The 57671-nt window shown below is 72.1% G+C and carries 50 protein-coding genes (1 of these 50 running past the window's edge); 21 read left to right on the top strand and 29 right to left on the bottom strand.

Annotation, left to right across the window (positions count from 1 at the left end; all coding sequences use genetic code 11):
- Positions 1–228 precede the first annotated feature (228 nt).
- The 3 genes from ACWDVB_RS31130 to ACWDVB_RS31140 all read left to right on the top strand — a co-directional run bounded on the left by ACWDVB_RS31130 (position 229) and on the right by ACWDVB_RS31140 (position 2827).
- Positions 229–525: a peptidase inhibitor family I36 protein gene (locus ACWDVB_RS31130; protein ID WP_451519644.1), complete on the top strand. Its 297-nt coding sequence runs from the start codon at positions 229–231 to the stop codon at positions 523–525.
- Positions 526–635: 110 nt separating this feature from the next.
- Entirely contained in the window at positions 636–1715 is a 1080-nt protein-coding gene (locus ACWDVB_RS31135) for a hypothetical protein (RefSeq protein ID WP_451519643.1), read from the top strand.
- Between the two features lie 2 nt (positions 1716–1717).
- On the top strand, positions 1718–2827 hold the full coding sequence (locus ACWDVB_RS31140; protein WP_451519642.1) for a hypothetical protein: 1110 nt from the start codon (positions 1718–1720) through the stop codon (positions 2825–2827).
- A gap of 60 nt (positions 2828–2887) precedes the next feature.
- On the opposite strand, the gene ACWDVB_RS31145 is transcribed toward ACWDVB_RS31140, so the two are convergent.
- Positions 2888–3283 (bottom strand): NUDIX hydrolase, encoded by a 396-nt coding sequence (locus ACWDVB_RS31145; protein WP_451519641.1) that lies wholly within the window; start codon positions 3281–3283, stop codon positions 2888–2890.
- Positions 3284–3355: 72 nt separating this feature from the next.
- Positions 3356–4729: an MFS transporter gene (locus ACWDVB_RS31150; RefSeq protein WP_451519640.1), complete on the bottom strand. Its 1374-nt coding sequence runs from the start codon at positions 4727–4729 to the stop codon at positions 3356–3358.
- A gap of 678 nt (positions 4730–5407) precedes the next feature.
- On the opposite strand from ACWDVB_RS31150, the gene ACWDVB_RS31155 reads away from it, so the two are divergent.
- The 5 genes from ACWDVB_RS31155 to ACWDVB_RS31175 are packed head-to-tail and all read left to right on the top strand — an operon-like array spanning position 5408 to position 17095.
- Positions 5408–11476 carry an acyltransferase domain-containing protein gene (locus tag ACWDVB_RS31155; protein WP_451519639.1) on the top strand — a complete coding sequence of 2023 codons (6069 nt, stop codon included), beginning with the start codon at positions 5408–5410 and terminating at the stop codon, positions 11474–11476.
- Positions 11473–13317, top strand: a complete 1845-nt coding sequence (locus ACWDVB_RS31160; RefSeq protein ID WP_451519638.1) for a non-ribosomal peptide synthetase — start codon at positions 11473–11475, stop codon at positions 13315–13317. The genes ACWDVB_RS31155 and ACWDVB_RS31160 overlap by 4 nt, the downstream gene beginning before the upstream one ends.
- A 35-nt stretch (positions 13318–13352) precedes the next feature.
- Positions 13353–15137, top strand: a complete 1785-nt coding sequence (locus ACWDVB_RS31165) for a beta-ketoacyl synthase N-terminal-like domain-containing protein (RefSeq protein WP_451519637.1) — start codon at positions 13353–13355, stop codon at positions 15135–15137.
- Positions 15134–16396, top strand: a complete 1263-nt coding sequence (locus ACWDVB_RS31170; RefSeq protein WP_451519636.1) for a cytochrome P450 — start codon at positions 15134–15136, stop codon at positions 16394–16396. Before ACWDVB_RS31165 ends, ACWDVB_RS31170 begins: the two co-directional genes overlap by 4 nt.
- A 3-nt stretch (positions 16397–16399) precedes the next feature.
- Positions 16400–17095 (top strand): formyltransferase family protein, encoded by a 696-nt coding sequence (locus tag ACWDVB_RS31175; RefSeq protein WP_451519635.1) that lies wholly within the window; start codon positions 16400–16402, stop codon positions 17093–17095.
- An 84-nt stretch (positions 17096–17179) separates the two neighbouring features.
- Here the strand turns inward: ACWDVB_RS31175 and ACWDVB_RS31180 are convergent, their stop codons facing one another.
- Complete coding sequence (locus tag ACWDVB_RS31180) at positions 17180–17440, bottom strand: GlsB/YeaQ/YmgE family stress response membrane protein (RefSeq protein WP_451519634.1); 261 nt, start codon at positions 17438–17440, stop codon at positions 17180–17182.
- Between the two features lie 110 nt (positions 17441–17550).
- Here ACWDVB_RS31180 and ACWDVB_RS31185 point away from each other — a divergent pair, with 110 nt between their 5' ends.
- Positions 17551–18531 carry a YihY/virulence factor BrkB family protein gene (locus tag ACWDVB_RS31185; protein ID WP_451519633.1) on the top strand — a complete coding sequence of 327 codons (981 nt, stop codon included), beginning with the start codon at positions 17551–17553 and terminating at the stop codon, positions 18529–18531.
- Between the two features lie 96 nt (positions 18532–18627).
- Entirely contained in the window at positions 18628–19176 is a 549-nt protein-coding gene (locus tag ACWDVB_RS31190) for a phosphatase PAP2 family protein (RefSeq protein WP_451519632.1), read from the top strand.
- A gap of 16 nt (positions 19177–19192) precedes the next feature.
- Here the strand turns inward: ACWDVB_RS31190 and ACWDVB_RS31195 are convergent, their stop codons facing one another.
- Positions 19193–19585: a VOC family protein gene (locus ACWDVB_RS31195; protein WP_451519645.1), complete on the bottom strand. Its 393-nt coding sequence runs from the start codon at positions 19583–19585 to the stop codon at positions 19193–19195.
- Positions 19586–20021: 436 nt separating this feature from the next.
- Between ACWDVB_RS31195 and ACWDVB_RS31200 the strand changes: the two genes are divergently transcribed.
- On the top strand, positions 20022–21230 hold the full coding sequence (locus ACWDVB_RS31200; RefSeq protein ID WP_451519631.1) for a serine hydrolase domain-containing protein: 1209 nt from the start codon (positions 20022–20024) through the stop codon (positions 21228–21230).
- Between the two features lie 11 nt (positions 21231–21241).
- Here ACWDVB_RS31200 and ACWDVB_RS31205 read toward each other — a convergent pair whose 3' ends face one another.
- Positions 21242–22414 (bottom strand): zinc-dependent alcohol dehydrogenase, encoded by a 1173-nt coding sequence (locus ACWDVB_RS31205; RefSeq protein WP_451612008.1) that lies wholly within the window; start codon positions 22412–22414, stop codon positions 21242–21244.
- Complete coding sequence (locus ACWDVB_RS31210; RefSeq protein WP_451519236.1) at positions 22411–22884, bottom strand: hypothetical protein; 474 nt, start codon at positions 22882–22884, stop codon at positions 22411–22413. The genes ACWDVB_RS31205 and ACWDVB_RS31210 overlap by 4 nt, the downstream gene beginning before the upstream one ends.
- Positions 22885–23080: 196 nt before the next feature.
- On the opposite strand from ACWDVB_RS31210, the gene ACWDVB_RS31215 reads away from it, so the two are divergent.
- The gene (locus ACWDVB_RS31215) at positions 23081–24010 is read left to right on the top strand and encodes a TerC family protein (RefSeq protein WP_451519235.1); all 930 of its coding nucleotides are present in this window, start codon (positions 23081–23083) and stop codon (positions 24008–24010) included.
- A 282-nt stretch (positions 24011–24292) separates the two neighbouring features.
- Here ACWDVB_RS31215 and ACWDVB_RS31220 read toward each other — a convergent pair whose 3' ends face one another.
- From ACWDVB_RS31220 to ACWDVB_RS31230, 3 genes are read right to left on the bottom strand one after another with little or no spacing between them, the layout of a single operon-like run.
- Complete coding sequence (locus tag ACWDVB_RS31220; RefSeq protein ID WP_451519234.1) at positions 24293–25516, bottom strand: cytochrome P450; 1224 nt, start codon at positions 25514–25516, stop codon at positions 24293–24295.
- 11 nt (positions 25517–25527) lie between these two features.
- Positions 25528–26139, bottom strand: coding sequence for an LOG family protein (locus ACWDVB_RS31225; protein ID WP_451519233.1), 612 nt, complete (start codon positions 26137–26139; stop codon positions 25528–25530).
- Positions 26136–27650, bottom strand: a complete 1515-nt coding sequence (locus ACWDVB_RS31230) for an adenylosuccinate synthetase (protein WP_451519232.1) — start codon at positions 27648–27650, stop codon at positions 26136–26138. Before ACWDVB_RS31230 ends, ACWDVB_RS31225 begins: the two co-directional genes overlap by 4 nt.
- 302 nt (positions 27651–27952) lie before the next feature.
- Between ACWDVB_RS31230 and ACWDVB_RS31235 the strand changes: the two genes are divergently transcribed.
- The 3 genes from ACWDVB_RS31235 (at position 27953) to ACWDVB_RS31245 (ending at position 32545) form a co-directional block, all read left to right on the top strand.
- Positions 27953–28405: a pyridoxamine 5'-phosphate oxidase family protein gene (locus tag ACWDVB_RS31235; RefSeq protein WP_451519231.1), complete on the top strand. Its 453-nt coding sequence runs from the start codon at positions 27953–27955 to the stop codon at positions 28403–28405.
- A 17-nt stretch (positions 28406–28422) separates the two neighbouring features.
- Positions 28423–31593: an amino acid adenylation domain-containing protein gene (locus ACWDVB_RS31240; RefSeq protein WP_451519230.1), complete on the top strand. Its 3171-nt coding sequence runs from the start codon at positions 28423–28425 to the stop codon at positions 31591–31593.
- Positions 31594–31663: 70 nt separating this feature from the next.
- Positions 31664–32545 (top strand): adenylosuccinate lyase, encoded by an 882-nt coding sequence (locus tag ACWDVB_RS31245; RefSeq protein WP_451519229.1) that lies wholly within the window; start codon positions 31664–31666, stop codon positions 32543–32545.
- A 73-nt stretch (positions 32546–32618) separates the two neighbouring features.
- Here the strand turns inward: ACWDVB_RS31245 and ACWDVB_RS31250 are convergent, their stop codons facing one another.
- Entirely contained in the window at positions 32619–33362 is a 744-nt protein-coding gene (locus ACWDVB_RS31250; protein WP_451519228.1) for a S1 family peptidase, read from the bottom strand.
- 217 nt (positions 33363–33579) lie between these two features.
- Between ACWDVB_RS31250 and ACWDVB_RS31255 the strand changes: the two genes are divergently transcribed.
- The 4 genes from ACWDVB_RS31255 to ACWDVB_RS31270 all read left to right on the top strand — a co-directional run bounded on the left by ACWDVB_RS31255 (position 33580) and on the right by ACWDVB_RS31270 (position 36095).
- Positions 33580–34161: a TetR-like C-terminal domain-containing protein gene (locus ACWDVB_RS31255; protein ID WP_451519227.1), complete on the top strand. Its 582-nt coding sequence runs from the start codon at positions 33580–33582 to the stop codon at positions 34159–34161.
- A complete protein-coding gene (locus ACWDVB_RS31260) occupies positions 34148–34501 on the top strand; it encodes a hypothetical protein (protein ID WP_451519226.1) in 354 nt (117 codons plus the stop codon). The genes ACWDVB_RS31255 and ACWDVB_RS31260 overlap by 14 nt, the downstream gene beginning before the upstream one ends.
- A 39-nt stretch (positions 34502–34540) precedes the next feature.
- The gene (locus tag ACWDVB_RS31265; RefSeq protein ID WP_451519225.1) at positions 34541–35701 is read left to right on the top strand and encodes a hypothetical protein; all 1161 of its coding nucleotides are present in this window, start codon (positions 34541–34543) and stop codon (positions 35699–35701) included.
- Between the two features lie 82 nt (positions 35702–35783).
- Entirely contained in the window at positions 35784–36095 is a 312-nt protein-coding gene (locus tag ACWDVB_RS31270; RefSeq protein WP_451519224.1) for a DUF3040 domain-containing protein, read from the top strand.
- A gap of 21 nt (positions 36096–36116) precedes the next feature.
- On the opposite strand, the gene ACWDVB_RS31275 is transcribed toward ACWDVB_RS31270, so the two are convergent.
- The 12 genes from ACWDVB_RS31275 to ACWDVB_RS31330 all read right to left on the bottom strand — a co-directional run bounded on the left by ACWDVB_RS31275 (position 36117) and on the right by ACWDVB_RS31330 (position 48632).
- Entirely contained in the window at positions 36117–37013 is an 897-nt protein-coding gene (locus ACWDVB_RS31275; RefSeq protein WP_451519223.1) for a glycosyltransferase family 2 protein, read from the bottom strand.
- Complete coding sequence (locus ACWDVB_RS31280; RefSeq protein WP_451519222.1) at positions 37010–37879, bottom strand: glycosyltransferase family 2 protein; 870 nt, start codon at positions 37877–37879, stop codon at positions 37010–37012. Before ACWDVB_RS31280 ends, ACWDVB_RS31275 begins: the two co-directional genes overlap by 4 nt.
- A complete protein-coding gene (locus ACWDVB_RS31285; RefSeq protein WP_451519221.1) occupies positions 37876–38826 on the bottom strand; it encodes a glycosyltransferase family 9 protein in 951 nt (316 codons plus the stop codon). The genes ACWDVB_RS31280 and ACWDVB_RS31285 overlap by 4 nt, the downstream gene beginning before the upstream one ends.
- Positions 38823–40514, bottom strand: a complete 1692-nt coding sequence (gene rfaE2 / locus ACWDVB_RS31290; RefSeq protein WP_451519220.1) for a D-glycero-beta-D-manno-heptose 1-phosphate adenylyltransferase — start codon at positions 40512–40514, stop codon at positions 38823–38825. The genes ACWDVB_RS31285 and rfaE2 overlap by 4 nt, the downstream gene beginning before the upstream one ends.
- On the bottom strand, positions 40511–41098 hold the full coding sequence (locus ACWDVB_RS31295; RefSeq protein WP_451519219.1) for a D-sedoheptulose-7-phosphate isomerase: 588 nt from the start codon (positions 41096–41098) through the stop codon (positions 40511–40513). Before ACWDVB_RS31295 ends, rfaE2 begins: the two co-directional genes overlap by 4 nt.
- Positions 41098–42318: a glycosyltransferase gene (locus ACWDVB_RS31300; protein WP_451519238.1), complete on the bottom strand. Its 1221-nt coding sequence runs from the start codon at positions 42316–42318 to the stop codon at positions 41098–41100. Before ACWDVB_RS31300 ends, ACWDVB_RS31295 begins: the two co-directional genes overlap by 1 nt.
- Before the next feature lie 17 nt (positions 42319–42335).
- Positions 42336–43286 carry a glycosyltransferase gene (locus tag ACWDVB_RS31305; RefSeq protein ID WP_451519218.1) on the bottom strand — a complete coding sequence of 317 codons (951 nt, stop codon included), beginning with the start codon at positions 43284–43286 and terminating at the stop codon, positions 42336–42338.
- Positions 43283–44272 (bottom strand): glycosyltransferase family 9 protein, encoded by a 990-nt coding sequence (locus ACWDVB_RS31310; RefSeq protein WP_451519217.1) that lies wholly within the window; start codon positions 44270–44272, stop codon positions 43283–43285. The genes ACWDVB_RS31305 and ACWDVB_RS31310 overlap by 4 nt, the downstream gene beginning before the upstream one ends.
- A complete protein-coding gene (locus tag ACWDVB_RS31315) occupies positions 44269–44868 on the bottom strand; it encodes a D-glycero-alpha-D-manno-heptose-1,7-bisphosphate 7-phosphatase (RefSeq protein WP_451519216.1) in 600 nt (199 codons plus the stop codon). Before ACWDVB_RS31315 ends, ACWDVB_RS31310 begins: the two co-directional genes overlap by 4 nt.
- Positions 44865–45869: a glycosyltransferase family 2 protein gene (locus ACWDVB_RS31320; protein WP_451519215.1), complete on the bottom strand. Its 1005-nt coding sequence runs from the start codon at positions 45867–45869 to the stop codon at positions 44865–44867. Before ACWDVB_RS31320 ends, ACWDVB_RS31315 begins: the two co-directional genes overlap by 4 nt.
- A 3-nt stretch (positions 45870–45872) precedes the next feature.
- The gene (locus tag ACWDVB_RS31325; RefSeq protein ID WP_451519214.1) at positions 45873–47504 is read right to left on the bottom strand and encodes a carbamoyltransferase family protein; all 1632 of its coding nucleotides are present in this window, start codon (positions 47502–47504) and stop codon (positions 45873–45875) included.
- 135 nt (positions 47505–47639) lie between these two features.
- Positions 47640–48632, bottom strand: a complete 993-nt coding sequence (locus ACWDVB_RS31330; protein ID WP_451519213.1) for an NAD-dependent epimerase/dehydratase family protein — start codon at positions 48630–48632, stop codon at positions 47640–47642.
- Positions 48633–48787: 155 nt separating this feature from the next.
- Between ACWDVB_RS31330 and ACWDVB_RS31335 the strand changes: the two genes are divergently transcribed.
- On the top strand, positions 48788–48982 hold the full coding sequence (locus tag ACWDVB_RS31335; RefSeq protein ID WP_451519212.1) for a DUF2795 domain-containing protein: 195 nt from the start codon (positions 48788–48790) through the stop codon (positions 48980–48982).
- 36 nt (positions 48983–49018) lie between these two features.
- Complete coding sequence (locus ACWDVB_RS31340; RefSeq protein ID WP_451519211.1) at positions 49019–49219, top strand: hypothetical protein; 201 nt, start codon at positions 49019–49021, stop codon at positions 49217–49219.
- A gap of 66 nt (positions 49220–49285) precedes the next feature.
- Here the strand turns inward: ACWDVB_RS31340 and ACWDVB_RS31345 are convergent, their stop codons facing one another.
- The 7 genes from ACWDVB_RS31345 to ACWDVB_RS31375 all read right to left on the bottom strand — a co-directional run.
- The gene (locus ACWDVB_RS31345; RefSeq protein WP_451519210.1) at positions 49286–50380 is read right to left on the bottom strand and encodes a carboxylate-amine ligase; all 1095 of its coding nucleotides are present in this window, start codon (positions 50378–50380) and stop codon (positions 49286–49288) included.
- Between the two features lie 98 nt (positions 50381–50478).
- Positions 50479–52476: a S9 family peptidase gene (locus tag ACWDVB_RS31350; RefSeq protein WP_451519209.1), complete on the bottom strand. Its 1998-nt coding sequence runs from the start codon at positions 52474–52476 to the stop codon at positions 50479–50481.
- Positions 52449–54233, bottom strand: a complete 1785-nt coding sequence (locus ACWDVB_RS31355; RefSeq protein ID WP_451519208.1) for an N-acetylglutaminylglutamine amidotransferase — start codon at positions 54231–54233, stop codon at positions 52449–52451. The genes ACWDVB_RS31350 and ACWDVB_RS31355 overlap by 28 nt, the downstream gene beginning before the upstream one ends.
- A gap of 65 nt (positions 54234–54298) precedes the next feature.
- Positions 54299–55030, bottom strand: coding sequence for a restriction endonuclease (locus tag ACWDVB_RS31360; protein ID WP_451519207.1), 732 nt, complete (start codon positions 55028–55030; stop codon positions 54299–54301).
- Positions 55031–55097: 67 nt separating this feature from the next.
- Entirely contained in the window at positions 55098–55910 is an 813-nt protein-coding gene (locus ACWDVB_RS31365) for a phosphopantetheine-binding protein (protein ID WP_451519206.1), read from the bottom strand.
- Between the two features lie 141 nt (positions 55911–56051).
- Positions 56052–56663 (bottom strand): GNAT family N-acetyltransferase, encoded by a 612-nt coding sequence (locus ACWDVB_RS31370; RefSeq protein WP_451612009.1) that lies wholly within the window; start codon positions 56661–56663, stop codon positions 56052–56054.
- A 37-nt stretch (positions 56664–56700) separates the two neighbouring features.
- Positions 56701–57671 carry the 3' portion of an FAD-dependent monooxygenase gene (locus ACWDVB_RS31375; RefSeq protein WP_451519735.1) on the bottom strand. The gene runs 547 nt beyond the window's last position, so 971 of the gene's 1518 nt are visible here — the last part of the coding sequence; its start codon lies off the right edge, out of view; it ends in the stop codon at positions 56701–56703.

Genomic DNA, 57671 nt, shown 5'->3' on the forward strand with positions numbered 1-57671 from the left:
CGGGGACCGGCGCATCGCTGCGCCGCCGACGCCCCCTCGGTCGCTCCCCGGGCCACGCGCGCCGCGCCTACTTCCGTGCGCTCCCTCCTGTGAGGGATCGCGGCACGCCGAACGGATCGGCGCGCTTTCAAGGGAGTTCGCGGCGCCTGAGCCCAGGACCCCACGAGCCCACGAGCCCGCGAGCCCGCGAGCCCACGAGCGAACGAGCGAACGAGCGAAGGAGCGTCAATGAGGGAGAAGTTCTCTGCACTGCTCGTGGCGGGAGCCGCCGTGGCCGCCGCCGCGATGCCGGTCTCCACGGCACACGCGGCTGACGGGTACGACCGGTGCCCCGACGGCTACTACTGCATGTTCTCGGGCCTCGACGGGACCGGCGACATGATCAAGCTCGCTGTGACCTCCTCCGGCCCGACGGGCAAAGGCAACTTCTTCCCCAGCTACCGGGACTTCTTCAGCTCGGTGCAGTTCGACGGGCCGGGCGGTCCGAGCTGCGGCACACCACCTGGCGAACTGCCCGGTGGTTGATGGGTGAGGTGCTGGCTCCCCTATTGAGGAACATACGGACGGCTGTGTGACGTCTGTTCACGGCTGGTGAACGCCCATAGGCTGAGCGACCTTCACGTTGGGGAGGTCTCGTGAACGGTCTCCGTGCGGTCATCGTCTGCCTTGTGATCACATGCGCCACGTTGGCGTCGCCGGCCGCGGCCGTGACGCCGGGCTGGTCGGCGCTGCCGGTGCCGGCGGCGGCCCCGCCGGTGACCGTGTCTGATCTCGCCGCCCGCGGGCCGGGCGAGGCATGGGCGACCGGGTACGAGCACACCGCCGATGGAGTGCGGCCGATGCTGTACCGGTGGGACGGCAAGGCGTGGAGCCGGGACACCACCTTCCCCGGCGCCGGTGAGCCTGGCTCGCTCGGCAAGGCGCAGGTCGTCGGCGAGGAGGTGTGGATCCTCCGCAGCCGCGAGGGAGTGAGGGAGATCCTGCGCCGGTCGGCGGGGGAGTGGAGTACCGTCCCGCTGCCGCAGACCCTGCGGATCTACCAGGACTTCACCGCGGTACCGGGCGCCGCGTGGCTGGTCGGTGAGGACGACACCGGGGTGAAGGTGTTGCACTACGACGGTTCCGGCTGGACCACGCAGTCCATCCCGGACGGTGTGCTGTACGTGATGGGGATCAACGCGCGCACTGCCAACGACGCCTGGGCCTGGGGGAGTTCCAGCGACGGGACCACCGTCCTGCGCTGGGACGGCACGGCGTGGCGGGACGCGAAGGTGGCGCTGCCGCCGAACAGCAACGTGCACACGATCCTGTCCGAACCGTCCGGCAGGGCCACGATCGGCGGCAGCCAGTACACCGACAGCGGGGGCCGCACCTACCTGATGACCTGGAACGGGCACGCCTGGCGCACCACCTACCCGCCACTGGGCGACACCTACACCGAGGCCATGGTGCGCGGCCCGGACGGCGCGCTGTGGCTGCCGATGCGCAGCGACCGCGCGTTCCAGTCGAAGTACGCACGGGTGGACGGCTCCCGCACCACCTTCTCCTACGGCCCGGAGCGCACGAACGCGATCGACGTCACACCGCGTGCGCTGACGAAGGCCGGCTTCTCACTGCTGTCCTTCGGGACCGTCGAGATCTACGGCTCGAAACCCAACCTGCTGAGCGAACGGCTGGCACTGAGAGCGGGACCGGGACCGGGACTGGGAGGCTGAACATGGCACGTCGACTTCTCATCGCGGCCCTCGCTGTCGCCATGACCCTCGTGACCGTCATGAGCACGGCCGCGGCGGAACCCCCGTCCTGGCAACACGTGCCGGTCCCGGCAGAGGTGCGCCCACAGGCCGGGCTGAACGAGGCCGTGGCGCTCGGGCCGGACCGGGCGTGGGCGGTGGGCGCCGACGCCGTCGGCCGTCAGGCGCCGGGCTTCCCGCTGATGCTGCGCTGGGACGGAACCGCGTGGCAGCGCCAGAGCCTGCCCGGGATCCGCTGGCAGGGAGAGCTGCTGTCCATCGCCGCGACCTCACCGACCGCGGTCTGGGCGGTCGGCCGCGACTCGGCGGGCGGCGCCCACCTGCTCCGCTCCGACGGCACCGCCTGGTCCGAGAGCAGGCCGCCGCCCGGTGTCGTACTGACCAAAGTCGTCGCCGGCGGCGGCGAGACCTGGCTGATCGGTTCGCGGGACGGCGCGCAGGTACTGCTGCGCCGGGACGGGCGCGGCTGGCGGGACGTGCCGGTGCCGCCGGGATTCGTGTACGGCCTGCACATCCTGGCGGCCGACGACGTCTGGGCCGCGGGCGCCGGCGAGTCGGGCGCGGCCGTGTCGCACTGGAACGGCGAGGCGTGGCAACAGACCATCGTGAGCGGGTTCCCACGGGCGGCCGTGGGCAGTGTGCTCGCGGTCTCGCCGACGGAGGTGTGGGCAGGCGGCACGGCCGGGTTCATCGGCGGCCCGGCGGGCAAGCCGATTCCGCCCCTGCTGGCCCGCTGGGACGGGCAGTCGTGGAACCGGGTGACCGTGCCCGCCGACTTCGGCGGGATCACCTCACTGGCGCCCGACGCGTCCGGCGCGCTGGCCTGGGTCTCGGTGACCCGCTCGCAGAAGTGGGGTCCGCCGGGCACCTACCCGCCACTCGTCCCCGGGCCGGACTTCCTCGCCTGGAACGGAAAGTCGTTCACCGAGCACAGCGAACCGACGGTGGCCGGGGAGGGCGACTCCTCGAACCTGCGCCTCGCGCCGGTGCCGGGCACGGCGACGATATGGTCGGTGGGCCGCGCCGCCGGCCCCGAGGCCACCTTCGCCCCACGCGTCCTGCGGTTCGGCTGAGATGACGACCCTTGCGGATACGCGTCTCCGCAGACCGCTCGGAGGCTGCTGTGGCGGCCGTCAGCTCAGCTCTCCGGACGCGCGGAGGTCGTCGAAGAGCAGTTGGTCCACCGGCGGTACCCGGCCGCGATCGTCGTACGAGAACCAGGCCACCTCGTCGATCTCACTGCTGGGGGCCAACTCCCCGTCGTACTCGGCGGTGTAGCAGGCCATGCGCACCGTGACGCGATCCGGGAGGCCCGGTGCCCCCGCCTCGTACGTCCCCACATGCGCCACCGTCTCCGCGTCGAGGGAGACCGTCAGCTCCTCCTTGATCTCGCGCACCAGGGTCTCCAGGTCGCTCTCGGCGCCCTCGCGCTTGCCGCCCGGGATGTAGAAGACGTCCTTGCCGCGCGGGCGCGCACACAGAATCCTGCCGCCCTCGACCCTCACCCAGGCCACGGTGTCGATCAGCACCGGAAGCGCCCTCTTTCCTTCTCGTCCCAAGACCGGCCGAGAAGGAACCCTACCGATACGCCACGGTGCCGTTCACGTCCCCGGGCCTGAGCCGGGGGAGACATGACGACCTGCCAGGGCGATCACCGCCGCCCCGAGAACGCAGACGACGCCGGCCGCCAGATAGGCGAGGTGGTAGCCGGTGAGCCGGTCGTCGCTGGTCGCTGCGATCAGGACCATGACCGCCACTCCGATGCTGGCGCCGATCTGCTGCGCCACGACGTTCACCGCGCCGGCGACCGCGTGCCGCTCCGGCGCGACGCCGGTGAGCGCGGCGGACGTCATCGAGGGGAAGTTCAGTCCCTGGCCGATGCCGCTGATCACCAGGCCGGGCAGCACGTGCAGTACGTAGCTGCCGTGGTGCGGTGTGCTCATCCACAGCGCTGTTCCCGCGCCGATGAGGACGAGGCCCACGGCCATCAGCGTCCGCTGGGAGTACTTGGCCAGCAGGCGTCCGGTGGCGAAGTTGGCGGTGAGGAACACGGCCGCCGACATCGGCACCAGTGCGAGGCCCGACTCGAGCGGGGAGTACTTCAGCATCCCCTGCAGATACAGCGGCGCGAAGAACAGCATCCCGACCGAACCCATGTACTGGAGGAACGCCGCCAGGCTCGCGGCCCGTACCGACGCGACCCGGAAGAGGCCGAGCGGAAGCACCGGGTCGGCGGTGCGGTGCTCACGTACGACGAAGAGCAGCAGGAACACCACCGCGACGCAGAGCGAACCCCATGCCAGCGCGCCGCTACTGCTCGCGCCGACGACCAGCAGGATGAGGCCGAGCGTGCCCGATATCGCACCCGGCAGATCCAGCCGGCCGCCGCGCCCGGCACCACCGGGCAGCCCGGCGCGCGTCGCCGCCAGCACGGCCGCCCCCACCAGCACCGAGAACCACAGCACCGACCGCCAGCCGAAGAACTGGGTCAGCACACCGCCCAGCAGTACCCCGCCGCTGAAGCTCGCGGCGCCGACCGCCGCGTACACACTGAGTGCCCGGTTGCGTGCCGGACCGGCCGGAAACACCTCGGTCAGCAGGGCCAGCGCGGCCGGACCCGACAGGGCCGCGCCGATGCCCTGGACCGCCCGCGCACCGAGCAGCACCCAGGTGTCCGGCGCCAGAGCCCCGGCCAGCGCGGCCACCGTGAACAGGGCGACACCCCATTCGAACACCCGCCGTCGGCCGAACACATCGGCCAGGCGGCCGCCCACGAGCAGGAAGCCGGCGAACGTGACGGCGTAGGCGATCATCACCCACTGGAGCGTGGTGTCGTCCAGGCCGAAACGCTCCCCGACGGACGGCAGGGCGGCATTGAGTACCGCGAGACCGCTCACGTCCAGCGCGAGCGCCCCGGCCAGCACCCCGAGTGCCAGGCCCGGCCTGTGCTGTGGCATCACCTCGGTACTGGTCACGCGGGCTCCCCGAGGAACTCGTCGCCGACTGTGTCCGACATGCCGGGCCGCACGGCCGAAAGAAGGTGTGGGGAATGTCTGGATAAGGTGCCGTCGGTACCCGGGGCGCGAGCCTCAGCCGGCGTCGGCTCGTGTTCCATGATTTTCATGCCGAGCAGCTTGCAATGCCGCTCGCCTGCTGTCCAGGCCGACCCTGACGCGTATGCGATCAAAGCGCATGGCGCACAGGGGTGTTGGGCGAGAAGAGACCGAACCGGTCACTCCGGGGATCAAATCACGCCAGTGCGCCTGCCGACCCGCGGATCACTCTTGTTTCACCATTCACAGGGTGGCAGTCTGCTGATCGCCGGTCGGGCGAGATCCTGAGCAGATCCCGATCTGATTCAGCCAGAACGACTTAACGGGGGTCGGGTCGCGGTGCAGGTACGAGTCTCTCCACAGTCATGCCTTCCTGAGTCGTATCGCGAATCCCTTTACCACTGACGGGACTTCCTCACGTCCGGGCTCCACCGCGACGCTCGACACGTCGAAGCGAATCTTCCGTGTCATGAGCCATCCCCATTTCCCGAGCCGCTGCGATTCCTGCCGCTCTTGCATGGCTGACGAAGTTTCCGAGCCCTCGATCAGCCGGCCGCATGCCTTACCGGTATTTTCCGTACGCCCTGCCGAGGAGCCGAAATGCCCCAAGAGCACGCAGCACGAGATTCGCATGACATAACGGATTTTCTGCTGTCTCGCGTTGCTGAGCTGATGGACACGTCCAAGGACGCGGTGGATCGCTGGGCACCGATGCACCAGTACGGCCTGGACTCGCTGAAGTTGTCGACTCTCGCCGCCTCGCTGTCCGAATTCCTCGGCTGGAGAGTTCCGGTCACCTGGATGTGGCAGTACCCGACACTCGGCGAGCTGTCCCGTGCGCTCGTCGACGGTCCGCGTACCGCGGAGACCGCGACCGCGGCCCCGGGCAACGACCGCCGTGTCGCGTCGCACGAGCCCATCGCGATCGTGGGCATCGGCTGCCGGTTCCCCGGCGGACCCGACCCGTCCACGTTCTGGCAGCTGCTGACCGAGGGCGGCGACGCCGTCGGCCCGGTGCCGGCCGCACGGCGCGAACTCATCGGCGACAAGGCGCGCTGGGGCGGGTTCATCGACGGCATCGACCAGTTCGATCCGCTGTTCTTCGGCATCTCACCCCGCGAAGCCGTCCAGATGGACCCGCAGCAGCGCCTCGTACTGGAGCTGGCCTGGGAGGCGCTGGAGGACGCGGGTGTCGCGCCCCACAGCCTCGTCGGCAGCGACACCGGCGTGTTCATGGCCTCCTGCTGGGGCGACTACGCCGCGCTGGCGCACTATCGCGGCCCCGACAGCCAGATCACCCCGCACACCGCGACCGGCATGCACGACGGCATCATCGCCAACCGCGTCTCCTACATCCTCGGCCTCCAGGGCCCGAGCATGGCCATCGACGCCGCCTGCGCCGGATCGCTGGTCTCCGTGCACGTGGGATGCCAGTCGATCTGGATGGGCGAGAGCGAGCTGGTGCTGGCCGGTGGCGTGAACCTGAGCTTCGTCTCCGACTACTACACCGCCATGGACGCGATGGGCGCGCTCGCCCCGGACGGCCGCTGCAAGTCGTTCGACGCCCGGGCCAACGGATACGTACGTGGTGAGGGCGCCGGAGTCGTCGTGCTCGCCCCGCTGAGCGTGGCCCTCGAACGCGATCTGCCCGTGTACTGCGTGATCAAGGGCAGCTCGTCCAACAACGACGGTCTGAGCAACGGCATGACCGCGCCCAACCCCCAGGCGCAGGAGCTGATGCTCCGCAACGCGTACCGGCGGGCAGGCATCGCGCCGTCCCTCGTGGACTACATCGAGTGTCACGGCTCCGCGACCCCCCTCGGCGACCCGATCGAGGCCAATGCCATCGGCGCCGTCCTGGGCGGCGACCGCACGGAGCCCCTGCGGCTCGGTTCCGTCAAGTCCAACGTCGGACACCTGGAGGCGGCGGCCGGCATCGTCGGCCTCGTCAAACTCGCCCTGTCGATCCGCAACGGCGTGCTGCCGCCGAGCCTGCACTACACCGCCCCGAACCCGCAGATCATGTTCGACGAGTACAACCTCACCGTCCAGGACCGGCTGACGCCGTGGCCGCGACGGTCCGACGCGCGCCGGGGAGGCGTCAGCTCGTTCGGCTTCGGCGGCGCGATCTGCCACGTCGCCGTCGAGGAGCTGCCGCGCCCCGAGAGCTCGCTCCTCCTGCTGGCCGCGGACTCCAAGGAGGAGCTGGCCGAGCGGGCCTCGGCGCTGCGCGACGAGAACGACCTGCGGGCCCTCTGCGGTCGGACGCCCGGCGACGGCAGCTTCCGGCTCGCGGCCGCCGCCCGCGACATGACCCGACTCAGGGCGCAACTCGACGCCTTCAGCGCCGGCGCGACCGCCGACGGACTGAGCGTCGGGGAGATCACCGGACGCAAGCCGCGGGTGGCGTTCCTGTTCTCCGGCAACGGTTCGCAGTGGGTGGGCATGGGCAGGCAGCTGCTCGCCGGCCATCCCGTGTTCCGACGGTCCATGATGAAGTCCGACAAGCGGATGCGGGAACTGCTCGGCTTCTCACTCGTCGATCAGATGCTGTCGGCCGACGGCCGCATCGACGACATGGACGTGTTCCAGCCGCTGCTGTTCTCCCTGCAGGTCGCTCTGGCCGACACCTGGCGCTCGCTGGGGGTGGAGCCGGACGTCGTCACCGGACAGAGCGTCGGTGAGTTCGCCGCCTCCCACATCGCCGGTGCGCTCGACTTCGAGGACGCCTCGCTCCTGGCCGCCCACCACGGTCGGCTCCTCCAGCAGCTGGCCGTCGGACGCGGCGACGGCATCGTGGTCATGACCGGTGCGGACGTCGTCAAGCAGTATCTGACCGGCCGGCTCACGGTCGCCGGTCACAACGGCCTGAACTCCACACTGGTCACCGGCACACCGCAGGAGATCGACGGACTCGTCCAGCGGCTGACCGAAGAGGGCCTCACCAGCCATCGCGTACGGATGGGCCACGCACCGCACTCGCCGCTGGTCGACCACGTACTCGCCCCGCTGAAGGTCGAACTCGCCGGCATCAAGCCGCAGGCCACGCGCATCCCGATGATCTCCACGGTCACCGGTGAACTCGTCGACGGCGCGGAGCTCGGGCCGGACTACTGGGCGAACAACCTGCGCCAGGAGATCCGGGTGGTCGACGCCCTGACGACCCTGCGCGACCACGACATCGACGCCGTGATCGAGCTGAGCCCGCACCCCGTACTGCTCAAGTCCGTGTCGGAGATCCTGTCGGCGACCACCCTGCCCTCGCTCCGCCGCGGCGCCGACGAAGCCTCGACCCTGCTCGGCTCGCTCGGCGCGCTCTACACCGCGGGCCTTACCGTCACTCCCGGCCCGTTCACCGCGGGCGACCGGGGACGCCACGCCGTGCCGACCCGGGGCGACGTCGCGGCCGACGAACAGGTGCACCTCGTACCCGTCACGGCGCGCACGGCGGACGCGCTGGCCGCCACCTGCCGTGAGCTGTCCAACCATGTCGAACGCGACGCGGGCCTGCGGGTCTCCGACCTCGCCTACACGCTCGCGACCAGGCGTACCCACCACAACCAGCGGATAGCGCTGTTCGCCCGCAACCGTCAGGACGTCCTGGACGGACTCGCCCGGGTCGCCGCCGGTCAGCCACACCCCGATGTCGTGATGGGCACGGTCGCCGGCAACAGCGACCGGCGGGTGGCGCTGGTGTTCTCCGGCGGCGGAACCCAGTGGGTCGGCATGGGCCGCGAACTCATGCGCTCGCACGCCGGATTCCGTACGTGGATGAACGCCTGCGACGCCGCCGTGCGCGCGGCCGGCGGCTGCTCGGTGCTCGACGAGCTCGCCGCTCCGGCCGACCGGGCCAGGTTCGAGGAGATGGACTTCCAGCAGCCTGTTCTCTTCGCCTTGCAGGTCTCGCTGGCGAAGGTCTGGCTCGCACTCGGCATCCAGCCGACCGCCGTCGTCGGGCACAGCCTCGGCGAGGTCGCGGCCGCCTGCGTCGCCGGTGCGCTGTCGCTGGAGGACGCCGCCCGCGTCGTGGTCGCCCGGTCACACCTGCTCGAACGCGTGGCGGCCCCGGGCGCCATGATCTCCGTCGACCTGCCGGAGGAGGAGCTGCTGCCGAGGCTCGCCCCGTACGCCGAGCACGCGGCCGTCGCCGTGGTCAACAGCCCCACCAGCGCGGCCGTCTCCGGCTCGCCGGAAGCCGTCGACGCCCTGGAGGCCGACCTGCGGCGGGACGGGATCTCGACCCGGAGGATTCGCGTCGAAAGGCCGGTGCACAGCCCCGGCATGGACCCGCTGACCCAGCCGCTGCGCGAACTCATCGACGGCATCACCCCACGGACGAACATCATCCCCTTCCGTTCCACAGCACTGGCCGACACGGTGAACCCGGTCGCCGACGTCGACTACTGGGTGCACAACCTGCGCAACCAGGTCCGGTTCGCCGAGACGATCGGTGCCTTGGTCGACGACGGCGTCGGCACCTTCATCGAGATCGGCCCGCACGAGACGCTGCGCGGCGCGGTCGAGGAGATCGCGCTGACCCGTGGGGCCCAGGTGCACGCGATCAACTCCCTGCGGCGCGAGGAGAGTGACGTCCGCTGCCTGCTGGGGGCCGCCGCGTCGTTGTACGTCAGGGGCCTCCCGCTGACCTTCGACTCGTTGTTCGCCGACGACGTCGAGGTCGTGGAGACCCCGCTCGTGCAGTGGCAGAAGGACCGCTACTGGCTGGACACCACGCCGCGCCCCCAGGTCGCGCCGTCGTCGGCACCGGTCGCCCAGACCGTCACCGAGTCCGTGGTCGCGACCGTGGCCCAGCCCGCCGTGGAGGCCGTGGCGGACAGGCCGCTGGAGGAAGTCGTCCTCGGCGAGATCGCCGACGCGCTGGGCGTGGCGGCGAGCAAGTTCGACGAAGGCGCCACCCTGCGGGACTTCGGCCTCGACTCGATGCTGGCGATCCGCCTCGTCAACAGGTTGCAGTCGCTGTACGGGCAGCGGGTGTCGCCGGTGGTGTTCCTGGACGGCCGGACCATCTCCGAGGTCGTCGCCCACGTCGTCGAGGCCGTCGGCCGACCGGCAACGACCACGGCGGTCGAGCCGGAGCCGCAGCCGGTGCCGCAGCCGGTGCCGGTGCCGGAACGAGCACCAGGACCAGAACGAGCACCAGCACCAGCACCGGAAGCCGAGTCGACCCGGACCTTCCTCGACGACCTCTCCGAGCTGGACGCCGAGGAGCTGGTGGACGAACTGGCCATGCGCGGGTTGCTGGAAGCCACCGACGCACCGGCGCTGGACCAGCTGCGCGCCGACGGCCTCGGTCTCCGACTGGCACCGGCCTCGCACGGCCAGGCCTCGCTCTGGTTCATGCAGCAGGTCTCGCCGGACGCCGTGCCCTACAACTTCATGGTGGCCGCCCGGATCCGGACCGAGGTCGACGAGCAGGCGCTCGACCGCGCCGTACAGGCTGTCATGGAGCGGCACCCCGCCCTTCGTACGCTCTTCGTCGAGGCCGGCGGCAGCCCGCACCAGGTCATCCTGGACGAACCGGTGTACGAGTTCGTGGTCGTGGACAGCACGGACCTGGACGACGAACAGGCCCGCGAGGACCTGGCCGAGTACGGCCACCTGCCGCTGGACCTGGACAACGGGCCGCTGGTGCGCGTGGTGCTGATGACTCGTGGGCCCGCTGACCACTACCTGCTGGTGCTCGTGCACCACATCGCGTCGGACGCGGCATCGGCCGATGTGATGATCCGCGAGCTCCAGGAGTTCTACGAGGGCGCCGACCCCGCCGACAGAGAACCGGTCGCGCCCTACACGGAGTTCGTCGAGTGGGAGCGGCAGTGGCTGGCGGGACCGGCGGCCGACGCGGCACTGAGCTGGTGGTCGCGGAAGCTGGCCGACCCGCCCGCCCACCTCGACCTGTCCACCAAGGAGCGCCCCCCGGGCGTCACCTACGAAGGCCGCGACCTCACGTTCCGCTGGAGCGCCGAAGAGACCCGCCTGCTCAGGGAGTTCGCGGTACGCGAAGGCGTGTCGATCAGCACGGTCGTGCTGGCCGGCTTCTTCGCCACGCTCAACCGCGCGGCCGGAGTCCAGGACTCCGTGCTGGCCACGGCCATCGCCCAACGCGCCGAACCCGGCTGGGAGTCCGCCATCGGGTACTACCTGAACACGGTGCTGGTGCGGGCGAGACCCGCCGCGGACCGTAGCTTCCGGGACCTGCTGAGCGAGGTCCACTCCTTCTCGCTCGGCCTCCTGGAGCACATGAACTACCCCCTCGACCTGCTGGCGTCCCGGCTGAAGCCGCCGAGGGCCGAGGGCCGCTCCCCGTGGTTCGACGTGGTGGTGAACTGGCTGTCATCGGACGCCTTCCCCCGGTCCGTCAAGCTCTTCCACGGCATCGGCGACACCATCGCGCCCGACAGCGCCCTGCCGCTCGAACCGCTGCACGTGCGCAGACACCTCGCCAAATTCGACCTGGAGATCTCGATGGCCGACATCGACGGCGAGGTCGTCGGCCACATCCAGTACAAACCGAGCTACCTAGAGAGGCAGACCGTGACGGGACTGCTCGCGCTCTACCGCACCGTGCTCTTCGACTCGATCGCCCACCCCGACCTGGCACTCCGGGACATCGCGCGGAGCGGCCGCCCCGAGGAGACGGACCAGTGACCGAGACCCTGCACTCCGAGTTCATCGAACAAGCGGTCAAGAACCCGCACGCGCCCGCCGTCTACTCCGACGCCGGCGTCCTCACCTACGGCGACCTGGACGAGCGGTCCCGCGAACTGGCCGAACGGCTCGTCGCCGAGGGCGCGGGGCCCGGTGTCCCGGTCGGCATCTGTGTCGAGCGCACACCCGACCTGCTCGTCGGCATCCTGGCCACCCTGCGCGCAGGCTCCTGCTACCTACCCCTGGACCCGAGGTATCCGGCCGAGCGGCTGACCTTCATGGTCCGGGACAGCGGGACCCGCCTGCTGCTGACCACGCCCGCGTCCCGGGCCAACTGCCCCGCGGGACCGACCGTGGTCGTGCTGGACGGGACGGTGACGACCGAGCCCGGCGAGCGGCCCGTGCCGATCGTGCCCGGCGACACCGCGTACATCATCTACACGTCGGGATCGACCGGCCGGCCCAAGGGCGTGGCCATTCACCACAGCGGCTGCGTCGCCATGCTGTCCGAAATGGACCGGGTCTTCGAAGGCTGCGACCTGAGCGGCGTCTCGGCGGCGAGTTCGGTCTGCTTCGACATGTCCGTGATGGAGATCTTCGCCGCGCTGTGCCGCGGCGGCGCCGTCGTGCTCGTGGAGACCGCCGTCCACCTGCCGGAGAGCCCTTACGCCGACAGGATCACCCACCTCAACGTCGTCCCGTCGGTGATGAACGGCCTGCTCGACGCCGGGTACCTGCCACCGAACGTACGCACGGTCGTGTTCGGCGGCGAACCCCTGCGGCGCAAGCTGGTCGACCGGGCGTACCAGCAGACCAGTGTCGAGCGGGTCTTCAACGCCTACGGCCCCACCGAGGGAACGGTCTTCTGCTCGTTCAAGCTGGTGCCGGAAGAGGACACCGACGAACCCTCGATCGGCACGCCGTCAGCCGGCGCCCGTGCCTACGTGCTCGACGAGGACCTGAAGCAGCTGCCGGCCGGTGTGCCCGGTGAGCTCTACATCGGCGGCGTCGGCCTCGCCCACGGCTACGTCAACCGGCCGCGCACCACGGCCGAACGGTTCGTGCCGGACCCGTTCCTGGACGGCGAGCGCATGTACCGCACCGGTGACGTCGTCACGTTCACCGACGACGGCGAACTCCAGTTCGGCGGCCGCACCGACCACCAGGTCAAGCTGCGCGGCTACCGCATCGAGCTGGAAGAGGTCGAGGCCCGGCTGACCGGCTGCCCCGAGGTCAGGGAAGCCGCCGCCGTCGTACGGGGCAACAGGCTCATCGGCTATGTCGTGCCCGAGAGCGACCCCGAGAGCGATCCCGAGGGCGGCCCCGGGGACGGCGTCCGGCGGGACGCCGCGCTCCAGACCACCATCACCGGCAAGCTCGCCACCGAGCTGCCCGACCACATGGTGCCGGGGACGATCGTGTTCCTGACCGCGCTGCCGTTGGCGCCGGGCGGAAAGCTGGACCGCGCCGCGCTTCCCGAGCCGCCGGCCGCCGACACCGGCCCGCCCGCGACGGCCGCCGGCACACCGACCGAGGTGGCCCTGTCGGAGATCTGGGGCCAGCTGCTCGGCCTCGAACCGGCGGGCATCGACGTCAAGGCCGCCTTTTACGACCTCGGCGGCGACTCCCTGCTCCTCGTCCGGCTCGCCAGGCTGATGACCCGGCGGTTCGGCCGCCGCGTCCGCGTGCCCGACCTGTTCAGCTTCCGCGACATCTCCTCCCTCGGCCGCTGGCTCGACGACGAGAGCGGCGCCACCCCCGAGGTGGTCCAGTCGGCCCGCCTGCGCGGCAACGCCCGTCGCGCCGCGCTGCGCGGCCGCGCCACCTCCACCGGCGGCTGAGCCACCCCGACCCGACCCGAAGCAGGAGCCTTCCCATGACCGAAAGCCCCGAGCAGGACTACGACCCGGGCGATGTGGCCGTCATCGGCATGTCCCTCCGCGCGCCCGGCGCCAGGACCAAGGAACAGTTCTGGGACAACCTCGTGCACGGCAGGGAGTCCGTGTCGTTCCTCGCCAAGGACGACATCCACGTCGACGAGACCCTGATCCACAGCCCGTCCTACGTGCGGGCCTGCGGCGTCCTCGACACGTACGACAAGTTCGACCCGTCGGTGTTCGGCATCAGCGACCGCATGGCGGCCGCCATGACCCCGGAGAACCGGCTGTTCCTGGAGAGCGCGTGGGAGACACTTGAGGACGGCGGCTACGACCCGGACCGGGTCACGGCCGAGATAGGCATGTACGGCGCCAACAACCCGCAGACCGCCGCGCTCTACAGCTCCCCGCCGGACCGGGTGTCGGTCGGCCCCGAGGCGATCGAGGCGAGCCTGGCGTGGTCGCCGGACACCATGACGTCCAACGCGCTGTACTACATGGGCCTGACCGGCGAGGCCGTCACCGTCGCCGCGGTCTGCGCCGGCTTCCACTACGCGGTGCACCTCGCCTGCCAGTCGCTGCTGCTGGGCCAGACCGACATGGCGGTCGCCGGTGGCGCCATGGTCCGGCTGCCGCACCCCCGCGGTCATCTGTGGGAGGAGAACCGCATCCTGTCCAAGGACGGCCACTGCCGCCCCTTCGACGCCAACGGCACCGGCACCGCGCTGTCCAGCGGTGTCGTCACGGTGCTGCTGAAGCCGGTGGCACAGGCCGTCGCCGACCGCGACCACATCTACGCCGTCGTCAAGGGCACGGCCATCAACAACAACGGTGTCAGCGCGATGGCCTACGGCCTGGCCCAGCCCGAGCGGCTGAGCGCGTGCATCGCCAACGCCATGGAGGTCGCCGGCGTCACCCCGGACACCGTGTCCATGTACGAGGCCAACGGTCTCGGCATGCCGATGACCGACGAGCTGGAGGTGCACGCGGCGAGCATGGCGTTCGGCAAGCAGACCGGCACCACCTCGATCGGCGGGGTCAAGGGCAACGTGGGCCACGGCGGTGTGGTGTCGGGCGGCTTCGGCGCGATGAAGACCGTGCTGGCCCTGCACCACAAGAAGCTCGCGGCGACGATCAACCTGACGGAGGTCAACCAGGACCTCGACCTCCCCAGCACCCCGTTCGTGCCGCAGCTGGAATCGGCGGACTGGGAGCCGGAGTCCGGAATCCGCCGTGCGGGCGTCACCTCGCTCGGCGGCGGTGGCTACAACGCGCACCTCGTTCTCGAGGAGGCGCCGGCCGTCGCCGAGCGTGCCCCCGAGGCCGTCGGCAGGCCACGCCTCGCCACGCTCTCCGCCCTGGACGACGAAGCGCTGGCGCGTCAGCGCGGGAGGCTGAAGGAGTGGCTGGTCGCCAACCCCGGCCTGCGCCTGGACGACATCTGCTTCAGCCTCACCATGGGCCGCAAGGTGATGGACCGCCGGTGGGCGGCCGTGGTCCGCAGCCGCGCGGAGCTGATCGAGGCGCTGTCCGCCGACACCACCCGCGGCCCGGCCGCCACGACCGGCAACGCCCCGCGGGTGGACCTGGGCTCCTTCCACCGCAACGACAACGGGATCGTGCACTCCGGACAGGACCCACAGGCACTGTCCGATCTGGCCGCCGCCTGGGTGAACGGCCAGCAGGTGGACTTCGCCTCCCTGCACCAGGGGGAGACCAGCCACCGCGTGCCACTGCCCACCTATCCGTTCCAGCCGCGCCGGTTCTGGCGTACGGACTGGTGACCGTGAGCACACCGGCACTGGACACCGTGGACCTGGGCGACCCGAACACCTTCGCCGACCACGACCTCGACGACTTCTGGCGCACCCTGCGGGACACCGCCCCGGTGTACTGGAACCCTCCGGCCGACGGCCGCCGCGGGTTCTGGGTGCTCTCCCGCTACGACGACATCATGGCCACCTACCGGGACAACGTGAACTTCACGTCCGAGCGGGGCAACGTGCTCGTCACGCTGCTCGGCGGCGGTGACGCCGGTGCGGGCCGGATGCTGGCCGTCACCGACGGGCACCGGCACCACGAGCTGCGCAAGATCCTTCAGCGGGTGCTCTCGCCGAGGGTGCTCGACGAGGTCGCGCGGACGGTACGGACCAACACCCGGGAGCTGCTCCGCGAGGCGGTCGGGTCCGGCGGCTGCGACTTCGCCGAACAGATCGCCAGCCGGATCCCGATGACCACGATCTCGAACCTGCTCGGCGTGCCCGAACAGGACCGGGACTTCCTTCTCGCCCAGACCAAGACCGCGCTGTCGACCGACGGCGCGGGCGTCGACGAGGACGTCGACGAGGACGTCGACGGGGTCGACTCCGAGATGGCCCGCAACGAGATCCTGATGTACTTCATGGACATCGTCGAGGAGCGGCGGGAGTCGCCGGGCGACGACGTGATCAGCATGCTGATCGGCAGCTCCATCGACGGTGTGCCGCTGTCCGACGAGGACATCGTGCTCAACTGCTACAGCCTGATCATCGGCGGCGACGAGACCAGCCGGCTCACGATGATCGACTGCGTCGGCACGCTCGCGGACCGGCCGGAGCAGTGGCGTCGGCTCAAGCACGGTGAGGTGGGGATCGACACCGCCGTGGACGAGGTGCTGCGCTGGGCGTCACCCACGATGCACTTCGGGCGCAGTGCCATCAAGGAGACCGAACTGCACGGCGTACGGCTGCGGCCGGGCGAGATCGTCACGCTCTGGCACGCCTCCGGCAACCGGGACGAACGTACCTTCGACCGGCCCGGGGAGTTCGACCTCGGCCGTACCCCCAACAAACACATGGCCTTCGGCTATGGCCCGCACTTCTGCGTCGGCTCGTACCTGGCCAAGGTGGAGATCTCCGAACTGCTCATGGCCCTGCGGGACTTCACCACCGGCTTTGAACGGACCGACGAGGCGCTGCGCATCCGGTCCAACTTCCTGACCGGGTTCTCCACGATGCCGGTGCGGTTCCGTCCCGATCACTCCGGACTGAAAGAGATCGGCTGAGTGATGAATATCTATATTTCAGGGCAAGGGGCATTCGCGGTACAGGTTGCGGAGGCGCTGCTCGACGAAGGACACCGGATCGTCGGTGTGGCCGCACCCCGGCTGCGCAAGGGGCAGTCCGACGAGAGCAACGCGCTGTCCTGGGACCGCCTGCGCTCCTGGGCCTACCCCAGGAGCATTCCGTGGACCGACTCGGCCGAGCTGCGCGCGATGCATGTCCCGGACGGCGTGGACATCATCGTCGCCGCGCATTCGCACGCCTTCCTCGGCCGCCGGACGCGTGCCAGGGCCGCCGTCGCCACCATCGGCTATCACCCGAGCCTGCTGCCGCTGCACCGCGGCCGGGACGCGATCCGCTGGACGATCCGCGACGGTGACAAGGTGACGGGCGGCAGCGTCTACCACCTCACCGAGCGCACCGACGGCGGCCCGCTCGCCGCCCAGGAGCACCTGTTCGTGCCCCCGGGCTCGACCGCGCAGAGCCTGTGGCGCGACCACCTGGCCCCGCTCGGTGTGCGGTTGCTGTTGAAGGTGGTCGGCGACCTCGCCGAGGACAGGCGGATCGAGGTCCCGCAGGACGAGAAGCTGGCGACCTGGGAGCCCGCGATGGGCGCGCCGCCGCTGTTCAAGCCCGAACTCATCGCGCTGCCCGGAACGGCGTACGTCGATGGCAGCAAGTGGGCGCTCCACGCACGGTGAAAGTCGGCCCGCAGGAAGCATCCGGGGAGTCCGGATCACCTGCGGGCCGACCTCGCGTCGGGGAGCGGTGCGCCTTGGGCGGAGTCAGGCGTGTCGTCGGGCCCACAAGGGAGTGACCAGAGAGATGAGGACGGCGGCGACGCCGATCTGGAAGATGTGCCTGATCCAGTCGATGCCACCGGTGTCGCGTACGCCGAAGCCGCTGGCGAGCGCGTTGCCGGCGACGGCGCCGACAATACCCAGGAGAACCGTCATCCACAGGGGGATGGGCTGACGGCCGGGCAGCACCAGCTTGGCCAGCAGACCGATGATGAGCCCCGCGATGATGGCCCACAGGAACGACATGACATCTCCTCCTGTCTGAAACTGTGCAGAACGTACAGCCCCGTGTGCCCTGCAGACCGCACCGTATGCGTCGCTGTTTCCATCCCGGCGTGATCGGTTACCCATCCGGCATGGCACGGACACCGGAATCACCTGACCCTCACGGCGCGCCCGAAGAGCCGACTTCCCTGCCGAAGAGGTCGTGGCGCGCGGTGCTGAAGCGCACAGTGAAGGAGTTCAAGGACGACGAGCTCGCCGACCGGGCCGCGGCCCTGACGTATTACGGCATCCTCTCCCTCTTCCCGGCTCTGCTGGTGCTGGTGTCCCTGCTCGGTATCGCGGGCGAGTCCGCCACCCAGCAGGTGATGGACAACCTGCGCGACCTCGCTCCCGGCCCTGGCCGGGACATCATCTCCAACGCTGTGCAGCAGCTGCAGGGCAAGGGCGGCACCGGCTCGATCATGGCCGTCGTGGGTCTGGTGCTGGCCGTGTGGTCGGCCTCCGGCTACATCGCGGCGTTCATCCGCACCTCGAACGCCGTCTACGACATGCCCGAGGGCAGGCCCGCGTGGAAGGTGCTGCCCCTGCGCCTGGGCCTGACGGTGGTCCTGATGGTCCTCACGGTCGTCAGCGCGCTGATCGTGGTGTTCACCGGCCCCCTGGCCCAGCGGGCAGGCTCGGCGCTGGGAGTCGGCGACACGGCCATGACGGTGTGGTCGATCGCCAAATGGCCCGTCCTCGTCCTGCTCGTCGTCATCATGATCGCGATCCTGTACTGGGCCTCGCCCAACGCCCGGGGCCGCGGCTTCAAGTGGGTGACCCCCGGCAGCTTCCTCGCGCTGCTGCTGTGGATGATCGCCTCGGTCGGCTTCGCGTTGTACGTGGCGAACTTCGCCTCCTACAACAAGACCTACGGCACCCTGGCCGGCGTCGTCGTCTTCCTGGTGTGGCTGTGGCTCACCAACCTCGCGATCCTGCTCGGCCTGGAGTTCGACGCGGAGATGGCCCGCCAGCGGGCCATGGAGGGTGGCCACCCCGAGACCGACGAGCCGTACGTCGAACCGCGCGACACCGCCAAATGGACCGAAGAAGACCGCCGCCGTCTCGACTGAACCCATCGGCACGGCAGGCATGACGGGCACCCCAGGCATGACAGGCACGCCAAGCACGCCAGGCATGACAGGGCCGGGAGGGGGAAACTGCCACACATGATCGGCTTGACGGACCTCAAAGAAGGCGACCGGCGGCTCACCCGTCGCATGGCCCACTGGACCTCGCCCCTGACGCGCCACGTACTGCCCGCGGTGGAGTCGGCGGCCGAACGCACCAAACTGTGGTGGGCCGCCGCGGCGATCATGTCCGCCACCGGCGGCTACCGGGAACGGAAGGCCGCGGTCGCGGGACTGGCCGGCATGGGCGTCGCGGGGCTGGTCTCCAACACGGTGTGCAAGCAGCTCTACGAACGACGCAGGCCGCCCGAGGAGCTGATCCCTCATGACGATGTCAAGGATCGCCCGGACAGCTCCTCGTTCCCTTCCGGGCACACCGCGGCAGCCGTCGGCTTCACCGCCGCCGTGGCCGCGACCAGCCCCGGCTGGGGCGCTGTCTGCGCGGTCCCCGCGGCGGCGGTCGCGGTCGAGCGGGTGCACTCCGGCGCGCACTACCCCACCGACGTGGCCGTCGGCGCCGTGATCGGGCTGGCCGGCGCCTGGCTGGTCCACAGCACACCCAAGCTCCTGCTGCGGCACTGGCTGTGAAGTGCCTGCCGGCCGCCTACTGGGGCTCGGTCGCGAGCTGGATCAGGTTGCCGCAGGTGTCGTCGAAGACGGCGGTGGTGACCGGGCCCATCTCCAGGGGCTCCTGGGTGAAGCGGACACCGAGGCCGCGCAGCCGCTCGTACTCCGCGTGCACGTCCTCGACGGCGAACTGTGCGAGCGGGATGCCGTCCTCGACGAGTGTGTCGCGGTACGGCTTGACGGCCGGGTGGGCCGCGGGCTCCAGGAGGAGTTCGACGCCGCCGGGCTCGTCGGGCGAGACGACGGTCAGCCACCGGTCCTTCTCGCCCACCGGGACGTCGTGCTTCTTCACGAAGCCGAGGATCTCGGTGTAGAAGCGCAGGGCCTCGGCCTGGTCGTCGACGAAGACGCTGGTCAGATGGATCTTCATAGGGTGCTCTCCGATGCGTCGGGCGGGTCGGTCACGAGGCCATCGCTCGGTGATCCGCCGGGGCGGGGCCCTGTTCACATCATGGAACTTGTAGCGGCCTTCCCGCCTGGTCTCGACGAGCCCGGCGGCCTCCGGCACGGCGAGGTGCTGGGAGACCGCCTGGCGCGAGATCCCGAGCCGGTGCTTCATGCTCAGCCGCGAGCAGATCTGGAGGTCGGCCAGTGCTTTGACCAAAGTCATAGGCGCACCCCCGCTGTGGTGGGGTTCTCCGTACCTTCCGTCAGGGGGGTGCCTCCATGGCCCGCCGCTGTGCTCCCATGGGTCAATGATCTTGGGGCGGGCGTACTGCCGGCCACCCGTTCGACAACCCGACACCCCGCCACCGCAGGGATGTCGGGTGCTGTCGTACGCCTTCCGGCGATGTGAGGCAACCACCATGACGCAGCCGCGAAACTCCACCACACGTGACGCCAAGGGCGTCCGCAGAGTCGCCCTGGGCGCGGTGACGGCGCTCGCCGTCACGGCGACCCTGGCGATGCCGCTCTCCACCGCATGGGCCGACTCCGGCACCCACAAGGCCGGTTACGGCCGGGCGGACCTCCAGCGAGACCTGGACGGCATCGTCCGCGAGGACGGAGTGGTGGGCGCCCAGGGCACGTTGGTGAACGGAAAGCACCGCAGCTCCGTGAGCAGCGGCACCGCCGAACTCGGCACCGACCGGCCGGTCCCGCGCCAGGGCTACTTCCGCATGGGCAGCAATACCAAGACCTTGGTCTCCACCGTGGTGCTGCAACTGGTCGGCGAAGGGCGCATACGCCTCGACGACACCGTCGACCGATGGCTGCCCGGAGTGGTCGAGGCCAACGGCAACGACGGCAGGCGGATCACCGTACGGCAGTTGCTGCAGCACACCAGCGGCCTGCCCGACTACGACGACAGCCTGCCCATCACCGACGAGGAGGAGTTCCAGAAGCACCGCTTCGACCACTACGAGCCGCGGGGCCTGGTCGACCTGGCCCTGCGGAACCGGCCCCTCTTCGAGCCCGGCGAAGGATGGAGCTACTCCAACACCGGTTACATACTGGCCGGAATGATCATCGAGAAGGCGACGGGCCATCACTGGAGCGACGAGGTCCGCACCCGGATCATCGAACCCCTCGGCCTCAAGCACACCTTCTCGCCGGGCGGGCGCACCGGCCTTCCCCAGCCGCACGCCAAGGCGTACCAGCAGTTCAAGCCGGGGGGCCGACTGGTCGACAGCACCGAGGTGAACATGACGTGGGGCGGCTCGGCGGGCGACCTCATCACCACCTCGAACGACCTCACGCGCTTCTGGCAGGGCCTCCTCGGCGGCAAGCTGCTGGAGCGGAAGCAGATGGCACAGATGTTCAAGACGGTGCCCGCCCCCGACGAGGCCAGCAAGGTGGTCCAGGAAATGGGGCTCGGCGTCTTCCGGACGCGGCTCAGCTGCGGAGGCGCCTACTGGGGCCACGGCGGGACCACCCTCGGCCATCTGAACACCAACGGCTTCGTCGACAAGGGCAAGAGGGGAGTCATCGTGATGCGCTCCACCAGCATCGCCGCCGATGACCGTGACGACCGTACCGACCGGCTCATCGACGACGCCTTGTGCGCGACGAAGTGACCGCGCGCTGCTCACGTCGGCCGGATGACAGCGCGTACGCAGCCGTCCTCCTTCTCCTTGAACATCTCGTACGCCCGCGGCGCCTCGTCCAGTGAGACGCTGTGGGTCGCCAGATGGGACGTGCTCAGCTCGCCCGCCGCCATGCGCTCCAGCAGCATCGGGATGTAGCGCTGCCCGTGCTGCTGGGCGCCCCGTACGGTCAGGCCCTTGTTGATCACGGCGCCCAGGGGGAACTTGTCGACGGCCCCCGCGAACACTCCGAGGACGAAGACGGAACCGGCCTTGCGGCAGGCGTGGATGGCCTGCCGCACGGCGGTGGGGCGGTCCGTCTGGAGCCGCAGCTGCTGCTTCGCCCGGTCGTAGAGGTCGACCGGGCTGTCGCTGTGCGCCTCCATGCCGACCGCCTCGATGCACACGTCGGGGCCACGGCCACCGGTGCGTTCCCGCAGCTCGGCTCCGACATCGGTGCTCGTGTAGTCGATGACCTCGCTGCCGATGTGCCGCTCCGTCATCTCCAGCCGCTCCGGGATCCGGTCGATGGAGATCACACGCTCCGCGCCCAGCAGGATCGCGGCGCGCGCCGCCATCTGGCCGACCGCCCCGCATCCCCACACGGCGACCACGTCACCGGGCTGCACACCCGCCAGGTCGGCGCCCATCCAGCCCGTCGGCACGGAGTCGGACACGAACAGCGCGCTCGTGTCGTCGATGCCCTCGGGGACGGGGAAGGCGCCGTGGTCGGCGAAGGGCACGCGTACGTACTCGGCGTGGCTGCCGCGCAGCCCGCCCATGGCGTGCGAGTAGCCGAAGATGCCGCCGGTGTCGGCGCCGAAGAGGGCCTGGCCGATGCCGGGGTTGGTGTTCGTGTTGTCGCACAGGGACCACAGGTCGTTGGCGCAGTACCAGCAGCGGCCGCAGCCGACGAAGGACGAGACCACCACGCGGTCGCCGACGGAGTGCCGGCGCACACCGGCTCCCACTTCGACGACCTCGCCGAGGAACTCGTGACCGATGACGTCCCCGGACCGCATGAAGGGGATGTATCCGCCGATGAGATGCAGGTCGGAGCCGCAGGTGGTGCCCGCGAGGAGCCGTACGATCACGTCCTGCTCGTTGCGCAGGACGGGGTCGGGCACCTGCTCGACGCCGAGCTTGTTGACGCCTTCCCAGCAGAGAGCCTTCACAGCACTCCCTCCCCGCCCGCGCGCCGGCTCAGCAAGCCGACGAGTTTTCCACCGGGCGTCTTGCGTGTGGTGGGAGGCGCGTCGGGCCGCATGACCTCACCCGTCTCCAGGAGCGCCTTGGCCTCGCGCAGGGCGCGGCGCAGATCCTGGCGCGGGTCCGCACCGGCGAGCCGTGCGGGCACGGACCGCGTGATCTTCGACTGTGGCGCTGCGAAGCGCACGGCCAGCTCCGTTCCGCGATCCCCCGGCGCGGGGCTGGTCCGGGTCTCGATCCGTTCGCCGTACTCCCGCAGCGGCGACGGCAGCTTGTCGGCCTGCACGTCGGCCGGTCCCAGATTGATCGTCACCGTCAGCCATCGGTCCGCGGCGGCCGGATCCGCCGGGCGCGCCTTGTGACGTCGCGCGACGACGGCGGCCCCGGCGGCGAGTCCGGCGGCGGCCCACAGTGATTTTCCGGCGGTCATGGTCATGGTGGTTGGTCTTCTCGCTCGGGGCGCGTCCCGGTGAGCGCGCCGACGCGCGGCGGGTACCCACGGCTGAGCCGTGCCATCCCTGCGCGGGGGGACGCGGGCGACATGCGCGGGGGCGCGGGCGACAAGCGGGACCCGTTGGGCCAGACTTTTTACAGAGGCAGGCTTTCACCCCCGTCCGTGGGAGGGGGCTCCCGTGCTGGATGTGCCGTTCTGGTTGTGGATCGCGTTCGCCGTCACCGTGGTCGTGGCGCTGGCCGTGGACCTTCTCGCGCACAGGGAGGCACACGTCATCGGCTTCAAGGAGGCCGCCGCCTGGAGCGGGGTCTGGGTCGGACTCGCCCTTGTCTTCGGGGCGGTCGTCTTCCTGGTCCTGGGTGTGACGCCGGGGGTGGAGTACACGACCGCGTGGCTGCTGGAGAAGAGCCTGTCGGTCGACAACCTGTTCGTCTTCGCGCTGATCTTCGCCTACTTCAAGGTGCCGCGCGCCTACCAGCACCGCGTGCTGTTCTTCGGCGTCATGGGCGCGCTGGTGTTCCGAGGCGTCTTCCTGGCCGCCGGAGTCGCTGTCGTCAGCCGGTTCACCGCGGTGCTGTTCGCCTTCGCGGCCGTCCTCTTCTACAGCACCTACAAGATCCTCAAGGAGGAGGAGGACAGCTTCGACCCGGGCAAGAGCATCGCCGTACGGCTGCTGCGCAAGATCATTCCCGTCCGGGACGAGTACGCCGGGATGAGGTTCTTCGTCAAGGAGGCCGGGAAGCGGGTCGCCACCCCGCTGCTCGCGGTCGTCGCCGCGGTCGAGGCGGCCGATCTGATCTTCGCCGTGGACAGTGTGCCCGCCGTGCTCGCGGTGAGCGACGACGCCTTCATCGTCTACACCAGCAACGCGTTCGCCATCCTCGGACTGCGCGCCCTGTACTTTCTGCTCGCCGGCCTGCTGGACCGGTTCCGCTACCTGAGCAAGGGTCTCGCGCTGATCCTCTCCTTCATCGCCGTGAAGCTGATCCTTCAGGCATCACACAAGATGATCAGCAGCAGCATCCCGGAGATTCCGTCGCCGGTCAGCCTCGCTGTCATCGTCGCGGTCCTCGCGGCGTCCGTCGTGCTGAGCGTCCGGCGTCCGTGAACGCCGACTCCTACCTCACCGGCAGCTCCGAAAGTGCAATATTCAGCCCATTTTCGGGCAAAGTAGCTTAATCTTTGTATATGGCCAGAACTGAGCGTGCGACGACAGCGCAGACCGGACATGTCTGCCCCGCCTGCAACCAGCCGGTGTCCGCGCAGATCGCGCGGCACAAGACGATGGGGGTTTACGTTCCCCTGTGGAAGTCGGGCCCCTGCCACAACCCGAGCTGCCCCAAGTGCGCGCAAGAAGAGCGGAAGCCGCACGGCGCGACAGCGTGAGCGGTTACGGCACCGCGTCGGCGTCGGCGGCGGGCGCTGTCCAGCGCACGGGTACGGCGACGGGCAGGGTGACGGCGTAGTAGCGGTGCCACTCGATGTCGTCGGCGTCCACCGCCGGCCGCAGCCCCTCCGCCTCCGCCAGGAGCGCGCGCAGCGTCTCCGTGGCCTGCATACGGCTGACGGCGCCGCCGGGGCAGCGATGGTGGCCGTCACTGAAACGCAGATGCGGGGCGGACACGGCACGGTCGATGTCCAGCCGCTCGGGGTCGGGAAAGACACGCGGGTCGTAGTTGGCGGCGTCCGTGGAGACCAGGACCAGGTCGCCCCGCCGGATCAGGACGCCGTCGAGCAGCACGTCCTCGCGGGCGTTGCGCGGCAGGCCGTCGCCGAGGAAAACCACCCAGCGCAGCAGCTCATCGACGGCTCGCGGCATCAGTTCGGGGTGCTCACGCAGCCGGTCCATCAGCTCCGGATGCCGCATCAGGCCCACTGTCGCGGCGCCGAGAAAGGTCGCGGGGTTGCCGAATTCCGAGATGAGCAGGAAGACGAAGAGGTGCGCCACGTCCTCCTCGCCCAGCACCGCGGAGGCGTCGCTGAGCGCGAGCAGCCGCCCCAGCAGCCCGCCGCCCTCGGCCCGCAGCCGGGGCAGCTGTCCGAGCATCCACTCCTGCGCCACGTCCCAGCACCGCGGCACCTCCAGGTGGCTTTCGGATCCGGTGCGGAAGATCGTGAACAGCGTGTCGTCGTCGGGACAGCCGTCGTCACGCAACCCCAGCAACCGCAGGGTGAGCGCGCGTGAGAGCGGCATGATGAAGCCCTTGACGAGGTCGCCGGGCTGCTCCCCGGCGAGGAACGCGCGCGCCAGGGCGTGGGCCTCTTCGCGTACGTGTCGAGGCGTCAGATACTGCTGGTGCGGGCCCACCCCCTGATAGAGGTCCTTGAGGAGCCCGGCACGCTCGCAGTGCGTACGGATGTCCGTGACCGCGAGAGGCGGAATCAGGGGGTCCTGCCTGGGCATCGACGGGTCGGAGGTGAGGGAGAGGCTGAAGCGGCGGTCCCGGAGCACGGTCCTCACCTGCTCGTAGCCGGTGACGAGCCACGCGTCGGTCCCGGTGTTCGTGCGTACCCGGCTGATCGGACAGTCGCGCACCGCGTCGTGCAGTTCCGGTGCGAGTCGGTCTCCTCGGAAGGAGAAGGGGTAGCGGGGCGGCGTGCTCTCGTCGGGCATCCAGCGCTCCTTCAGGTCTGCGCCGCGGTGATGGCGGGGGGCTCGTCCGTGGCCGCAGGGACCGGTCGGGCGGCCCGGTCGAGAGCGTCCTCGACCGAGTCGGCGTACTGGACGAGACGGCGGTCGGCCGGGGTGAGGAAACCCTCGTCACGGGCGTGGTCCAGCATGCGGCTGAGCGGCGCGAAGAAGCGGCGGTCGTCGAGGAGGACGACGGGTTTGCGGTGGAGGCGCAGCTGCGCCCAGGCGGTGATCTCGAACAGCTCCTCCAGCGTTCCGTACCCGCCCGGCAGAGCGAGGAAGGCGTCGCTCAACGTGTGCATGAGGGCCTTGCGTTCATGCATCGAGCCGACGATCCGCAGGTCGGTCAGGTCGCGTCGGCCGTACTCGCGGTCCAGCAGAGCCCGCGGGATCACGCCGGTGATGCTGCCGCCCGCGGCCAGGACCGCGTCGGAGAGCGCGCCCATCATGCCGACGCCCCCGGCCCCGTACACGACCCGGATACCGCGTCGGGCACAGGCGTTCCCCAGGCGCCGGGCGATGGAGATGTGCTCCTCACTCACCCCCGCACTGGCGCCGGTGAACACACACAGACTCCGCGATTCGTCCGCTTCCCTCGGGGTCATGGCGCCACCAGCCCCTCGGAATCCGTCTCCGGAGAGCGGCGCAGCAGACCGGTGAGCCGTGAGTCGGGGGCGACCAGCAGTTCGTGGTCGGCGGGACCGGTGCTCGCCGCCGCCACCTCCACACCGAGGAAGTCGGCGATGTAGGCGAGGAAGTCGCGTGCCTCCGGCGGCAGGTCGCGGTAGCGGGTCACGCCCCGGGTGGGACGTTTCCAGCCGGGGAACCAGCAGTACCGGGGAGTGCACGTGCTCAGGTAGTCGTTGGCGGGGAAGAACTCGCCGTACTCACCGTGCGGCGACGCATAGCGCACGCAGACGCCGATGCGGTCGAAGTCGTCCAGGACGTCGAGTTTCGTCACCACCACGCTGGTGTAGCGGTTGAGCCCCGCGGCCCACCGGGCGTGGGACAGGTCGAGCCAGCCGCAGCGCCGGGAGCGGCCCGTGGTGGTGCCGACCTCCTCCCCGGCCCGGCGGAGCCGTTCGCCGAGTTCACCGTGGTCCTCCGTGACGAAGGGCCCGTTGCCCACCATGGTCTGGTACGCCTTCAGCACGCCGATCCTGTGACTCACCAGGGAGCCGTCCAGGCCGGTACCGCTGCTCACGGAGTGGAAGGCGGTGGGTGAGGTCGTCACGTACGGATAGGTCCCGTGATCGATGTCGAGTACGGGACCCTGGGCGCCCTCCATCAGGACGGAGTACCCGGCCTCGGCGGCGGAGCCGAGCAGCGTCACCGTGTCCGCCGCCAGTGACAGCAGCAGCTCGCGGTACTTGTCGAGCCAGATGAGGTCCGTGGACGCGTGGTCATCGGGCAGTCCGAAGAAGCGGACGTTCTGCTCGACTCTGCGCCGCAGCAGTTCCGGGGCGCGCAGATCGCCGACGCGGACGCCGATGCGGTTGGCCTTGCTGACGTTCGCCGGTCCGATACCGCGCCGTGTGGTGCCGATGACCTCGGTGCAGCGCCCGTCGCCGCTCTCCTGACGGGCGTCGACGAAGCGGTGCAGCGGCAGGACGAGATGGGCGCGGTCGCTCACCACCAGCCGGTCGCGCAGCCCCGGCACCAGGGACGAGAGCGACCCGATCTCCCGGGCCAAAGTCTCGGCGTTGACCATCACTCCATTGGCGATCACGCCCAGCACGCCGGGATGGCGCAGGCCGGAGGGGAGCAAGTGACTCTTCAGGGTGTGCGTGCGGCCCCGCGAGTCCTTGAAGACCGTGGTGTGGCCCGCGTTGTCACCACCCTGGACGCGCACGACCACCTGGTGCGAGGGAGCCAGCCGATCGGTCATGGCGCCCTTCCCGCCGTCGCCCTGCTGAAGGTCCCCGACCCAGGTGACGTGCTGCCGCTCGCCAGGAGCGCCCGCCACGCGGGTGAGCGGATCCAGCGCGGCGCGGCGGCGGGCCTGACGCGAGGCGGCCAGCGCGGGCCACGTGGCACGCGGGTCGGGCGGGTCCGGAATCGGGCCGTCATCGGGCGGCCGGCGCGGGGAATGCGGGGCTGTTTTCCGCTCTGACATGCGGCATCTCCTGGTTCGGCGGGGAGATACGCGGCCTGCGGCAGCCGCGCCCACTAAAGGTCTGCATTCACGTACCCCCTGACAAACCGAGTCGGCCCGCCGGCCCAGGTGGTGAGGGGGTACGAGGGAAGCCATGAGGCGCACGAGTCTTCCCTGAGCACACCGGGGCGGTGAAAGTACGCCGGTGGCCGATGAAATAACTCCCACGGCACCCCTTCGAGTGAATTGGCCCGGTGCGTGACGTGGGTATTCGACGAATGGCGTCCACGGAATCGTTTTTCAGGAACAGGAGTTGTCGACGCATGTCTCTTGCGATGAGCACGACGGAACGAGAGGAATTCCTCGCCGGGGTCCACATCGGGGTGCTGGGAGTCAGCGCGGGCGACGGCGGGTGCCCTCTGCTCGTACCCGTCTGGTACGCCTACCGCCCCGGCGGCGACATCACCGTCCTGACCGGCCGGGACTCGACCAAGACGGGCCTCGTCCGAACGGCAGGCCGACTCGTCATCTGTGTGCAACGAGAAACGGCACCGTACAAATACGTCAGCGTCGAAGGCCCCGTCGTCGCGTACGAGAACGTCGTGGACGCGGGCGAACGGGAAGCGATGGCACACCGCTATCTCGACCCCGACACCGCCCGCGCCTATCTGGCCGCCACCGCGGAGCAGCTCTCGACCGACGCGACCATTCGCGTGCGGCCGGAGCGCTGGCGTACCGCGGACTTCTCCTCCTTCGCGGCCGCTTTCACCCCTTAGAACCCAAGGAGTCGACCATGCCCGGTGCCTCGACACCACGCACCGACGGGCCGGACGAGATGGCGCTGTGGAACGACACGGCGACGCCCTATCCGCGGGACCGCTGCCTCCACGAGGTCTTCGAGGAAGTGGCGGCGGCGGCGCCCGGAGCACCCGCGGTCCGGCACGGCAACCGCGGGCTCAGTTACGGCGACCTCAGCCGGCACTCGGGCCTGCTCGCCGAGCGGCTGCTCGCCGCAGACGTCCGGCCAGGCACCCACGTCGGCGTCATCGGCGGCCGTGGCCCCGAGGCGCTCGTGGCGTTCCTGGCCGTGCTCAAGTGCGGCGCGGCCTACGTGCCGCTGGACGACGAGCTGCCCCCCGCCCGCCTGCAGGCCATGGCCGAGGACGCCGACGTCCGGGTGGCCGTGTCCCTGCCGGGCAGTACGGGCCGCGTCCGGCGCCTGGGCGCCTGTGTCGACGTGGGCACGGTCCTGCCCGGGCCGGTCACGGAAGGGCTCCGGAGCCGACGGGGCCCCGGGCCGGCCGGGACCGCCGGGACCGTACCGGGCTCGGCGACGGACTGCGCCTACGTGATGTTCACCTCCGGCTCCACGGGCAGGCCCAAACCCGTCGCCGTCCCGCACCGCGGCATCATGCGCCTCGCCGCCTCCGCCCCCTGGCTCGCCCCTCCCACGGCCGATGACCGCGTGCTGCACGCCTACAGCTGCGCCTCCGACGCCTCGACCATCGAGATCTGGTCGGCGCTCCTGTCCGGTGCGTGCCTGGTCGTCGCGGAGCGCGAGACGCTGCTGTCGATCGGCGCGCTGGAACGCCTGTTGCGGGACGAGCGCGTGAGCGTGGCGTTCCTGACCGCTGGAGTGCTCCACCACGTGGTGCGCAACCGGCCCTCGGCGCTGCGCGGGCTGCGCTTCGTCTCGGCCGGCGGAGAGGTGCTCGACCCGCGGCTCGCCGCTCAGCTGCTGGCCGCCTGCCCCGACACCATGCTGGTCAACTTCTACGGCCCCACCGAGAACAGCGTCGTGTCCAGCGCGTTCGTCGTGGGTGAACTGCCGCCCGGCACAGGCGCTGTCCCCATCGGCCGTCCCTTTCCCAACTCCACGTGTCATGTCCTCCGGGACGACGGCACGCTCGCCGACGTCGGCGAGGAGGGCGAGCTGCTGGTCGGCGGCGACGGGCTCGCCCTCGGCTACTGGAACGATCCCGCGCTGACCGCCGCGCGCTTCGTCGAGGCCGCCTCCGGTTCCGGCGAGCGCCTGTACGTCACGGGGGACCGGGCCCGCTGGCGCGGTGACGGATCGCTGGAGTACCTCGGCCGCCGGGACCGGCAGGTCAAACTGCGTGGCTTCCGCGTGGAACTGGACGAGGTCGAGGCACGCCTGCGCGCGCACCCCGCGGTGGGGGAGGCCTGCGTGGACGTCCTGGGCGAGGGCCCCGGGGCCCGGCTCATCGCTCATGTGACGCCCGCGCGTGCCGGTTCGCCGGTTCCGGTGGCGCACGTACGCGCGTATCTGACCCGGTGGCTGCCGCCGCCCGCCGTGCCCGGTCACCTCCACGCCGTGGACCGCTTTCCCGTGACGGGCGCGGGCAAGATCGACCGCCGGGCCCTGGCAGCCCGCGCCGAGAGCGCCGCCGACGGCGCCGTGTCCGACGACGCCCGACCTGATGCCGCGGCCTCCCACCGCGACCGCCCGCCGGTCGAACAGGCCCTGCTCATCGCCCTGGCGGACATCTGGGAGCGCGCCCTGCGGGTCCGGCCGCAGCCGACCGACAGCTTCTTCGACCTGGGTGGCGACTCCCTGCTCATCGCCGAGGTCACCACCAGGACGATGAGCGTCCTGCACCTGGACGCCGCCCACGGCACGTTCCTGGTGCGCAGTCTGCTGCGGGCGCCGACCCTTGAGGCGTACGCCCGAGCGGTGGCGCAGGCGGGAGGCGCCGAACAGACCACCGACCGTGCCCTTCACGCCGTCGACTTCGCCCACGAGGCGTGCCTCGGGCTGCGGCTGCCGCCCCGGCGCGGCCGCGTGCCCGACTGGCGCCGCCCCGGGCGCGTGCTGCTGACCGGCGCCAGCGGATTCGTCGGTGCCTTCCTCCTCGACCGGTTCCTGCGCGGTACAGGCGCGCACCTGCTGTGCCCCGTACGAGCGCGGGACGAGGCCCACGCGCGCCACCGCGTGCACGCCAACCTCGCCCGATACGGACTGTCCCCGGCCCCGGAACAAGCACGCCTGTCCTGTTTCCCCGCCGATCTGACCCGGCCGCGTCTCGGCCTCTCCGAGGAAGTGTTCGGCGAGCTGGCGGACTCCGTCGACCTCGTGATCCACGGCGGCGCACACGTCAACTTCCTCTATCCCTACGCCTCTTTACGGCCTGCCAACGTCGAGGGGACGCGCGAGGTGCTGCGGCTTGCCGCGGGCCGCCGGGTGCCCGTGCACTTCCTGTCCACCGTCGCGGTCCTTGCCGGATTCGGCACCGCCGGGGTGCGGCACGTGGACGAGGACACCCCGCTCGACCACGCCGATCACCTGACCATGGGGTACGCGGAGAGCAAGTGGGTGGCCGAGCGGATGCTGAAGGAAGCGGCCGCGTCCGGTCTGCCCGTCGCGGTCTACCGGCCGTACGAGGTCACCGGCGAGCAGCACACCGGCATCTGCAACACCGAGACGGCCATCAGCTCGCTGTTCCGGGTCGTCGCGGAGACGGGCCTGGCTCCCGACATCCCGCTCCCGCTGGACTTCGTACCGGTCGACCACCTCGCCGACGCCGTTCTGCACCTGGCCACCCACGAACCCGCCGACGGCCGCACCTACCACCTCACCAATCCGAGCCCCGCACGCCTCACCGACATGCTGGCCCGCATGCGCGCCGCGGGATACCGCATCCGCGACCTCGGCTACGTCGCGTGGGTGCGGGAGCTGGTGAAGCACGTGGCACAGAACCCCAGCAGCCCGACGGCCCCGTTCGTCTCCCTCTGCGTCGACCGCAGCAACCAGTCGGACATCAGCGTCAAGGAGATGTACCTCGATGGCGTCTTCCCGAGCCTCGGTCGCCGCAACATCGACCGCGCCCTGCGCGGCACCGGACTGCACTGCCCACCCACCGACACCGCGCTCCTCGACCGCTACCTCGACTTCTACCGCTCCAGCGGCTATCTGCCCCCGCCCCGCGGCCACCACGAAACCTGACGTCCCCGACGTCCTCGCCGAGCAGTGCGCCTCACCGGACCTGCGGGCGCTCTGGTCCCCCGAGCGACAGGTGGTCCTGGAGCGACGCCTGTGGCTGGCGGTGCTGCGCGCCCAGGCGGCTGAGGGCGTACGCGTGGCACCGGCCGTGCTCGCGGACTACGAACGGGTGCTGGACCACGTGGACCTGGCCTCCATCACCGCCCGGGAGCGCGTCACCCGCCACGACCTCAAGGCCCGTATCGAGGAGTTCAACGCCCTCGCGGGTCACCAGCACATACACAAGGGCCTGACCTCCTGCGACATCACCGACAACGTCACCCAGGTGCGCGTCAGGCTGTCGATGGAACATCTCCACCGCCGTGCCACCGCGGCGGCGGACCGGATCGCCGAGGACGCGAGCACCGATCCGCACACCGACCCTCACACCGATCCCCACGCCGACGCCCCCGGGTCCCGAGTGACCACCGCAGCCGCCTCGTTGCGCGCGGTGGCCGAGCGGTACCCCCTGCGGGGCGTCAAAGGCGCCGTCGGCACCGCCCAGGACATGCTCGACCTGCTGGGCGGCGACCGTAAGGCGCTGGCCCGCGTCGAGCGCCGCGTCGCCGACCACCTCGGCTTCCGCGACGTCCTCGCCTCCGTCGGACAGGTGTATCCGCGCTCCCTGGACTACGAGGTGCTGGCCGCCCTCTCCGGGCTCGTCGCGGGCATCGCGGCGGGCTTGGCGCGCACCGGACATGTCGGCGCAACCGGTCGCCGCGGCCGGATCAGGGAACTCGACGTGCTGGTGCGGGGCTACACCGCCATGGCGGCGGACGTATCGGGAGAGCAGTGGAACGAGGGTGACGTCTCCTGCTCCGTCGTACGGCGGATCTGCCTGCCGGGCGCGCTGTTCGCCACCGACGGCGCGCTGTCCGCCCTCGCCCCCACAGAAAGCGCGCGTACTCGTCGGTGACCGGACCCGGCGAGTACGCGCTCTCTCAGACGCCCTCTCTGACGCCTTCTCAGACGCCTTCTCAGACGCCCTCTCAGACGCCCGCGATGCTCTGGATCCAGGACCGGTACGCCGTCACGTTCGTGTACGCGGTCGTGGTCTGGCGGTCACTGGTGGAGGCGACGCCGACCTGCACGCCGTTGGCCATCATCGGGCCGCCCGAGTCGCCGCCCGCGGTGATGCCGTCGCCGCGCCGGGCGCAGATGGCCTGGCCCTGGTAGGCGTCGCGGCAGCCGCCGGTCACCACGACGTTGGCGACCTTCAGGAGCCGGGACTGGCAGTTGATCTCGGAGCCGCACTGGGAAGTCGCTCCCCAGCCGTACACCTGCACGGTCTGGTTGACCGACACGGAGCCCGGGGCGCCGAGACGCGAGTAGGTCGCCGACACGGAGCGGTCGAGCCTGACCAGGGACAGGTCCGAGCCCGCGTGGTTGTGGACGCTGACGCCGTTGGCCGTGGTGCCGCCGGACGTCTGGTCGAGGCTGCCGATGCGGAACGAGAGCCCGCCGCCGCTCACGCAGTGCTTCGCGGTCAGGATCCAGGTCGGGGCGATGATCGTGGCGCTGCAGGTCTGGCGGCCGTTGGAGAAGAGCCGGGCCGCCCAGGGCGCGTTGCCGGCGTAGCCACCGCCGATGATCGGCTGGGGCCCGTTGTCGGCCGCCACGGTGGGCGCGGCCGTGTTCGCGCTCGTCGGGGCCTGGGCCGCCGCTGTGGGAGCGAGCCCCAGAACGGTCATGGCGACGGCCGCGAGTGCGGGGACAAGTCTGGATATTCGCACGTGCGTCTCCATTATGTGGGGATGGACGTCCTTGATCAGGACGAGGCCGCATAGGTATGCAGCGAGAGCACGCGCACAGAAGGCGGGTTGTCCTGGCGCGTGCATGCCATTTTCGGCTGGGGCGAATGTGGCAGAGGAGCCGACGGCGGCGCAAGAGGTTGAACGCGGGTGTCTTTTTTTGCGACGTGACGCATGATCAAACAGCCTGGCTCTCGCCTTGGCGTCGGGCCTGGGCCTGCTCCGGGGCCGGGCCGCCTTCGCCGAGACCGAACGAACCGGCGGTGGAACTTCCGCAGGAAGCCGGGCGCGTACCAGGCGGAGCGGCCGAGCAGCCGCATCGCGGCGGGGACGAGGACGCCCCGTACGCGCCGCCGTCGACACCGCGCCGGACGGTTCGGCCCTGCCGCGCCTGGTGGTCGCGGCCGAGGGCTACTGCCGATGGGCCATCGCCCACCCCGAGCGCTTCCGGCTCCTCTACGGAACGCCGCTGAGGGACTACGCGGCACCCTCCGAAGGCCCGACCACGCACGCCATGTGGCGGATGAGCGCCATCTTCGAACGCGAGATGTTCGACGGGTTCACCGCGGAACAACTCGCCGCGGCCGAGACTCCCGCGCTCTCACCCTCACTCCGGGCGCATCTGGAACAGCTGCCACAGGACGGGCTGGGGGACATGCCCGCTCCCGCGACCACGCTCCTCCTGAGCGCGTGGGGCCGCCTGCACGGCCTCGTCGTCCTGGAGGTGTTCGGGCACACGTCTTTCCTCGCGAGCGGGTCACCCACGCATGGCAGCAGCTGAGATCGCCACCGCCGAGGGCCGTCTGACGCGGTACCTCGGGCACGGACTGCCCGCGGAGGCGGCCGCTCTGTGGCGGCTGTGCGGCGGTGTGGAGCACCAGTACATCGAGGAGAACGAGGAGGAGGGCGAGTCGGCTCCGGGGCGTTTCTCCGGACGGGGTGCTGTTCACCCCGGCCCGGGCGGTGGGCCTGCGGCTTCCCGCACGGCCGGTGTCGGCGACTGGACGACGATGGACGGGCCGGTCATGTCCGAGCCGCTGCCATCCGTCGATGGCAGCCGCCCAGGCCGGCCCCCGCCGGACGTCGAAACGCTGTACCACTTCCATTACCAGGCCGAATGACCATACTGGTCGAGTCCCGATCACTCACAGAACGACTCCATGGCCAAGAACAGCACCTCCTCGACCACCGTCCCCGACACCGCGTGGCTGGGGCGCGGGCGCCACCTCGGGCCCGAGCCCGAGCAGGACGTCCGGCGCAACCTGATCGCCCTCAAGGCGGCCGGGGTGCTCGACGACTTCCTGGACCTCGACCCCGTCGAGGCGGCCCGCTCCACCGTCCTGCACCCGCGTGACGAGTCCGCCGCCCCGGGCCCCTCCGCCCGCCGTCTCTTCGAGGCCCGCTGGCGCGTGGCCGACGACGTGACGGTGCGGGCACAGCTGACCACGTACGAACCCGAGGCCCGCCGCAAGGAGGGCGAGGGTGTCACCTGGGTCCTCGCCGCCGAGGCGGAACGGGCGTGGGACGCGCACTGGCCCTCGCCCGCCACGATGTTCTGGCCCGACAGCGACCGTGTCGCCTGGGACCACGACACGGTGCCGGGCGTCCGCCTGCGGATCACCAACCACCTGCCGAAGGACGACGACGAGCTGCGCCACCGGCTGCGGGACTGCACCCGGCAGAGCTGGTTCATCCACGTCGTGGTGCACGAGGCGATGACGCCGGACGCGAGGGGGCAGCAGCCGGTCTCGGCGTTCCTGCCGCCGAGCCTGTGGCACCGGGTCGTCGAGCACCGGGGCACACCCGAGCAGGCACAGATCGCCGACTTCGCGATGAAGCGGGAGCTCGGCGTGCGGATGCCGCGCGGCGGCGCCGTCGTGCTGCCCACGGCGGAGCAGGGTGTGGACGACCACGCGGAGCGTTTCACGGTGCGCAGCGTCTTCCTGGACGGTTCGGAACCGACCGAGCTGATCGACAGGATCAGGGAGTTCGCCGCGCTGCCGCACCCGCTGCGGGCCGACGCCGAGCGGGCCCTGACGCGGTTGCGCCACGGCTGGCACCTGCTCACCCCGGACGAGGAGCTGGTCCACGCCCAGGGCATGGTCACCAAGTACGCCGAGGCGCTCGACGCCATGACGAAATCGCGTGACCTGTACCAGGAGGCGGCCGAGGCGGCGATGGCCGCGCTGGCCGAGACGAGCGGTGGCGACGGTGTGCCCCGGTCGGCCGCGCCGGGGCCGGCCAAGGCGGACGGCTCGCCGCTGAGCGCCCTCACGAAGGCGTTCGGCCGCTTCCGCGGCACGAACAACCCCCATGAGTAGGGCGGTGCGGTCCGTTTCGCGTTAGCTCCCTGGACGGCCGGGCACCCGGACGCGAGTCCCGGCGGCCCGCAGAGGAGTGACCGTGTCGATCAGCCGGCTCCCCGAACATGAGCAGCGCATCCTGCACCAGATAGAGCGAGGTCTGCGGCGCGACCGTCGTCTGGCGCGGCGGCTGCGCAGGCTGAGCCGGCGCGGGCGCCGGCCGTCCGCGTCCCGCCCGGTCGCCCGCCCGTCGCACGCGTGCGCTGTCGCCCTGCTGCTCGCGGTGTCCGTCGGGCTCATGGTGACCGGCATCAGGACCTCCGAGCCCGGGGTCATCTGGGCGTTCGCCGTGGTGTGGCCGGTGACGCTGTACGCGGCGTTCCGGCTGCTGTGCCGTTGGACGGAGCCCTGAGCGGGCGGACTCCGGTCCGCTTCAGCCCACGTAGCGGCGGGCCGACGACTGCCGCTGTGCCTCTTCCAGGACCCGCAAACGCGCCTCGGCCTCCGTCGGCAGCACACGGCGCTCGCGCAGTACCCACGGCAGGGCGGCCGCGGCTTGCGCGAAGGCCCGCAGGGACACGGTGTCGCGCGGGACCGTGCGGGCCAGGTGAAGGGTGCGGCGCAGTGCGGGGCGCGCCGGGCGCCGCAGCCAGGTGAACCACAGCGTGTTGCGGATGCCGTGTGCCCGGCGGAGCGTGGAGTCCCGTACGCGGGAAGGGTAATGATGGATCGTCAGGTGGTCCGCGTACGTCAGCCACCAACCGTCCGCCGCCAGGTCGGCGGCGAGCAACTCCTCCTCGCCGCCCAGCCACAGCCGCGGGTTGAAGCCGCCCGCGGCGCGGAAGGCGTCGGTGCGCAGCACGGTCGCCGCGGCCAGGAAGGAGCCCAGCGCGGGGCCCGGCAGCCACTCCGGCCCCGGCACGGGCGAATGGCGCAGCTCCTCGACGATCGGGTCCTCGGTGCCCTCCGGTTCGACCAGGATGCGGGCCGTGACGGTGGCGACAGCGGGGTGCCGGTCGAGGAGGTCGGCCGCGCCCGACAGCGAGCCGGGCGCCCACCATGAGTCGTCGTCGCAGAACGCCACGTACGGCGTACGGATCTCGCGGACCGCGAGGTTGCGGCCGATGGCGCCGAGATTGCGGCCGGGGCACAGCAGCCGCACCCACGGGTGCGTGCGGGCGACGGCGTCCGCGGTGCCGTCGGTGGAGGCGTTGTCGACGACGATCACCTCTGGCTCTTCGGGGAGTTCGGCCAGTCGGTCCAGGGTGCGGAGCAACTCGGGGCGGCGGTTGTGGGTGATGACGACGACGGTGGTGCGCGGGTCGGTCATGGCTGTGCTCCGTCCAGCGTGCAGGCGGCTTGCTCAAGGTGTGGGGGGAGGGGGCGGCGGGCACGCAGGGCCGCCGGGAGGCGCGCGAGGGCCTGGCGCAGGGCCTGCCGGGCGGCCGGGTCGCGGCGGGCGTCGGCCGCCAGCCGGCCGGTGCGGGCCAGGGCGTGCGGCAGGGGGCGGCGCAGCCACAGGGTGAGGAGTTCGTTGCGGCGCATCCTGGCCGGGCGGCCGCCGCGCGGCGCCGGGTCGGGATGGTGGTGGGCGACCACGTCCGGACAGTGGGTGACGCCCCACCCGCGCGCGGCGAGATCGTAGGCGAGCAGGGTCTCCTCGCCGCCGAAGAACAGCAGGGGATGGAAGCCGCCGACCTCCAGGTAGGCGCTGCGGCGGACGACGGAGGCGCAGGCGAGGAAGCCGAGGACCTGAGTGCCCGGCAGGTCGTGCGCCGGGCCGAGCGGGGACGTGGCGAGGACGTCGTTGAGCGGGTCGGGTTCCTCGGCGGAGCCCACCAGGGTGCGGGCGGAGACCAGGCCGAGCCGGGGATGCGTGTCCATCAGCTTGGCCGCGTGCTCCAGGGCCCCGGGCGCCCACCAGGAGTCGTCGTCGCTGAACGCCACGTACGGGGTGCGCAGGGCGCGCACTCCGTCGGTGCGGGCGAGAGCGCCCCGGTTGTGCGGCATCGCCACCACCTGGACCTGGGGGAAGTCGCGGGCGAGCCGGGCCCGGGTGTCGTCCTTCGAGGCGTTGTCGACGACGAGGATCTCGGGCCGTTCGGGCAGGTCGAGCAGGTGCCGCAGGGTGCGGCACAGGCTGTCCGCGCGGTTGCGGGTGGCGATCACGACGCCTGTGTCGGGTGTGGGGTTCATGAGGCGTGGGGGAGTTGGTCGAGGGCTTGCAGTACGTCATCGGTGGCGATGCGCAGCAGTGCCGGGTCGGTGTCGCGGGCGTGCGGGTCGCCGTCCGGGCCGGGGTGCCACAGCGCGCGGTGGCGCGGGTCGGCCGGTGGGCCCCAGCGGCTCGGCGGGACCGGGCCGAACAGGGTGACCGACGGGGTCGCGTAGGCCACGGCGAGGTGCGCGATGCCGGTGTCGCCGCTGACGACGGCGCGGGCGCCCGCGACCAGCGCGGAGAGCCGTTCGAAGGGCGGGCCGCCGGCGAAGGTGTCGGTGTCGGGCAGCTGGGCCCGCTTGGTCAGCCGGGCCACGAGGTCGTCCTCGCCCGGCCCTCCGGTGACCACGACGCGGTGGCCGCGCTCGCGCAGGGCGGTGGCGACGGCGGCGTAGCGGTCGACGGGCCAGCAGCGGGAGGGGGCGCCGGCGCCCGGGTGCAGCACGACGGCGCCCGGCGCGGGGGAGGGGGCCGATGGGCGGTGCAGCCGCAGGTCGGTGGGGTCGGCGGGGATGCCGTAGAACTCCAGGAAGCGGCACCAGCGGTCCCGTTCGTGTTCCTCCGCCCACCACGGGGGCCCCTCGATCTCCGGGGTCTCCTGGTGGGCGAACGCGAACAGGCGCCGCGGGCCGAGCGTCTGGAGCAGACGGTGGCTGGGCGGTCCGTTGCCGTGCAGGTCGACGGCGATGTCGGGCGGGGCGCCCGTCCAGTCGAGGTGGTCCGGTACGGCGCGGCCGGGGGCGGAGGCGGGCAGCAGCCGGTCCACGACGCCGGTCGCCGCGGCGACGGGAGCCAGCTCGGCGGGGGCGGCCAGCACCAGCTCGTGCTCGGGCAGCCCCCGGCGCAGGGCGCGCAGCGCCGGCACACCGGCGAGGAGATCACCGAGCCCGAGGGCACGCAGGACGAGCAGCCGGGGTCGGGTCATCGGACGTCCTCCGCACGGGCGTTCGTACGCTCGGCCCCGGTGGCCCCGGTGGCCCAAGGCCGGGCACTCGCGGCCCGCGCGAGCAGCGAGGTCGAGGAGCGGCCGTCCAGGTACGGCAGGAGTACCGCCTGGCCGCCCCACTCCTCCAGCAGCGTCGCCTCGGGGAGTTCCGCGCCCGAGTAGTCGCCGCCCTTGACCCATACGTCGGGGCGCAGTTCCGTCAGGAGCCGCTCCGGGGTGTCCTCGTCGAAGACGGCCACCGCGTCGACGCAGCCCAGGGCGAGCAGTACGCGGGCCCGGTCGACGAGCGGGTTGACGGGCCGGTCCTCGCCCTTGCGGCGCCGCACGGACGCGTCGGAGTTCGCGCAGACGATCAGGCAGTCGCCGATCCGGCGGGCCGTCTGGAGCAGACGGACGTGCCCGGCGTGCAGCAGGTCGAAGCAGCCGCCCGCGGCGACGACGGTGCCACCGGCGGCCCGCACCCGGGCGATGACGGCATGCGGGTCGGGAGCCGCGTCCTCGGCGCCCTCGTCGGCGGAAGCGGACGGCGGCCGGGAGCGCGCCTCCGGTGGACCGGAGGTCACCCCACCCGCGCCGCCCTCGGCGACGAACGCGCTCGCGGCGGCCACGGCACCTTCCACCGCCTCACCGACGAGCGCGCCGTCGGCCAGCAGACCCGCCGCCGTGGCGGCGAACCGGTCACCCGCACCGCACGGGTCACCGTGGTACGCGGCGGGCGCGGGGATGAACAGGGGATGGTCGCCGTACGACAGCAGGGCGCCCCGCGCACCCATGGTCACCGAGACGGAGGCCGCCTCCCATCGCCGTACGAGCGCGGCGGCATCGCGGGCGGCACCGCGCAAGTCGCCCTCCGGCACATCGAACCCGCCCCGCTCGTCGGCCGCCGCCGCGAACGTACGTGCCTCCGACCGCGTCCCGGGCACCGGCGCCTCACCGCGCACGTCGCCCTCCGGCGTATCGCGGCCTCCCCGCTCGTCGGCCGCCGCTGCGAACGTACGTGCCTCCGACCGCGTCGGAGTCACGAGCCGCGTCCCCGGCGCCGGCGCCCCGCCGCGCACGTCGCCCTCCGGCGCATCGCGGCCTCCCCGCTCGTCGGCCGCCGCTGCGAACGTACGTGCCTCCGACCGCGCCGGGGTCGCAAGCCGCGTCCCCGGCACCGGTGCCCCGCCGCGCGGATGCGGGTCCCAGACGACAGGGGGACGTTCGGCCAGCACGTCCCGCAGGGCGTCGGCCGCGCCGCGGCCGTAGTCGGCGACCAGGGCTGCCGGGGCCGAGCGGACCGCCTCGCGGGCCTCGTCGGTGGCCTCGTGGACGCGGCCGTCACCGCGGTCGACGCGGAGCACCGGACGGCCCTGCGCGAGCACCCGGGTCTTCTCCGGCAGCGCGCCGGTCAGCGGCAGGCCGATCACCTTCACCCGGCCGTCCAGCAGCCGGTGCAGCTCCTCGCTCGCCGGGTCGTCGCCCACTCCGGTGATCAGCGTGACGTCCCGGCCGTCGTCGGCCGCGAGGCGGGCCGCGAGGGCGGCGCCGCCCGGCCGCGCCCGCCGCCCGTGCTCGGCGACGACCGGCACGGGCGCGTCGGGGGCGAGCCGGTCCGCGGTGCCGCTCACATCACGGTCGAGCAGCGCGTCGCCGACCACCAGCAACGGTGTCCTGGAGCCGCTCATGCCGCCCCCCTCTCCACCGCCGCGTCGAACGCCGCGCACACCATGTGCACCGCCACCAGGTGGAGTTCCTGGACGGTCGCCGTGGAGGTGCCCGGCACGCACAGCGCCTCGTCGCTGCCCGCCTCAAGCGGGTTCGGTGAGGGCCCGGTCAGCGCCCACACGGTCATGCCCGCGGCGCGCCCGGCGTCGGCGGCCGACAGCAGGTTGGCGCTCGCGCCGCTGGTGGACAGCAGCATCAGCACATCACCGGCGCGGCCGTGGGCGCGCACCTGGCGGGCGAAGAGCTCGTCGACGCCGTAGTCGTTGGCGATGGCGGTCGTGCTCGACGTGTCGGCGTGCAGGGCGATCGCCGAGAACGGCGGCCGGTCGTCGCGGTAGCGGCCGACGAGCTCGGCGGTCAGGTGCTGGGCCTGCGCGGCGCTGCCGCCGTTGCCCGCGGCCAGCAGTCGGCCGCCACCGCCGAGGACGGTCGCGAGCCGCTCGCCCCACCGCTCGGTGAGGTGGGCCCGGTCGCGGAACCGGGCCATGGCGTCGACGTGTTCGTCGCAGTGCGCGGTGACGGACGATTCGGCGTGGGTGCTCATCAGGCGACCTCCGTACGCAGTTCTCGGCGGCCCCGGACGGTCTGCCGGTAGACCTGTTCCACTCCGTCCGCGACGCGCTGCCAGGTGAAACGGGCCAGCACGCGTTCGCGTCCCGCCTCGCCGAAGCGGCGAAGCCTCCGCTCGTCCCCGATCAGGTCACGGACGGCGTCGGCGATCGCCGGCGCGTCACCCGGCGGCACGCGCCGTCCGGTGCACCCGTCGGCGACGGTGTCCCGGTGGCCACCGACGTCCGTGGCCACGACGGGTGTCCCGCAGGCCATGGCCTCCAGCGGGACGATGCCGAAGGGTTCGTACGACGGTGTGCACAGGACCAGGTCGGCGCTGCCGATGAGCGCCGGCATCCGGCGCGGGCCGACCGCGCCGAGCAGCCGCACCCGGTCGGCCACGCCTTCCTTCTCGGCGACTTCGCGCAGCCGTGCGGCCTCCGGGTCGCTGTCCAGCACGCCTGCGGCCGGGCCGCCGGCGATGAGCAGTTCCGTGTCCGGGATCCGGGCGAGGGCGCGGATCGCCTGGTCGTAGCCCTTGCGGGGCACGAGCCGGCCGCAGGCAAGGAGACGGTGCCGCCGCTCGCGCGCGGGAGTGCCGGCGTCCTTTGCCCCGGGGTGGAAGCAGTCGACGTCGACCCCGCACGGGACCACGGACACCGCCTGGCGGTGCACGCCCATGGCGGCGAGTTCCCGCACCTCGTCGGAGCAGGTGGCGAGGGTCCGCGCGCAGGTGCGGCCGAGCTGTCGCTCGATGCCGAGGCGCTCGGCCGGGCTGGTGTCGTCCCGGCCCTGGTGGCGCCGCTTGACCGTGCCGAGGGCGTGGAAGGTCTGGACGACCGGAATGCCGTACGGGTGCGCGCCGAGCCGGGACGCCATGCCGGACATCCAGAAGTGCGCGTGCGCCACATCGGGTCGCTCGTCGCGCCAGGCATGGGCCAGGTGGGCTCCAAAAGCGGGCATGTGCTCGAACAGCGCGTCCTTGGGGACGGTCTCGGGAGGTCCGGCCGTGACGTGCTCGACGACGGCGCCGCCGGGCAGCGGCACACGGTCGGGCAGGTCGGTGGAATCGCGCCGCGTGTAGACGGTGACGTCGTGTCCGCGGCGCGCCAGCTCCTCGCTGAGGCGGGCGACGTACACGTTCTGGCCACCCGCGTCGACACCGCCGAGCGCGGCGAGCGGGCTCGCGTGTTCGGACACCATGGCGATCCTCATCGGCTCACCGGTGATCCTCATCGGGTCACCTCCTTCAACAGCCGCTCCCAGTCGTCCAGGAAGCGGGACAGCCCGTACCGGTCGAGCGCCGCCGCGCGTGCCTCGTCGCCGACCGTACGGGCGTACTGCGGGTCGGCGATGAAGTCGTGGACGGCGTCGGCCAGGACATCGACGCGGGTGGAGACCACCCCGGCGCCCGGTGGCACGGCCTCGGTCACCTCGGTGGTGGCGAGGGCGACCACGGGCATGCCGAGGTGCATCGCCTCCAGGAGCGACAGGCCGAGGGAGGTCCAGCGGACCGGGTGGAGGTAGAGGCGGCGCCTGGCCATCTCCGTGTGCAGCTCGCGCTGGACGAGTTCGTGCGTACGGCAGCGCTCGGGCGGCAGGCCGAGGTGGTCGGCGAGCCCGTCGGTCCTCATGCCGAAGACGTCCAGGGGAGCGGCCCGCGCGAAGGCGGGCAGCAGGTCGGTGCCCGTCGTGCGACCGCGCCGGATCGGCTCGTTCGTGACGACGGCCGCATGCGGGATCTCGCCGGTCCACAGCGGCCCTGGATCGACGATGCCGTGCTCGATGACGCTGGTCGCGGTGCTCCCGGCGTCCCACATCAGACGGTTGAAGTGCGTGACGTGCACGAGTGGGACGCCGGGCAGGTCGGATGCCGGATGCCGAGTGTTCGGCACGTCGCCGTCCGGGGCGTTGTGCTCCAGGTACACCATGGGCGGGCGGCGGCCCAGCCACTCCTGCGCGAGGGCGTACTCGTGCGGGCGTTGCAGGATCACTACGTCGATACCGGCGTCCCGCAGCTCTTCCGGCGGGAGTTCGAGTACGGAATCCGGCCAGTCGAAGGTGCGGGCGCGGCCGAGGCCGTCGGGCCCGCGGTCCGGGGTGACCGGGACGACGTAGGTGTGCGGGCCCTGGACGAACGCCGTGGTCCACGAGCCGTGCACGTGCCAGATCAGAATCCTCATCGAGCAACCAACACCTTCTCCACGGCGGCCACGACGTCGTGCGCGGTCACCGACTCCAGGCACGGGTGGCCGGGCACCGGACAGTGCCGGGCGCGGCTGTCCGCGCAGGGCGCGTCCTGGTCGCCGAGCAGGACGTACGGGACGCCGTAGGGCCGCCAGCGCTCGGCCGGTACGACGGGGGCGAACAGGGAGACGACGGGCGTGCCGACGGCGGCGGCGAGATGGGCGGGCCCGGTGTTCCCCGTGACGACGGCCCCCGCCCCGGCGAGCACCCCGGAGAGTTCCGCGGCGCCGGTGCGCCCGCCGAGGTCGAGGCCGTGCTCACCGGCGACGGCCGCGGTCAGCTCGCGTTCCCCCGGTCCGCCGGTCACCACGATCCGGTGCCCGGCCGCCGTCAGTTCCCGTACGGCTTCGGCGCACCGTTCCGCGCTCCAGGCGCGGGCGGGGACGCTGGCTCCGGGGTGCACCACGACGTACGGCCCCGGGCCGGTGACACCAGTGGTGACGGGCGGCACCACCACTCGCAGCCGCCCGTCGTCCGGTCGCGGGAACCCGGCGGCCTCGGCCAGATCGAGAGCGGCCTCGGCCTCATGGGCGTGCGGGGCGCGCCGGTGGCGTACGTCGAGCAGCGAGCCGGGGTGGTCCACGCTGTCCGCCGCGATGTGCTCCACACCGGCCAGCCGCAGCAACAGGGCGGTCGGCAGCGGCGATTGATGGAAGGACGTGAGGATCAGCGCCGTGTCGGCGTCGATCGTGTCGACGAGCTGCTCGACCTCTCCGCGGCCGACGGGCGGCGGGGAGAAGCCGACCCAGGGCGCGTCCCATACGAGGATGTCGTCGACGCCCGGCAGCAGGCGCGCGGCGGGGGCGCCGAGCGGCCCGCACAACACGGTGACGTGGTCGGCGCGGGCGGCGACGGCGCGGATCGCGGGCCCGGCGAGCAGCACGTCGCCGAAGCTGTCCAGGCGGGTGACGAGAGCCCTCATGGCACCCTCCCACCGGCGTCCTGGACGACGGGCTCGTCAGTGAGTACGCGCTCGTCGGTGAGTACGCCCTTGAGGGGCGGCCCATCGAGCACCGCGCGCACGGCGGACAGCAGGTCGGCCGCCACGTGCTCGGCGGCCGTGACCTCCTCGGGCCGCGTCTGCGCGTTGGGCACGAGGATGCCGAGGGCCCCGGCCCGGCGGGCGGCCTCGACGTCGGCGCCGATGTCGCCGATCACGGCGATCCGCTCCGGCGGGGTGCGCAGCCGCTCCGCGGCCATGAGGATCATGCCGGGCCGCGGCTTGCGGCAGCCGCAGCCGTCCTCGGGGCCGTGCGGGCACACCGCCCACACGTCGAAGGGGCCCATCAACTCGTCGAGCCGCTCATGGACGCGGCGGACGTCCGCGGTGGAGATGAGGCCCCGCGCGACGCCGGACTGGTTGGTGACGACGCCCGTGCCGATGCCGCGGGCGCGCAGCAGGGCGAGGGCCTCGCCGGCGCCGGGCACGGGCCGCACCAGGTCGGGGTCGCCGTTGTAGGGCACGTCCTCCACGAGCGTGCCGTCGCGGTCGAACAGCACCACGTCGATCGCGTTCACGGCGCCACCTCCCGCCAGGGAGCGGCGCCGCGATGGCGCCACCGGCCGCTGAGCCAGTGCCAGGTGGCGGCGGGCGGGATCAGCACACTGGTGGCGAGCATCGTGTCGACCTCCTGCCGGGTCCGCGGCCCCGGCGCGATGCGCGCCCACGCGAACTCACCCGTGCCCGCGGCCCAGCCCAGCGCGGCAGCCGTGGCGGCCCGGCGGCGCCCGGTCACGGCGAGGGCAGCGGCGGCGAGCCCCGCCGCCGTGATCGCCAGATGGCCGCGCAGCCGCCCGCGCGGGGCGAAGGCCCGCTGCCACCAGTCGGGCCCGTGCAGACGCCGCATGAGGGCGTCATCGGCGTTGCCCCGCTGCGCGCGCAGCGACACCCAGCGGTCGGCGGGCCGCACCGGATGCCGGGTGGTGCGCCGCCCCTGCCGGATGCCCCACCCGGCGTCCAGGACGCGCAGGGCCAGGTCGGCGTCCTCGCGGAAGGCGCGCGGGAAGCGCTCGTCGAAGCCGCCGACCTGCTTCAGCGCCTCGGCACGGAAGGCCATGTCGGCGGTGATCCAGCGCGCCTGCGCGAGGCCGGCGGTGCCGCGCTCCCAGTCGGTGGGGCGGCGCTCGCCGGGCAGCGGCACCGCGATGACGCCCTGCACGCCGCCGGTGTCGGGCCCGGCCGCCGCCAGGTCCTGGACGAGCTGGTCGCACCAGTGCGGGCCGACCTGCACGTCGTCGTCGAGGAAGGCGATCCAGGGCGTGGTGGTGGCCCGCAACCCGGTGTTGCGGGCGGCGGCGGGCCCGCGCCCGCCGCTGTGGATCACCAGGGTGCGTTCGCGCAGGTCGCCGAGGACGCTCAGCGGGTGCTCCAGCGCCGCCGGGTCCGGCTCGGTATCGGGCCGGTCGTCGACGAGGACGATCTCCTCGGGCTCCGGCCCGGTCGCGGCGGCGAGCGCGGCGAGGCAGTCGGCGAGCGTGTCGCGCACGAGCGTCGGGATCACTACGGCGTAAGCGGTCATACGTCAGGCCCTCCCGTACATCGCGCCCCGACGCACCGCGAAGGGACCGATGGCGAGCAGGTCCACGGGAGCGGAGCCGAAGCACTCCAGGGCGTCGCGTGGATCGTCGACCATGGGCCGCCCGGCGGTGTTCAGGCTGGTGTTGACGACCACGGGCAGCCCGGTGCGGTGCTCGAAGGCGCTCAGCATGCGCGCCACGAGCGGCTCCTGGCGGGCCTCGACGGTCTGGACGCGGGCGGTGCCGTCGACATGCACGACCGCCGGGACGCGGTCGCGCCACTGCGGGGCCACGTCGTGCACGAAGAGCATGTACGGACTCGGCAGCGGCCCGCTGAACAGCTGGTGGGCGCGCTCGGCGAGGACCATGGGCGCGACCGGCCGGAACTCCTCACGGCCCTTGACCCGGTTGAGCCGCTCCAGGTTCTCCGCGCGGCCCGGATGGGCCAGCAGGGAGCGGTGGCCCAGCGCGCGCGGCCCGTACTCGCTGCGCCCCTGGAACCAGGCGACGACACCGTCCCCGGCCAGCTCGTCGGCGACCGTCTCGGCGATGTCGGCCGGCTCCTCGTAGGGCACGCCGGCCTCCTCCAGCCAGGCGCGGATCTCCTGGTCGCTCCAGCCGCGCCCGAGGTCGGCGCCGGGCATCGGCTCCGGGTTCTCCGCCAGGTGCAGCGCGCCGCCGAGCGCGGTCCCCGCGTCCCCGGCGGCGGGCTGCACCCATACGTGCCGGTACGGGCCCCGCGCCGCGATCTTGCTGTTGGCGACGCAGTTCAGGGCGACGCCACCGGCCAGGGCGATGGCCTCGCCGCCGGCCTCGCGGTGCAGCCAGTGCACGAGTTCCAGGAGGACTTCCTCCAGGACGGCCTGGGTGCTCGCGGCCAGGTCGGCGTGTTCCCGGGTCCACGGCTCGTCCTTGCCGCGGGCCGGGGCGAGGGCGGCCCAGTCGACGCCGTGGGCGCGGAAGCCGCCGTCGCCGGTGGCGTGGACGTACTGGCGCAGCTGAGGCAGGAAGCGCGGCTTGCCGTAGGAGGCGAGCGCCATCACCTTGTACTCGTCGCTGCTGCGCAGGAAGCCGAGATGCTGCGTCAGATCCTCGTAGAGGAGGCCGAGCGAGTCGGGCAGCGGCTGGCTGAAGAGCGTGTCGAGCTTGCCGCCGTCGTAGCGGCCGGCCAGGTGGGAGGCGCACTCGCCGCGGCCGTCCAGGACGAGGACCGCGCTGTCGGGGTGTGGGGCGGCGCGTCCGGCGGAGGCGGCGTGCGCCACGTGGTGCGGGACGAAGACGACCTGGTCGGGGTCGAGTCCGGGCAGGGCCTCGGCGAGGAACTCGGGGGCGCGGCGGGCGTAGTCCTGGCGCAACGGGTCCCAGGGGTCGTCCAGGCCCATGTCGGCGGCGGGCCGGGCGAGCCGGGGGTCGTACGAGTACGTGACCGCGTCCAGCTCGCCGGGCCGGATACCGGCGTGCTCCAGACACCAGCGGGCGGACAGCTCCGGCACCTCCCACGCGGAGAACGGCACGGGTCGCTTGCCGTGCTTGCGGCGGCTGAACCTCTCTTCCTCGGCGGCGGCGAGCGTGCGCCCGTCCACGACGAGGGCGGCGGCCGGGTCGTGGAAGAGGGCGTTGATTCCAAGGATGCGCATGGGGGGCGTACTCCGTCCCGGGCGACGTAACGGGTCATTCTGGTCTCGCGGGTCCCGCGCTGAGGCTGTCTCAAACACTTGGAGACAACTCCCCCGACAGCAACCCGGGGCGGCGTCCGCCCCGGCCGGAGCGGCTCAGGCCGCCATCGACCGGGTGAACCAGCCAATCGTCCGCTTCAGGCCCTCGGTCCAGTCCACCTGTGGCTGCCAGCCGAGGCCCTCACGGGCCAGCCGGGTGTCGGGGCGGCGGCGCCCCGGGTCGTCGACCGGGCGTTCGATGAACCGGACGTGTGAGGCGGAGCCGGTGAGGTCGACGACGCGGTGGGCGAGGTCGACCATGGTGATCTCCTCGCCGCCGCCGATGTTGACCGGCCCTGGCTCGCCGGAGGCGGCCAGGGCCAGGACACCGTCGACGGTGTCGTCGACGTAGCACAGCGAGCGCGTCTGGCTGCCGTCGCCGGCCACGGTCAGCGGCGTGCCGTCCAGGGCCTGCGCGATGAAGGTGGGCACGGCGCGGCCGTCACCGGTGCGCATGCGCGGGCCGTAGGTGTTGAAGATGCGGACGATGGCCGCGTCGGTGCCGTGCACGCGGCTGTGCGCGGTGACCAGGGCCTCGGCGAAGCGCTTGGACTCGTCGTAGACGCTGCGCGGCCCGACCGGATTGACGTTGCCCCAGTACGTCTCGCGCTGCGGGTGCTCCAGCGGATCGCCGTACACCTCCGACGTGGAGGCGAGGACGAAGCGGGCGCCGTCGGCGCGGGCCCGCTCCAGCGCGAGGCGGGTGCCGTTGCTGCCGACGTCCAGGGTCTCCAGCGGGAGCCGAAGATAGTCGGCGGGGGAGGCCGGGCAGGCGAAGTGCAGCACCGCGTCGAAGCGGTCGGGCAGCGCCCGCCAGGCCGCGGGATCGGTGGCATCGCCGCGGACGAAGCGGAAGCCCTCGCGCCGGCGCAGCTCGGCCACGTTGTCGTGGGCGCCGGTGACCAGGTTGTCGAGGCAGACGACCTCGCAGCCGCCGTCGAGCAGCCGACCGCAGAGATGGGACCCCACGAATCCGGCGCCGCCGGTCACCAGGGCCCGCCGCCAGGTCTGTCCACGCCGGGCCTGTCCGCGCCGGGTCTGTCCGTTCACGGGAAGCTCCTCACTCCTGTCCCTTCACGTGCGTATCGGCCTGGGTAACCCGGATCGGCCCTTCGCATACGTCCCGACATGCGCCGCCGCACCGACTGTGGACACGATGGATCCGTCCGACCACCGAGGCAGCACAGGCAAGGAGACGACGACCCATGGCGAGCATCAGCCCGATCGACCTGCAGAAGGCGCTCAAGGGCGCCCAGTACCCCGCGAGCCGCGACGACCTGGTCAGCCTGGCCAAGGACAACGGCGCCGACGACTCACTCGTCGAGAAGCTCACCAACGCCTCCACGGACCAGTTCGACGGGCCGGACAAGGTCCAGAAAGTCGTATTCGACAACGAGTAGCCCGGAGCGGACAGCCCGGGCCGCGAGGTGATGGTCATGCCCGAACCAGGAAGCAAGAAGTACGACACCCGCCGCGCACGGCTGCGCAAGGACGCCGAGCGGTCGGGAGTCTCCGACCAGGACGCCAACCGGGCCGCCAACGAGGCGCTCCAGGAGGACCCCGACTGGCAGAGCCGGGGCCCGCGCACCGAACGAGGGCGCGGCCCCAAAGGCGAACGCTCGGAGAACACCGACTGAGCCGGACCGTCCGTCCCGCCGCGCGGTACAGCGGCGGGACGGACGCATGCTGTGGGCGGACAGGCGTCAGGGGGCGACCGTCTCCCCGGTGATCAGCTCCACGAAGCCGGGCAGGCCGTGCTCGGCCAGCGCGCGCCGTTGGCGGTCGGCCGGGGTGCCCTCCTGGAGCAGCCGGTGCACGAGCGAGGTCACCTCGCGGGTGTCCCCCGCCTCGTCCAGGGCCGGCGTGAGGTGGTCGAGCAGCATGCACAGCACGTCGCCCGCCCGGCGGGCCTGGCCGGTGGGGTCGATGAGCGTGCCGCTCAGTCCGTGCCGCGCGGCGTGCCAGTTGCACGCGAGCAGCAGTTCTGGCGTGCACTCCGGGACCGGGGCGCCCGCCTTCTCGTCACGTATGGCGGAGGCGACCAGAGCGCGGACGATCCCCGCGAACATGACCGCCGAGTCGGCGCGCAGCTGCACGTCCGCGCAGCGCACCTCGACCGTGGGGTAGCGGTCGGAGAGGCGGGCCTGCCAGTACAGCTGGCCGGTGTCGGTGATGATGCCGGTGTCCAGGAGTGACCGGACGCGGCTCTCGTGGTCGGCGAGCGAGGCGAAGCGGGGCGGTGGCCCGCTCACCGGCCAGCGGCCGAAGACGACCGTGCGCCAGCTCGCGAAGCCGGTGTCGTCGCCGTCCCACAGGGGCGAGTTCGCGGACATGGCGACCAGGACCGGCAGCCAGACGCGGATACGGTTCAGGACGGCGACGCCCATCTCCTGGTCCGGCACGGCCGCGTGCACATGCATGCCGTTGACGAGTTGCTCGGCCACGAGCTGCGGGGCCTGGGAGCGCATCGCCAGATAGCGGGCCTTGCGGGTCACCGGTACGGGTGCCGCCGTCCGATAGGGGAACGTCCCGCAGGCGGCGATGCGGCAGCCGCTGCGCTCCGCCGCCGCGCCGAGCGCGTGCCGCAGCCGCAGCAGGTGCCCGCCGACCTCCTCCAGGTCGCCGCAGACCGGGGTTGCGACCTCCACCTGGGCCTGCAGCAGCTCCGACTGGACCTCGGTGTCCTCGACGATCGGCCCCAGTCCGGCCGCTCCCCGCACTTGGTCCCCGAGCGGCACCGGCAGGCACGTGTCCGGATCGAGCAGCACGTACTCTTCCTCGACCCCAATAGTGATCATGTCCTACCGGGTACCCGGCGAAGGTCGGGATAAATCGGACATGATGGCGGTTCTTGTGGCAGCCCGCCCGCCGGGCGCGCCCGGCCGCCCGGCGGCCCTCAGCCGCTCAGGTGACGCTCCAGCCAGTCGGCGGCGGTACGGCGGAACAGCCGCCGGTTGTCCGCCCGGCGGAACTCGTGGCCCTCGTCGTGGAGCGTCAGCAGCTCGGCCGCCAGTCCCCGCTCCCGCGCGGCACGCACCACCTGCCCGGACTCACCGGGCGGCACGTTGGTGTCGTGCTCGCCGTGCACCGCGAGGAGCGGTACGCGCAGCTCGTCGACGCGGCTCATGGGGGAGAGGGCACGCAGCAGCTCCCGGTCGCGCACCGGATGGCCGTACTTGTGCGCCGCGGACTCCGCGATCCACGGCTCGGTCCCCGCGAAGAAAGTTCCGAAGTCGGACATCCCGCACACCGCCACACCCGTACGGAACAGCTCCGGATGCCACACGAGGGACGCCAGCGTCAGGTATCCGCCGTACGAGCGTCCCATCACGGCGAGCCGCGTCGGATCGGCGCGCCCGCTCAGGATCGCGTGGGCCGCGCAGTCGGCGACATCGTCGATCGCCGCGAACCGCCCGGTGCCGAGGTCGGCGTCCACGAACGACCGCCCCCACCCGGACGAGCCGCGGACATCGGGCGCGAAGACGTCCAGGCCCCGGCCGAGCAGCTCGTGGTACAGCGGGTCGAACACGGGCCGCTCCTGCTCCTCCGGGCCGCCGTGCAGATGGATCACGCACGGCGCAGGCCGGCCGGCCGCGCGGTCCGGCGCCCGGTAGTACCAGCCGCCGAGGGGCAGCCCGTCGCGGGCGACCGGCCGCAGCGGGACGGGCCGTACGGGCGGCCTGCCCGACGGTACGGCGTCCTCGTCCCGGGACGACCACGGCGTACGCGCCGACGGTGCGCCCGGGGGCACCCACCACACTCCGGGGCGGCGCTGCGAACCGGACACGGCCAGCACCATCCCGCCCGGCCCGGCCCTGGTGATCCGCGTGACCACCTCGTGCGGCAGCGGTACGTCGCGTGGCGGCGTGGTCCCGGTGACCGCGCCGCCGACCACGGCCCCGCCCGCAGGGAGGCCCAGCGTCTGCAGCTCACTGGCGCCCCGCACGTTCCACGCGACGGCGGCCGTGCGGCCGTCCTCGGCGAAGGCGAGGAGTTCCAGGTCGCTGCCCTCGCGCTCGGCCACCACCGACACGCCGAGGCGCCCGCCGTCGTCGTCGAGACCGGCCGCCAGCAGGGCGGCGAACTCGCGCTCGTGGTCGCTGCGCAGCCACAGGGTGCGGCCGTCCGGCGAGAACCGGCCGATCCACGGGTCCCCGTCCGCCACCCGCAGCACGGAACCGGTCCCGAGGTCGGCGGTGCGCACCACCATGGCCTCCCGCCGCCCCCGCGGCCCCCGGCGCACCAGAGCGAACCGCTCGTCCTCGCTGATGTCGCAGACCCGCAGCGTCGCGGCCCCCGACTCGGCGGCGACGAGCACGGGCGTCCGGACCCCTTCGGGGTCGACCAGATACGCGCCGAGCCGGTCCAGCGCTCCCTCAGGACCGCCCGGGGCGCCGAGCAGTGTGGCCTGACCGTCGCGTTCCGCCCGGCTCGTGGGCGGCGGTTCGGCCACCGTCACCGCCACCGCCGAGCCGTCGCGCGTCCAGCAGCCCAGGTACGCCGAGCTGCCGGAGTCCGCGCCCGCCACGATCCGGCGGCCGGTGCCGTCCGGGCGTACGCACAGCACCCGCGTGTGCTCGCCGCCGCCCGGGGCGACCGTGTAGGCGATCCACCGCCCCTCGGGGGACCAGGCCACCTCCGTGACCGGGTCGGGGTCCGCGTCGAGCAGGTGGACCTCCGCACCGTCCACCGGCCCGGTCCACAGCTGCGGGACGCCCGTCCGGTCGCAGATGAACGCCACGTGCTCGCCCGTGGGGTCCACGGACGGATACCAGCAGCCGTGCGAGACCAGCGGCTGAGGCGTGTCCCGCAGGCCCGCCGCGTCGGCCAGCGGCACCGGCACGGGCGCCGCCGACGTGGATACGGTCAGTTGATCCCGTGTGTCTGCAGCCATATCTCCAGCAACGCTACGTGCCACAGGGCGTTCGCCCCGCGCTTCGTACGGTGGTCGTCGGGGGCGGCGAGGAGTTCGGCGACGTACTCGTCACGGAAGACGCCGCGCGCCCTGGCCTCGGGGGCACAGAGCGCCGTACGCACCCGTTCGAGGACCGGCCCCGCCATGTGGCGGATCGCCGGAACCGGGAAGTAGCCCTTGGGCCGGTCGACGATCTCCCGGGGCAGCAGCTTGCGGCCCGCGTCCTTCAGGACGCCCTTGCCGCCCTGCGCCACCTTCAGCTCCGGCGGGCAGGCCGCGGCCAGCTCCACCAGCTCGTGGTCGAGGAAGGGGGTGCGGGCCTCCAGGCCCCAGTCCATGGTCATGTTGTCCACGCGCTTGACCGGGTCGTCGACGAGCATCACGTGCGTGTCGAGCCGCAGCGCCGCGTCGAGCGCGGTCTCGGCCCCGGGCACGGCCATGTGCTCACGGACGAACCGGCCCGACTCGTCGCGGCCGGTGAGCAGGTGCGGCTGGAGGACGCGGGCGAAGTCGGAGTGCGGGCGGTCGAAGTAGACCTCCGCGTACGTCTCCGGCTCCCGCTCGCGCTCGACGGCGGCCATCTGCGGATACCAGCGGTAGCCGGCGAACACCTCGTCGGCGCCCTGGCCGCTCTGGACGACGCTCAGCTCCTTGGAGACCTGCTCCGACAAAAGATGGAACGCGACCACGTCATGGCTGATCATCGGCTCACTCATGGCCGCGACCGCCCGGTCCAGGGCGGTCGACACCCGGTCCGACGGCACCATCAGCTGATGGTGGTCGGTCTCGTGGACGCGGGCGATCAGATCCGAGTACGCGAACTCGTCGCCCTCCTCGCCGCCCTCCGACTCGAAGCCCACACTGAACGTCGCGAGGCCCTGCTGGCCCTCCTCGGCCAGCAGGGCCACGATCAGCGACGAGTCGAGGCCGCCCGAGAGCAGCACGCCGACCGGCACATCGGCGACCATGCGGCGGCGCACCGCCGTCCGCAGCGCGTCGAGGACCGCGTCGCGCCAGTCCGCCGCGCCCATGTCCGCGTACTCCGCGCGGCGCGTGTACGACGGCTGCCAGTAGCAACGGTCGCGGTAGGAGCCGTCCGGCTCGATCACACGCACGGTCGCGGGCGGCAGCTTGCGCACTCCGTTGAGCACGGTCCGCGGGGCGGCCACCGTGGCGTGCCAGCTCAGGTACTGGTGCAGTGCGACGGGGTCAAGGGACGTGTCGACGCCGCCGCCCGCGAGCAGGGCGGGCAGCGTCGAGGCGAACCGCAGCCGACCGGGTCCGTGCGACAGATACAGCGGCTTGATGCCGAGCCGGTCACGGGCGAGTACGACACGTCCGGTGTCGTTCTCCACGAGGGCGAACGCGAACATGCCCATGAAGTGGTCGACGCAGTCCGTGCCCCACTCCTGGTACGCCTTCAGCACCACCTCGGTGTCCGAGGTGGAGAAGAACCGGTGCCCGAGCGCGTGCAGCTCCGCCCGCAGCTCCCGGTAGTTGTATACGCAACCGTTGAAGACACCGGTCAGCCGGGCCCCGGTGTCCGCCATGGGCTGCGCGCCCCGCTCGGACAGGTCGATGATCTTCAGTCGCCGGTGGCCGAGCGCCACAGGGCCCTGCGACCAGATGCCCCGCCCATCGGGCCCACGGGCCGCCATCCGGTCCGTCATGCGCTCCACCGCGGCCACGTCGGGCCGCCGGTCGTCGAAGCGGACCTCACCGCTCAGACCGCACATGGGCACCTCCCTGCTGTGCCGCACGGGCGGGCCCGCGCGGCGACCACATCGGTCACATTCAGACTCTATGGTTCACCTTGTGCGCATACGTCGCTCATCGCTCCCTGTCGATGTGCCCAGGGGCTGGGCCCCGTGCCGTCGTGCCAGGCGTGGAGATCCTCGCCGTTCACGCAGACGATGCCGCACTGCCGCGCGTAGTCGAGGGCCGGAGCGGTGAAGTCGCTCGTCGTGACGAGCGCCGCGATGTCGGCCCCGTGGACGGTGAAGCACGTACCTCCGAAGCGCTGCAGGTCCTGTGAGCCGACCTTGTTGGTGTCGCCGTAGTGCTTGCACTGGATGACGACGCGCCTCCCGTCGGAGGTGGCCGCTATGACGTCCGCGCCCAGGTCGCCGGCCCCGCCGACCACCTCCACCTCCTGGCAGTCGTCACGGGCGCACAGCTCCGCTATGGCCTGCTCGAAGCCGTCGGCGTCGAGTGCGAGGTAGTCGGGCGCGGGGGGCGGCGCCTCTGTGTCCGTCGCCGTGGCGTGGAGGGTGTCGGAGGCCCTCTCCGCCGCTTCCTCCAGGGCCTCGGCGGCGTGGCGCGCGTATCGCGCGGCGGAGAAGCGGCGCCACCTGAACCGGCACAGCAGTGCGGCCGCGACGCCCACCACGGCCAGGACGACGGCCCACAGCGGGCGGCTCTCGACGATGCTCGCCGCGGTGCGCACCAGGAACGCCGCGACGCACAGGATGATCGCGAGCAGGACGAAGAACAGGGCGGTCGCGCGCAGATCGAAGCGCCGCTCACGGTCCATGCGTCGAACGGGGCCCGGGCCTACGGTCATTGCGCTCCCTCACGAGGACGACAAGAAGATCACTCGTCTACGTGTGCCCAAGATCAACGGGCCCCACCACCAGGTGTTCCAGGACGGTGATCCCGAAGTGGGACCGCGTCCTCGGCGGGTCGAGGAAACGGAGGGTGTCCCACTTCGCAGTCCTTCGCAGTCCTTCCAGCTGGGCCAGCAGTTCGTCGAGTTCATCGGGCTCTCCGGACCCGGGGGGACCGGACCGCGTACCGCCGTCGCTGCCGCCGTCGATCAGCGCGGCCAGCTCGGAGACCTGCGGCGCCTCGAAGAGGTAGCGCACGGGGAAGTCGGTGCCCAGCTGCTTGCGCAGCCGGTGCACGAGTTCGGCGGCGAGCAGCGAGGTGCCGCCGAGGCCGAAGAAGTCGTCCTCCAGGGTGAGGTCGTCCATGCCGAAGGCCTCGGCGAAGGCGGCCAGCACGATCGTCTCCGTGCGGCTGCCGGAGCCGGCCGGGACAGGAGCGGCGGACGCCTCGCGCGCGGCCGTGGCGGCCTGCGCGTCGTTGCCGTCGGCGGTCACGGTCGGCGCCTGCGCACGGGCCGGCGCGTCGAGCCAGTAGCGGTCCCGGGCGAACGGGTAGCCGGGCAGCTCGAAGTGGCGCCGCGTCTCCCCGTCGTAGTACGCGGCCCAGTCGACCTCGGCCCCGGCCTCCCACGCCTGGCCGAGCGCGCCGAGCAGTTGGGCGGCGGGCTCCTCGCCGCCGGTCAGCGGGAGCGAGGCGACGGGCGCGTGCCGCAGCGTACGCAGATGCCTGCGGGCCAGCTCCCCCATCCCCTTGCCCGCGCCGACCTCCACGAAGAGCGTGTCCTGCCGCGCCGCCAGCAGGTCCACCGCCACACCTTCTGGTGGGTCGCGGGCCTGATCATCCTGGCCCTGGCGCTCACCCTGACACTGCCCCGCGGACACCCCGCCGCCGCGGCGGCGGACGACTGACGCCGACCGCCTGAACGGAACCGCCGGGCGCCGCGCGGCTCACCCCGCGCAGCGCCCGGTGGCCACCCCCTGGTGTACGTACCAGATCACCGGGACGCTCCGGCCGTTCATCAGCGTATGCGTCGCGGGGCCCTCCGCCGGGACGTACCCGGCGGAGCTCAGCGCCCGGCGGCTCGCCGCGTTCTCCGCCTCGGTGGCGGCGTACAGGTCCCGGACGCCGAGGTGCTCGTGGGCGAGCAGCGCCGCGCCCGCGAACAGCTCCGTCCCGAGGCCCTGCCCGCGGGAGCGCGGCGCGAGCCAGCCGCCGACATGGTGCAGGCCGCAGGGGTGCACCTCGACACCGACCGAGCCGACGTGCCGCGTGAAGGCGGGATCGGCCGCCACCAGCGCCGTGGAGTCCGGGAACAGGTCGCTCAGGTCCCGGAACTCACCGCCGCCCGGCGGCGCGGCCAGCAGCTCGCCGCGCCGCGGCTCGGGCACGACCGCCTCCTCGGGGAAGCCGAGCCACCGCTGCGCCTCGGGGTCGCTGCCGCCGGCGTTGCCCGCAGCCAGGTCCGGCAGCGTCGGGGAGCGCAGGAGCAGCCGGGGCGTGCGCAGTTCATGCCTGCCCTGCTCACATCCGGTGGTCGGTACCGCCGCGACATGCGTCACTGTTCACCGTCTCCTCTCGGGTGTACTCCGTGCCGCCTCAGCCCAGCGCCCTGAGGTGCCGGTGCGCTTCGGCGAGTGCGTCGGCGCCCTCGCAGACCATGCCGATGTGGCCGTCCGGCCGTACGACGACGACCGTGTCCGACGTGACGTCGTAGGCCCGGTGGGCGTGTCCGTGGGTGTCCACGATCGCGGTGGGCGGCGCCTGTTCCCCCGGCCGGACGACCACCCGGGTGACCGTCGAGCCCGCGTTCCGGGAGCCCTCGTCCCAGGTCTCCGCGTACCGGGAGCCGAACGCAAGCACCGTCGCCCGCGGCCCGCGGAACGCGTCGAACAGCCGGATCTCCGCCCCGGATCCGTCATGGCAGCGCGCGTCCGGCGCCCGGTCGCCCGCCCGGACGCGGCTCGCCCGGCCGCGACGGTCGAGCGCCAGCGGACCGTTGCGGTAACTCACGGCCAGCTGACCGCTGTCCGGCGCACCCGTCCGGTCGCCCGTGCCCCCGAGCAGCGAACGGTGGTACAGCTCCGAGACGGCCTCGCGCGTCCGGGAGGCGATCGGCACGCGCTCGGCCTCGTAGGTGTCCAGCAGGGAAGCGGGGCCGCCCGCGAGGACGGCGGCGATCTTCCAGCCGAGGTTGTAGGCGTCCTGGATGCCCGCGTTCATGCCCTGCCCGCCCGCGGGCGGATACACGTGCGCGGCGTCACCGGCGAGGAACACGCGACCGGCCCGGAACCGCTGGGCGGTACGGATCACGACCCGGTACCGCGACATCCAGCTCACGTCGCGGACCCTCACGCCCATGCTGTCGGTCCGCTGCGCGAACGCCTCGCGCAGCGCGTCCCCGGAGTCGCCGAGGTCACCGGTCGCCGTCAGCTGGAACGACCGCGTCGCGGGGAGGGGATAGAGGGCGATCGTCCCGCCGGTGGCCCGCGGCCACACATGGCAGTGCGCGCGGTCGAGGCCGTCCGCCTCCACGTCGGCGACGGCGATGCGCTGGGAGTCGTACGTCA

Source organism: Streptomyces sp. NPDC003379, assembly GCF_053589195.1.

Bases quoted from the DNA above. Each gene is read 5' to 3' on its own strand.
- ACWDVB_RS31230 (WP_451519232.1), bottom strand. From the start codon at position 27,650: ATGTCAGAGCGGAAAACAGCCCCGCATTCCCCGCGCCGGCCGCCCGAT.
- ACWDVB_RS31295 (WP_451519219.1), bottom strand. From the start codon at position 41,098: ATGAGCACCCACGCCGAATCGTCCGTCACCGCGCACTGCGACGAACAC.
- ACWDVB_RS31325 (WP_451519214.1), bottom strand. From the start codon at position 47,504: ATGCGCATCCTTGGAATCAACGCCCTCTTCCACGACCCGGCCGCCGCC.
- ACWDVB_RS31175 (WP_451519635.1), top strand. From the start codon at position 16,400: ATGAATATCTATATTTCAGGGCAAGGGGCATTCGCGGTACAGGTTGCG.
- ACWDVB_RS31260 (WP_451519226.1), top strand. From the start codon at position 34,148: ATGGCAGCAGCTGAGATCGCCACCGCCGAGGGCCGTCTGACGCGGTAC.
- ACWDVB_RS31225 (WP_451519233.1), bottom strand. From the start codon at position 26,139: ATGACCCCGAGGGAAGCGGACGAATCGCGGAGTCTGTGTGTGTTCACC.
- ACWDVB_RS31200 (WP_451519631.1), top strand. From the start codon at position 20,022: ATGACGCAGCCGCGAAACTCCACCACACGTGACGCCAAGGGCGTCCGC.
- ACWDVB_RS31360 (WP_451519207.1), bottom strand. From the start codon at position 55,030: ATGGACCGTGAGCGGCGCTTCGATCTGCGCGCGACCGCCCTGTTCTTC.
- ACWDVB_RS31165 (WP_451519637.1), top strand. From the start codon at position 13,353: ATGACCGAAAGCCCCGAGCAGGACTACGACCCGGGCGATGTGGCCGTC.
- ACWDVB_RS31210 (WP_451519236.1), bottom strand. From the start codon at position 22,884: ATGACCATGACCGCCGGAAAATCACTGTGGGCCGCCGCCGGACTCGCC.
- ACWDVB_RS31140 (WP_451519642.1), top strand. From the start codon at position 1,718: ATGGCACGTCGACTTCTCATCGCGGCCCTCGCTGTCGCCATGACCCTC.
- ACWDVB_RS31220 (WP_451519234.1), bottom strand. From the start codon at position 25,516: ATGCCCGACGAGAGCACGCCGCCCCGCTACCCCTTCTCCTTCCGAGGA.
- ACWDVB_RS31300 (WP_451519238.1), bottom strand. From the start codon at position 42,318: ATGAGGATCGCCATGGTGTCCGAACACGCGAGCCCGCTCGCCGCGCTC.
- rfaE2 (WP_451519220.1), bottom strand. From the start codon at position 40,514: ATGAGCGGCTCCAGGACACCGTTGCTGGTGGTCGGCGACGCGCTGCTC.
- ACWDVB_RS31190 (WP_451519632.1), top strand. From the start codon at position 18,628: ATGATCGGCTTGACGGACCTCAAAGAAGGCGACCGGCGGCTCACCCGT.
- ACWDVB_RS31305 (WP_451519218.1), bottom strand. From the start codon at position 43,286: ATGAGGATTCTGATCTGGCACGTGCACGGCTCGTGGACCACGGCGTTC.
- ACWDVB_RS31235 (WP_451519231.1), top strand. From the start codon at position 27,953: ATGTCTCTTGCGATGAGCACGACGGAACGAGAGGAATTCCTCGCCGGG.
- ACWDVB_RS31280 (WP_451519222.1), bottom strand. From the start codon at position 37,879: ATGAACCCCACACCCGACACAGGCGTCGTGATCGCCACCCGCAACCGC.
- ACWDVB_RS31155 (WP_451519639.1), top strand. From the start codon at position 5,408: ATGCCCCAAGAGCACGCAGCACGAGATTCGCATGACATAACGGATTTT.
- ACWDVB_RS31130 (WP_451519644.1), top strand. From the start codon at position 229: ATGAGGGAGAAGTTCTCTGCACTGCTCGTGGCGGGAGCCGCCGTGGCC.
- ACWDVB_RS31340 (WP_451519211.1), top strand. From the start codon at position 49,019: ATGCCCGAACCAGGAAGCAAGAAGTACGACACCCGCCGCGCACGGCTG.
- ACWDVB_RS31195 (WP_451519645.1), bottom strand. From the start codon at position 19,585: ATGAAGATCCATCTGACCAGCGTCTTCGTCGACGACCAGGCCGAGGCC.
- ACWDVB_RS31335 (WP_451519212.1), top strand. From the start codon at position 48,788: ATGGCGAGCATCAGCCCGATCGACCTGCAGAAGGCGCTCAAGGGCGCC.
- ACWDVB_RS31180 (WP_451519634.1), bottom strand. From the start codon at position 17,440: ATGTCGTTCCTGTGGGCCATCATCGCGGGGCTCATCATCGGTCTGCTG.
- ACWDVB_RS31355 (WP_451519208.1), bottom strand. From the start codon at position 54,233: ATGTGCGGTCTGAGCGGTGAGGTCCGCTTCGACGACCGGCGGCCCGAC.
- ACWDVB_RS31345 (WP_451519210.1), bottom strand. From the start codon at position 50,380: ATGATCACTATTGGGGTCGAGGAAGAGTACGTGCTGCTCGATCCGGAC.
- ACWDVB_RS31275 (WP_451519223.1), bottom strand. From the start codon at position 37,013: ATGACCGACCCGCGCACCACCGTCGTCGTCATCACCCACAACCGCCGC.
- ACWDVB_RS31310 (WP_451519217.1), bottom strand. From the start codon at position 44,272: ATGAGGGCTCTCGTCACCCGCCTGGACAGCTTCGGCGACGTGCTGCTC.
- ACWDVB_RS31320 (WP_451519215.1), bottom strand. From the start codon at position 45,869: ATGACCGCTTACGCCGTAGTGATCCCGACGCTCGTGCGCGACACGCTC.
- ACWDVB_RS31185 (WP_451519633.1), top strand. From the start codon at position 17,551: ATGGCACGGACACCGGAATCACCTGACCCTCACGGCGCGCCCGAAGAG.
- ACWDVB_RS31265 (WP_451519225.1), top strand. From the start codon at position 34,541: ATGGCCAAGAACAGCACCTCCTCGACCACCGTCCCCGACACCGCGTGG.
- ACWDVB_RS31350 (WP_451519209.1), bottom strand. From the start codon at position 52,476: ATGGCTGCAGACACACGGGATCAACTGACCGTATCCACGTCGGCGGCG.
- ACWDVB_RS31285 (WP_451519221.1), bottom strand. From the start codon at position 38,826: ATGACCCGACCCCGGCTGCTCGTCCTGCGTGCCCTCGGGCTCGGTGAT.
- ACWDVB_RS31240 (WP_451519230.1), top strand. From the start codon at position 28,423: ATGCCCGGTGCCTCGACACCACGCACCGACGGGCCGGACGAGATGGCG.